The organism is Rhodanobacter sp. UC4438_H5, from assembly GCF_052978405.1.
The window spans coordinates 2,360,795-2,418,465 of sequence record NZ_CM129672.1; the positions used below are offsets into that span (position 1 = coordinate 2,360,795).

At 68.6% G+C, this 57,671-nt stretch carries 42 protein-coding genes (2 of these 42 running past the window's edge); 20 read left to right on the forward strand and 22 right to left on the reverse strand.

What is annotated here, in order from left to right; translation table 11 throughout:
• The 5 genes from ACVCL9_RS11060 to ACVCL9_RS11080 all read right to left on the reverse strand — a co-directional run.
• Positions 1-987 carry the 5' portion of a tyrosine-type recombinase/integrase gene (locus ACVCL9_RS11060; protein ID WP_447098083.1) on the reverse strand. Its footprint begins 249 nt before the window's first position, so only the first 987 of its 1,236 coding nucleotides appear in the window; the start codon lies at positions 985-987; its stop codon lies beyond the left edge, outside the window.
• 238 nt (positions 988-1,225) lie between these two features.
• Positions 1,226-2,398: a DmpA family aminopeptidase gene (locus tag ACVCL9_RS11065; protein ID WP_447098082.1), complete on the reverse strand. Its 1,173-nt coding sequence runs from the start codon at positions 2,396-2,398 to the stop codon at positions 1,226-1,228.
• Entirely contained in the window at positions 2,398-3,675 is a 1,278-nt protein-coding gene (locus ACVCL9_RS11070) for an APC family permease (RefSeq protein WP_447099525.1), read from the reverse strand. The genes ACVCL9_RS11065 and ACVCL9_RS11070 overlap by 1 nt, the downstream gene beginning before the upstream one ends.
• 195 nt (positions 3,676-3,870) lie before the next feature.
• Positions 3,871-6,360 carry a TonB-dependent receptor plug domain-containing protein gene (locus ACVCL9_RS11075; protein ID WP_395120153.1) on the reverse strand — a complete coding sequence of 830 codons (2,490 nt, stop codon included), beginning with the start codon at positions 6,358-6,360 and terminating at the stop codon, positions 3,871-3,873.
• Between the two features lie 265 nt (positions 6,361-6,625).
• The gene (locus ACVCL9_RS11080; protein ID WP_395120154.1) at positions 6,626-7,528 is read right to left on the reverse strand and encodes a LysR family transcriptional regulator; all 903 of its coding nucleotides are present in this window, start codon (positions 7,526-7,528) and stop codon (positions 6,626-6,628) included.
• Positions 7,529-7,733: 205 nt separating this feature from the next.
• Here ACVCL9_RS11080 and dgcN point away from each other — a divergent pair, with 205 nt between their 5' ends.
• The 5 genes from dgcN to ACVCL9_RS11105 all read left to right on the forward strand — a co-directional run bounded on the left by dgcN (position 7,734) and on the right by ACVCL9_RS11105 (position 13,676).
• Complete coding sequence (gene dgcN / locus ACVCL9_RS11085) at positions 7,734-8,777, forward strand: N-acetyltransferase DgcN (RefSeq protein WP_395120155.1); 1,044 nt, start codon at positions 7,734-7,736, stop codon at positions 8,775-8,777.
• Entirely contained in the window at positions 8,762-9,748 is a 987-nt protein-coding gene (gene dgcA / locus ACVCL9_RS11090) for an N-acetyl-D-Glu racemase DgcA (RefSeq protein ID WP_395120156.1), read from the forward strand. The genes dgcN and dgcA overlap by 16 nt, the downstream gene beginning before the upstream one ends.
• Positions 9,749-9,852: 104 nt before the next feature.
• Entirely contained in the window at positions 9,853-11,655 is a 1,803-nt protein-coding gene (gene ggt, locus ACVCL9_RS11095; RefSeq protein ID WP_447098081.1) for a gamma-glutamyltransferase, read from the forward strand.
• A 113-nt stretch (positions 11,656-11,768) separates the two neighbouring features.
• The gene (locus tag ACVCL9_RS11100) at positions 11,769-12,989 is read left to right on the forward strand and encodes a helix-turn-helix domain-containing protein (RefSeq protein ID WP_447098080.1); all 1,221 of its coding nucleotides are present in this window, start codon (positions 11,769-11,771) and stop codon (positions 12,987-12,989) included.
• Positions 12,990-13,025: 36 nt separating this feature from the next.
• Complete coding sequence (locus ACVCL9_RS11105) at positions 13,026-13,676, forward strand: Vgb family protein (protein WP_447098079.1); 651 nt, start codon at positions 13,026-13,028, stop codon at positions 13,674-13,676.
• 46 nt (positions 13,677-13,722) lie between these two features.
• Here the strand turns inward: ACVCL9_RS11105 and ACVCL9_RS11110 are convergent, their stop codons facing one another.
• The 7 genes from ACVCL9_RS11110 to ACVCL9_RS11140 all read right to left on the reverse strand — a co-directional run bounded on the left by ACVCL9_RS11110 (position 13,723) and on the right by ACVCL9_RS11140 (position 21,773).
• Complete coding sequence (locus tag ACVCL9_RS11110) at positions 13,723-14,859, reverse strand: NAD(P)/FAD-dependent oxidoreductase (RefSeq protein ID WP_447098078.1); 1,137 nt, start codon at positions 14,857-14,859, stop codon at positions 13,723-13,725.
• A 142-nt stretch (positions 14,860-15,001) separates the two neighbouring features.
• Complete coding sequence (locus ACVCL9_RS11115; RefSeq protein ID WP_447098077.1) at positions 15,002-16,228, reverse strand: dicarboxylate/amino acid:cation symporter; 1,227 nt, start codon at positions 16,226-16,228, stop codon at positions 15,002-15,004.
• The gene (locus tag ACVCL9_RS11120; protein ID WP_447098076.1) at positions 16,225-17,007 is read right to left on the reverse strand and encodes a L,D-transpeptidase family protein; all 783 of its coding nucleotides are present in this window, start codon (positions 17,005-17,007) and stop codon (positions 16,225-16,227) included. The genes ACVCL9_RS11115 and ACVCL9_RS11120 overlap by 4 nt, the downstream gene beginning before the upstream one ends.
• Positions 17,008-17,185: 178 nt before the next feature.
• Positions 17,186-18,043 (reverse strand): MurR/RpiR family transcriptional regulator, encoded by an 858-nt coding sequence (locus tag ACVCL9_RS11125; RefSeq protein WP_447098075.1) that lies wholly within the window; start codon positions 18,041-18,043, stop codon positions 17,186-17,188.
• A complete protein-coding gene (locus ACVCL9_RS11130) occupies positions 18,043-19,140 on the reverse strand; it encodes a dipeptide epimerase (RefSeq protein WP_447098074.1) in 1,098 nt (365 codons plus the stop codon). The genes ACVCL9_RS11125 and ACVCL9_RS11130 overlap by 1 nt, the downstream gene beginning before the upstream one ends.
• A 52-nt stretch (positions 19,141-19,192) precedes the next feature.
• Positions 19,193-20,596: a C40 family peptidase gene (locus ACVCL9_RS11135; protein ID WP_447099524.1), complete on the reverse strand. Its 1,404-nt coding sequence runs from the start codon at positions 20,594-20,596 to the stop codon at positions 19,193-19,195.
• A gap of 25 nt (positions 20,597-20,621) precedes the next feature.
• Positions 20,622-21,773: a DUF819 family protein gene (locus ACVCL9_RS11140; RefSeq protein ID WP_395120165.1), complete on the reverse strand. Its 1,152-nt coding sequence runs from the start codon at positions 21,771-21,773 to the stop codon at positions 20,622-20,624.
• A 165-nt stretch (positions 21,774-21,938) separates the two neighbouring features.
• Here ACVCL9_RS11140 and ACVCL9_RS11145 point away from each other — a divergent pair, with 165 nt between their 5' ends.
• The 8 genes from ACVCL9_RS11145 to ACVCL9_RS11180 all read left to right on the forward strand — a co-directional run bounded on the left by ACVCL9_RS11145 (position 21,939) and on the right by ACVCL9_RS11180 (position 33,540).
• Positions 21,939-23,459 carry a transglutaminase-like domain-containing protein gene (locus tag ACVCL9_RS11145; protein WP_447098073.1) on the forward strand — a complete coding sequence of 507 codons (1,521 nt, stop codon included), beginning with the start codon at positions 21,939-21,941 and terminating at the stop codon, positions 23,457-23,459.
• Positions 23,460-23,513: 54 nt separating this feature from the next.
• Positions 23,514-26,540: a TonB-dependent receptor gene (locus ACVCL9_RS11150; protein ID WP_395120167.1), complete on the forward strand. Its 3,027-nt coding sequence runs from the start codon at positions 23,514-23,516 to the stop codon at positions 26,538-26,540.
• Between the two features lie 91 nt (positions 26,541-26,631).
• On the forward strand, positions 26,632-27,939 hold the full coding sequence (gene lysA / locus ACVCL9_RS11155) for a diaminopimelate decarboxylase (RefSeq protein WP_447098072.1): 1,308 nt from the start codon (positions 26,632-26,634) through the stop codon (positions 27,937-27,939).
• The gene (locus ACVCL9_RS11160; protein ID WP_447098071.1) at positions 27,936-29,150 is read left to right on the forward strand and encodes a dipeptidase; all 1,215 of its coding nucleotides are present in this window, start codon (positions 27,936-27,938) and stop codon (positions 29,148-29,150) included. The genes lysA and ACVCL9_RS11160 overlap by 4 nt, the downstream gene beginning before the upstream one ends.
• The gene (locus ACVCL9_RS11165; protein ID WP_447098070.1) at positions 29,134-30,708 is read left to right on the forward strand and encodes a serine hydrolase; all 1,575 of its coding nucleotides are present in this window, start codon (positions 29,134-29,136) and stop codon (positions 30,706-30,708) included. The genes ACVCL9_RS11160 and ACVCL9_RS11165 overlap by 17 nt, the downstream gene beginning before the upstream one ends.
• Positions 30,705-31,520, forward strand: a complete 816-nt coding sequence (locus ACVCL9_RS11170; protein WP_447098069.1) for a M15 family metallopeptidase — start codon at positions 30,705-30,707, stop codon at positions 31,518-31,520. Before ACVCL9_RS11165 ends, ACVCL9_RS11170 begins: the two co-directional genes overlap by 4 nt.
• Positions 31,521-31,648: 128 nt before the next feature.
• The gene (locus ACVCL9_RS11175; RefSeq protein WP_447098068.1) at positions 31,649-32,695 is read left to right on the forward strand and encodes a serine hydrolase domain-containing protein; all 1,047 of its coding nucleotides are present in this window, start codon (positions 31,649-31,651) and stop codon (positions 32,693-32,695) included.
• 65 nt (positions 32,696-32,760) lie between these two features.
• Complete coding sequence (locus ACVCL9_RS11180; protein WP_447099523.1) at positions 32,761-33,540, forward strand: N-acetylmuramoyl-L-alanine amidase; 780 nt, start codon at positions 32,761-32,763, stop codon at positions 33,538-33,540.
• 120 nt (positions 33,541-33,660) lie between these two features.
• Here ACVCL9_RS11180 and ACVCL9_RS11185 read toward each other — a convergent pair whose 3' ends face one another.
• The 4 genes from ACVCL9_RS11185 to ACVCL9_RS11200 form a co-directional block, all read right to left on the reverse strand.
• Positions 33,661-36,786 (reverse strand): efflux RND transporter permease subunit, encoded by a 3,126-nt coding sequence (locus ACVCL9_RS11185; protein WP_447098067.1) that lies wholly within the window; start codon positions 36,784-36,786, stop codon positions 33,661-33,663.
• Positions 36,783-37,949 (reverse strand): efflux RND transporter periplasmic adaptor subunit, encoded by a 1,167-nt coding sequence (locus ACVCL9_RS11190; protein WP_447098066.1) that lies wholly within the window; start codon positions 37,947-37,949, stop codon positions 36,783-36,785. Before ACVCL9_RS11190 ends, ACVCL9_RS11185 begins: the two co-directional genes overlap by 4 nt.
• On the reverse strand, positions 37,939-39,450 hold the full coding sequence (locus ACVCL9_RS11195) for an efflux transporter outer membrane subunit (RefSeq protein WP_447098065.1): 1,512 nt from the start codon (positions 39,448-39,450) through the stop codon (positions 37,939-37,941). Before ACVCL9_RS11195 ends, ACVCL9_RS11190 begins: the two co-directional genes overlap by 11 nt.
• A 269-nt stretch (positions 39,451-39,719) precedes the next feature.
• Complete coding sequence (locus ACVCL9_RS11200) at positions 39,720-42,578, reverse strand: TonB-dependent receptor (RefSeq protein WP_447098064.1); 2,859 nt, start codon at positions 42,576-42,578, stop codon at positions 39,720-39,722.
• A gap of 135 nt (positions 42,579-42,713) precedes the next feature.
• Here ACVCL9_RS11200 and ACVCL9_RS11205 point away from each other — a divergent pair, with 135 nt between their 5' ends.
• Positions 42,714-43,496: a DeoR/GlpR family DNA-binding transcription regulator gene (locus ACVCL9_RS11205; protein WP_447098063.1), complete on the forward strand. Its 783-nt coding sequence runs from the start codon at positions 42,714-42,716 to the stop codon at positions 43,494-43,496.
• 166 nt (positions 43,497-43,662) lie between these two features.
• On the opposite strand, the gene ACVCL9_RS11210 is transcribed toward ACVCL9_RS11205, so the two are convergent.
• The gene (locus tag ACVCL9_RS11210) at positions 43,663-44,769 is read right to left on the reverse strand and encodes an amidohydrolase family protein (RefSeq protein ID WP_447098062.1); all 1,107 of its coding nucleotides are present in this window, start codon (positions 44,767-44,769) and stop codon (positions 43,663-43,665) included.
• Between the two features lie 113 nt (positions 44,770-44,882).
• Here ACVCL9_RS11210 and ACVCL9_RS11215 point away from each other — a divergent pair, with 113 nt between their 5' ends.
• The 5 genes from ACVCL9_RS11215 to ACVCL9_RS11235 are packed head-to-tail and all read left to right on the forward strand — an operon-like array spanning position 44,883 to position 51,363.
• Positions 44,883-47,000 (forward strand): glycoside hydrolase family 36 protein, encoded by a 2,118-nt coding sequence (locus ACVCL9_RS11215; RefSeq protein WP_447098061.1) that lies wholly within the window; start codon positions 44,883-44,885, stop codon positions 46,998-47,000.
• Positions 46,997-48,016, forward strand: a complete 1,020-nt coding sequence (locus ACVCL9_RS11220; RefSeq protein ID WP_447098060.1) for an EamA family transporter — start codon at positions 46,997-46,999, stop codon at positions 48,014-48,016. The genes ACVCL9_RS11215 and ACVCL9_RS11220 overlap by 4 nt, the downstream gene beginning before the upstream one ends.
• Complete coding sequence (locus ACVCL9_RS11225) at positions 47,959-49,248, forward strand: D-tagatose-bisphosphate aldolase, class II, non-catalytic subunit (protein WP_447098059.1); 1,290 nt, start codon at positions 47,959-47,961, stop codon at positions 49,246-49,248. Before ACVCL9_RS11220 ends, ACVCL9_RS11225 begins: the two co-directional genes overlap by 58 nt.
• The gene (locus ACVCL9_RS11230) at positions 49,229-50,395 is read left to right on the forward strand and encodes an SIS domain-containing protein (RefSeq protein WP_447098058.1); all 1,167 of its coding nucleotides are present in this window, start codon (positions 49,229-49,231) and stop codon (positions 50,393-50,395) included. The genes ACVCL9_RS11225 and ACVCL9_RS11230 overlap by 20 nt, the downstream gene beginning before the upstream one ends.
• Positions 50,392-51,363, forward strand: a complete 972-nt coding sequence (locus tag ACVCL9_RS11235; RefSeq protein ID WP_395120190.1) for an N-acetylglucosamine kinase — start codon at positions 50,392-50,394, stop codon at positions 51,361-51,363. The genes ACVCL9_RS11230 and ACVCL9_RS11235 overlap by 4 nt, the downstream gene beginning before the upstream one ends.
• Positions 51,364-51,405: 42 nt before the next feature.
• Here ACVCL9_RS11235 and trpE read toward each other — a convergent pair whose 3' ends face one another.
• On the reverse strand, positions 51,406-52,896 hold the full coding sequence (gene trpE / locus ACVCL9_RS11240; protein WP_447098057.1) for an anthranilate synthase component I: 1,491 nt from the start codon (positions 52,894-52,896) through the stop codon (positions 51,406-51,408).
• A 219-nt stretch (positions 52,897-53,115) separates the two neighbouring features.
• On the opposite strand from trpE, the gene ACVCL9_RS11245 reads away from it, so the two are divergent.
• Positions 53,116-54,132, forward strand: coding sequence for a hypothetical protein (locus ACVCL9_RS11245; protein ID WP_447098056.1), 1,017 nt, complete (start codon positions 53,116-53,118; stop codon positions 54,130-54,132).
• 3 nt (positions 54,133-54,135) lie between these two features.
• On the opposite strand, the gene ACVCL9_RS11250 is transcribed toward ACVCL9_RS11245, so the two are convergent.
• The 4 genes in view from ACVCL9_RS11250 to pdsR are tightly spaced (at most 57 nt apart) and all read right to left on the reverse strand, a layout consistent with a single transcriptional unit that may run on beyond the window.
• Positions 54,136-54,519 (reverse strand): hypothetical protein, encoded by a 384-nt coding sequence (locus ACVCL9_RS11250; protein WP_447098055.1) that lies wholly within the window; start codon positions 54,517-54,519, stop codon positions 54,136-54,138.
• 57 nt (positions 54,520-54,576) lie between these two features.
• Positions 54,577-56,607, reverse strand: coding sequence for an ATP-binding protein (locus tag ACVCL9_RS11255; protein WP_447098054.1), 2,031 nt, complete (start codon positions 56,605-56,607; stop codon positions 54,577-54,579).
• Positions 56,608-56,625: 18 nt separating this feature from the next.
• Positions 56,626-57,210 (reverse strand): hypothetical protein, encoded by a 585-nt coding sequence (locus ACVCL9_RS11260; RefSeq protein ID WP_447098053.1) that lies wholly within the window; start codon positions 57,208-57,210, stop codon positions 56,626-56,628.
• Positions 57,198-57,671 carry the 3' portion of a proteobacterial dedicated sortase system response regulator gene (pdsR, locus tag ACVCL9_RS11265; protein ID WP_447098052.1) on the reverse strand. Its footprint extends 216 nt past the window's final position, so 474 of the gene's 690 nt are visible here — the last part of the coding sequence; the start codon falls outside the window, past its right edge; it ends in the stop codon at positions 57,198-57,200. The genes ACVCL9_RS11260 and pdsR overlap by 13 nt, the downstream gene beginning before the upstream one ends.

Below are 57,671 nucleotides of genomic sequence, written 5' to 3' on the forward strand. Positions count from 1 at the left end.
GATGCCGCCCTTGCCGTTGAAGCCCATGCGCTCAAGCGCTCGGTTCAACGTGGTAGCGGTCATGCACTCGATTGGCCGTCGATAGTTCGGAAACAAGAGGCCACGACCGCCCGTGTAGGTTCTCAGCTCCTGAAGCAATTCCACCGCCTGCTTAGACAACGGCACGATGTGCGGCTCCCGCATCTTCATCCGCTCGGCGGGGATGCGCCACTCCGCATCATCCAGGTCGAACTCGCTCCATTGGGCTTTGCGAAGCTCCACCGTCCGCACGAAGGTCAGGAGCATCAGACGCAAAGCGATCACCGTCGTGCGATAGCCGCCATACCTGCCTAGCTCATTCACGAAATGCGCAATCTGTGCACGCGACAACGGCCGGTGATGCACGACCTTGGATCGCTCAACGGCACCACGCAGTGCTGCGGCCGGGTCACCATCGGCACGGAGCGTCGCCACCGCGTAGCGGAAAATGGCCGACGACCACTGCCTTATCAGCAGCGCAATCGTCGCGGCTCCTCGCTTCTCAACGCGGCGAACGATCTCCAACAAGTGCGCTGCAGTGACCCTGCGAATCGGCAGCTTCCCGACATGAGGGAAGACGTCAGCCCGTAGGACGCTCTCTACCTGGCGATGGTAGTACGCGGTCCAGTTCGCCGATTTCTTCGCAACCCATTCGTTCGCCACGGCCTCGAACGTGTTGGCATTCGCCACCAGGTTCGACAGTCGCTCCACCTTTCGGCTGTGTGATGGATGGACAGCATCCGCGACGAGCGCGCGTGCACGGACGTGTTCAACCCTGGCGTCCGCCAGCGATACCGATGGGTATTCCCCGATGGCAAAAATGTTCTCCTTGCCAGCGATGCGATAGCGATACCGCCACAGCTTTGCGCCCGTTGGGCGCACCTCCAGATAGAGCCCGCCTCCATCCGCCAACTTGGCGGCCTTGGATGTTGGCTTGGCGGTTCGAACCTTGGCGTCAGTCAGCGGCATGTGCGGGTACCGGCTTCGATACCCGCAACGATACCCGCAATTTTCCTGGCTTGCCATAAACATCCTCGGACAAGGATGGAAACTTCAAGCCTGTTTTTAAGGGTTTTTTTCGCTATCGATGGATAGCTGCGGACTAGCCTGGATGCCGATGCTAATTTTCGATCATCAGGAGCATGGTGTGCTCTGCCGCCGCGGACATACCCAGAGACGCCCATGATAGCGGGACAACCGCGGCCGGTCAGCGCGGATGCGCGTCGGTCGGCGCCGGAGCGGGGTGCGAGAGCGGATAGCCGTGCTCCCGCAGCAGGCGCAGCACCCCATCTACGGGCAGTGCCTGCACCTGGTGGCCTTGCCAGCCGCGCATGTCGCCGGCGTGGAACAGGGAGTTGATGATGGCTTCTTCGGTCGCCTCGATGGCGGCCATGAACAGCGGCGACATGGCGTCGTTGCGCAGCACGGCAACCTGGCGCACGGACTGTTCGGCGGCGTACGGCACGCGGTTCGCCGCGTAGGTGGAGAAGGCGATCACGTAGTCGCCGCTGCCGTTGGAGGCGATGCCGCCGCTGCGGGCGAGGCCGAGGATCGCGCGTTTCGCCAGCCGTTTCAGGTTGCGCGCATCCAGCGGGGCGTCGGTGGCCACCACGATCATGCACGAGCCGTCGGGCGAGTCGTTCAATGCGTCGCTGAGGTAATACTTGTGCAGCAGCTTGCCGACCGGGACGCCGGCCACGGTCAGGGTGCCGCCGAAGTTGGTCTGCACCAGCACGCCGACGGCATAGCCGCCCAGACGGTCAGGCAGCTTGCGCGAGGAGGTGCCGATGCCGCCCTTGAAGCCGAACGCGACGGTGCCGGTGCCGGCGCCGACGTTGCCCTGCGCGACCTTGCCGCCGCTTGCCGATGCGATCGCCTGCAGCACGTCGCGCACGGCGACGTGGCGACCGCGGATGTCGTTGAGATAGCCGTCGTTGGTTTCCCCCACCACCGGATTGACCGACAGCACCTCGCGATTTTCGGGGTTGGCGAGCGCGTGCTCGATCAGCGCCGCAGCGGCCACCGGCACGCTCAGCGTGTTGGTCAGCACGATCGGCGTTTCGAGGTTGCCGAGTTCGTCGATCTGGGTGCTGCCGGCGAGCTTGCCGAAACCGTTGCCCACGTACACCGCCGCCGGCACCTTGTGCTGGAAGAGGTTGCCCGCGTGCGGCAGGATCGCGGTGACGCCGGTGCGCACGTCGTCGCCACGGATCAGCGTCTTCTGGCCCACTTCGACGCCGGGCACGTCGGTGATGGCGTTCAGGGCGCCGGGCGGCAGCACGCCGATGGCGACGCCGTAGTCACGCAGGTCGCGCTGCTGACCGAATGCCGGCAGGCAGGCCAGCAAGCCGAGTGCCATCGCGATGGCGCGGCGACCCATCAGCCCGCCTCGCGCCGTGGCCGCCGCCAGAAGCGGTAGATCAGCGCGCCGATCAGCAGCGCGATGGCGGCGGCGACCAGGTTGGCAACGCCGGCGCTGGCCAGCAGGCCCAGCGACAACGCCGTCGCGGCGAGCGGGATCAGCGGCCCGCCGGGCAGCCGCATGGCGCCCTCGCGCTGGCCGTGGCGCCTGCGCAGCACCAGCACCGCGACCGCCGTGGCGAGATAGCCGAACAGCCGCGCCACCACGGAGAGCAGCGCCAGCTGCACGAACGAACCGGACAGCGCCAGGATCACCGACAGCACGCCCACCGTGACGATGGCCACCGCCGGCGTGCGGAAGCGCGGATGGATGCGCGTGAGCGCGGCCGGACCCACGCCGTCGTCGGCGAGCGCGAGCAGGTAGCGCGGGCCGAACATGATCGTGTTGCTGTTGGTACCGAGAATGGAAACGGCCGCGCCGACGGTCAGCACCAGCGCCAGCCACATGCCGCCGAAGCGCGCCGAGGCATCGGCCAGCGGCGTGCTGGACGCGGCCAGCCCCGGCAGCGTACCCAGCGCCACCCACTGCACCGCCACGTAGGTCGCGGTGACGATCGCGATCATGGTCAGCATCGCGAACGGCACGTCGCGCTGCGGGTTGCGATATTCGGCGGCTGCCGCGGGCATGTTCTCGAACCCGGCATAGGCGAACAGCAACAACAGGGCGCCCTTGGCCAGGTCGTCCATCGGGATCGAGTCCACCGCCAGCGGCGAGGCCTGGCCCAGGTCGACGAAGAACGCGCCGATCAGCACGAACATCGCCAGCGGCAGGAACTTGGCGATCGCCAGGGTGACTCCGGTACGCGCCGCGGCGCGCACGCCGATCACGTTGATCCCGGTCAGCGCAGCCAGCGAGCCGACCACGATCAGCACGCGCATTTTGCCGTCGCCCGCCGCCGGCCAGAAATGCGTGACCGCATCGGCCAGGCCGTTGCTGAGTGCCGCCGCGCTGGCGATGCGGGTCAGCAGCAACATCCAGCCCACCTCGAAACCGGCGAAGCGTCCGAACGCCTCGCGCGCATAGAGATAGCTGCCGCCGGCCTGGTCGAAGTAGCTGGCGGCCTGCGCATAGCACAGCACCAGCAGGCTCACCGCGATGCCCGCCAGCAGCACGGCCCACAGGCTGGCCGGCCCCAGCAGCGCGGCAGCCGCTGCCGGCAGCAGGTAGATGCCGCTGCCGATCACGTCGTTGACCGACAGCCCGACCAGTTGCCAGCGCCCGACCGCGCGCAGCATGTGCGGCTGGGCGGTGGCGGCAGTTTCCACGGTCGCCGGCCGGGCGGGGGTGATTGAGATCGGCGACTGGTTCAAGAGCGATTCCGGAGGTGGCGGGATCAGGCATCGCCGCGATGCGCGCGACGCCGCGGCCACGGCCGTCGCAGTGCGACGAGGTCGACGCCGGGCGGCAAGCTGCCGCCCGGCGCACGGGCATCACCAGCGATAGGCGACCTTGCCGTACACGTAGGCACCCTGGGCACCGAACGGCGAGCTGCTCGGATACGGGAAGATGCCGTGGAAGTTGCTGCCGTCCGGTGCCTTCTGCGGATAGGTGTCGAACACGTTGTCCGAGCCAAGGGTGAAGGTCCAGCGATCGTGGTAGTAGTTGGCAGCGAGATTGAAGATCCACCGGGACGGGTAGACATCGTCGTAGATGTAGCTGGTCGAGCTGTACTCGGTGACCCCGCCGTAACGCACCGCGGTGCCGGTGAAGCCCCAGTGGCCGGTCTTCCAGGTGTTGGTCCAGATGAACTTGGAGCGCGGCATCTGGTCGGCCAGCAGGCCCTTGGCCTGGCTGCGCGTGATGCGCTGGAAACCGACATTGCCCAGCGCGTCGAGCACCGCGGGGTTGGGCAGCACCTTGGTCACCTTGTTCTTGTGGTACGACCAGTTGACCGTGGTCTGGAACGAGCCGCCGTCGGCAAGCTCCTTGATGTAGTTGGTGACCACGCCGATGCCCTTGATGCGCATCTCGGCCGCGTTGGTGAAGTAGGCGAGCGCCACGTACTCGGAGTTGACCACGCCGTTGGCGGCCAGGTAGTCCTTGACCGACTGGGTCACCAGCGACATCGAGCTTGACATCAGGATGCGGTTTTTCAGCCGGATGTCGTACAGGTCCACCGTGGTGGTGAAGGCGCGCGTGGGTGCCCACACTGCGCCGACGGTGATGCTGCGGGTGGTCTCCGGCTTCAGCGGCTCGCTGCCCAGCAGCTGCGCGGTCTTGTTGTCCGGCGGCACCAGGCCGCGCAGGTAGATGCCCTCGGGCAAGCCCAGCGAGTTGCCGGCGGGGTAGGACACCGAGGTGGTCACCGAGGCGTGCTGCTGGCCCAGGCCCGGCGCGCGGAAGCCGGTGGAATAGGTGCCGCGCAAGGCAAAGCCGTGGTCGAAGTCGTAGCGGCCGGACAACGCGTAGGAGAGGTTGGTGCCGAAGTCGGAGTAGTCCTCGTGGCGCGCCGCGATCGAGGTACTCAGCCGGTCGGTGATGTTGCCTTCCAGTTGCGCGTACTCGGCCACCGAATGCCGCGTGCTGTTGCTGGCGTCCTCCGGGCCCCAGCCGGCAAAACCTTGCGCGCCGCCGGTGACGCCCGAGGTGCCCACGTAGTACGAGGCGAGGTCGCCGGCCACGATCTTGTAGCCCTGGTGCAGGTACTGCGCGCCGAAGCCCAGGTGCCAGTAGTCGTTGAGCGACTTGCCCATCGAGAAATCGAGGGTGGCCTGCGAGGCGGTCAGGGTGCCGTCGTGGATGTCGGTCGGGGTGTAGCCGAAGTCGTTCCAGAAGGCGAAGTTCACCGTGTTGAAGGTGCCGTAGGACACGCGGTTGGCGCCCCAGGTGGCCGCGGTGTCCCAGTCCCAGCCCGACTCCGTCTCGCCGCGCACGCCCATCACGAAGGACTTGTCGCGCGACACGCCATGCTCGACCGGGTTGAAGCCGTCGCCGTCCGGGAACAGGTACTGCATCAGGTCGTTCTTCGGCTCCGGCGCGTTGGTGCCGTAGCGGTAGAACGCCATCGGCTCGGCCATCAGCCGGCCATAGTGGCCGTAGCCGTACAGATGCACCTTCGGCGTGAAGTCGTACTGCCAGTTGAGGAAGGTGTTGTAGTTGTTGGAATTGGGGATGCCGACGTGGTACTTGCGGCCCAGCTCGGTGAAGCCGGGGCGGTTGTCCAGCCCGGCGCGGTTGGTCGGGTCCTGCTTGCCGACCTGCGCGGAAAGCCGCATCCAGCCCTTGTCGCCCAGCGCGAAGCCGAGGCTGCTCTGCAGCCGCGAACTCGCACCGTCACCGGCCGAGTACTTGCCGTAGTCGCCCTGCACCTCGCCGCCCTCGCCGCCCTTTTTCAGGATGATGTTGATGACGCCGGCCAGCGCGTCGGAGCCGTACTGCGCCGAAGCGCCGTCGCGCAGCACCTCGATGTGGTCGATGGCGCCGACCGGGATGGTGTTGATGTTGACGCCCTGCGAGCCCTGGCCGACCTGGCCCAGGGTGAGCATCAGCGCGCTCGAGTGCCAGCGCTTGCCGTCGACCAGGATCAGCACCTGGTCGCTGTTGAGGCCGCGCATCTGGAACGGCCGCACGAAGGCGAACGTGTCGGACATCGAGGCCAGCGGGAAATTCAGCGAGGGTACGGCGAGGTCGAGCGCATTGCCCAGGCTCACCGCGCCGGAGTCGTTCAGCACCTGCGCGGGGATCACGTCCACCGGCACCAGCGAACTGGATTGCGTGCGGTCGCTGGTGCGCGTGCCGGTCACGATCACCTGCGACAGGTTGACGGCATCCTTCTTCTGCTTTTGCTGGCTCGATGATGCCGCATCCGCCGGCGCGGCGGGTGCCGACGCGGTTTCCTGCGCGGCAGCGGTGCCCGCCAGCACCAGCGCCACCGATACGGACAACAGCTTGGGAATGATTCGACCGAAACGCTCGTTCATCAGAGACCCCCAACGTTAGGATTGCACCGGAACCGCCCTGCCCCCGGCGATTGCTTGGTCCACTTCAGTCAAGCGATGTATCCGGGCGTCTCCGCACCGGCAAGGCGTTGGCGATGTCCCCGAGAACAAGCGTATTCAGGCCGGGCCCGAAGGCACGCTCCGCAACGTCTGGTCGAGCATAGTCACAAGCCGCCGCCAGCCACCAATGAAAAGACCGGCACCTGGCATAACCGAAAGTTGTAGATGCCCGTGAGCGTGGGCGCGATCAGCCCGGCGCAAGCGTCTGCCGCGCCAGCTGGCGCACCAGTTCGATGAAGTGTTCCTGCAAGGGATTCAGCTGGCTGTCCAGCCGGTACACCGCGTACAGCACCACGTCCAGCTCCAGCGCCAACGGCCGCGTCTGCACCACGTCGCCGTCGCCCTGGGAGGCGGTGAAGGGGTCGACCAGCGCCAGCCCGGCGCCTTGTGCCACCAGTGCGCAGGCGAGTTGATAGGTCTGCACCCACACCGAGATCTGCGGCGGCGGGTCGACATGCATCAGGTGGCTTTGCAGCAGGCTGCCCAGCGCATCCTGCACGGCGATGCCGATCATCGGCTCGCCGGCCAGCGCCGTCACCGGCAGCGGCTGCGCCAGTTCCGCGGGCGACCAGCGGCCCGGCGGCGCGATCACCATCACGCGGCCCTGGCACAGCGGCTCCTGGCGCAACTCGGGGTGGCTGGCGTCCTGCAGGGTGAGGCCGATGTCGGTTTCGCGCAGGGTCAGCGACTCGCACATCTCGGCCGAGTGCCGCGTGGACAGCTCCGCGGTCGCGGCGGGCCAGGCCTTGCGCAGCAAGGTGGTCGCGTCCGGCACCAGCGACTGCGCCAGGGTGGGCGTGCAGGTCACCCGCAGCGGTTCGCTCTCCGGCCGCGCGAAATTCGCGGTGAGCCGTTGCAGGTCGTGCAGGTCGCGGATGATTTTCTCCACGCGCGGACGCAGCAGCAGCGCCTGCTCGGTGGGATGCAGCCGCCCGCGCACGCGATGGAACAGGGTGAACCCGAGCTGGTGCTCCGCCTGCTGCAGCGCCTTGCTCGCCGCCGGCTGCGAAATGTTCAACAGATTCGCCGCGCCGGTGAGGCTGTTGGTGGTCATCACGGCATGGAACAGTTCGATGTAGCGAAGACGCATGTCGAGAGTTCACCCTGTGGCCGCGGCGGCGCTGCCTTCGAAGTGCAGCACAGCCGGTGCCGCCGGGCAACTCCCGTCGACCGGTTTCCACAACCCGCAGTTATGCCAGGTGTCGGTCTTTTCATTGGTGCCGCGCCGTGGCCGATCACTATGCTCGACGCCGTGTCGTGACGGGCTACCGGATGCCCGCGGGAGTACGCGCACCATGTCCGATCCAAGCAACGCCGCCGAGCCCGGTCACTGGGGCCCGCCCTACCTGCTGTACCTCGGCAGCGCCGCCGACGACCTGGCGATCAAGACCGCCCGGGGCCTGGCCTACTGGCGCCCGGACTGGTGCGTGGGCCAGCTGCGGCGCGGCGACTGCAAGCCGACGCTGGGCCTGCCGGAGATGAGCGTCGGCGAAGCGCGCAAGGCCGGCGCCAACACCATGGTGATCGGCGCGGCCAATGCCGGCGGCGTGATGTCCTCGCACATCGTGGCCGATGCCATCGCCGCGCTGGAGGCCGGCCTGCACGTGGCCGCAGGGCTGCACCAGAAGCTGCGCGACAACCCTGACATCGTCGCCGCGGCGCGACGCCACGGCCGCGAACTGTTCGATGCGCGCGATCCGATGCCGGGCCTGCCGGTCGGCAACGGCCGCCCGCGCGCCGGCCGGCGCCTGCTCACCGTGGGCACGGATTGCTCGGTCGGCAAGATGTACACCACGCTGGCGATCGAGCGCTCCATGCGCCGACGCGGACTCGCCGCCGACTTCCGCGCCACCGGACAGACCGGCATCCTGGTTGCCGGCTCCGGCATCCCGATCGACGCGGTGGTCGCCGACTTCATCTCCGGCGCCGCCGAGAAGATTTCGCCGGCACGCCTCGACGGCGGCTGGGACCTGATCGAAGGCCAGGGCTCGCTGTTCCATCCCTCCTACGCCGGCGTGTCGCTGGGCCTGCTGCATGGATCGCAAGCCGACGCGCTGGTGCTGTGCCACGAGCCCACCCGGCAGCACATGCGCGGCCTGCCCGACTACCCGCTGCCGGAACTCAAGCGCTGCCTGCAGGCCAACCTGGTTGCCGCGCAGCTGACCAACCCGGCGGTGAAGGCGGTGGGCGTGGCGGTGAACACCTCCAACCTCTCCGCCGCCGACGCCGCGACCGCCTGCCGCCGCATCAGCGGATTGCTCGAACTGCCTTGCCAGGACCCGGTGACGATGGGCGTCGAAGCGATCGTGGACAACCTGCTCGCATGCTGCGCCAACTGATCATCGAGGAGCGCCGTTTCCCGCTCGCCGCGCCGTTCCGCATCTCGCGCGGGGTCAAGCACAACGCCGACGTGGTCACCGTCGCCATGCGCCAGGGCGACAAGTGCGGGCGCGGCGAAGCGGTGCCCTACGCGCGCTACGGGGAATCCGCCGCGTCGGTGATCGAGCAGATGGAGCAACTGCGCCCGCAACTGGTCGCCGGCATGGGCCGCGACGAACTGCAGGCACGGTTGCCGGCCGGCGCCGCGCGCAACGCCCTGGACGCGGCGCTGTGGGACCTCGAATCGCAACTGAGCGGCGTGCCGGTCTGGCTGCGCCTGGCGCGGCCGCAACGCGCCGCGCTGGTGACCGCGCTGACCATCGGCATCGACACGCCCGAACGCATGGGCGCGGCCGCCGCGCGCATCGCCGGCACCGGGCTGATCAAGATCAAGGTCGACGCCGACGACCCGGCCGCACGAATCGACGCCGTGCGCCGCGCCGCGCCGCATGACCGGCTCATCGTCGACCCCAACGAGAGCTGGACCATCGAGTTGCTGCGCGACATGCAGCAGCCGCTGGCGCGCGCCGGCGTCGACCTGCTGGAACAGCCGCTGCCGGCCGACGCCGACGACGCGCTGCTGGGTTTTTCCGGCAGCATCCCGATCTGCGCGGACGAGGCCTGCCACGAGACGCGCGACCTGCCGCGCATGCGCGGGCGCTACCAGGCGATCAACATCAAGCTCGACAAGACCGGCGGCCTGACCGAGGCATGGCACCTGCTGCGCGCCGCGCGCCGCGAAGGTTTCAAGGTGATGGTCGGCTGCATGGTGTGCTCGTCGCTGGGCATCGCGCCGGCGCTGGAACTGGCGCGCGAGGCGGCCTTCGTCGACCTGGACGGGCCGTTCTGGCTGCAGCACGACCATCCGGACGGCGTGCAACTGCACGGCGGCTCGCTGCTGCCGCCCTTGTCCGGCTTCTGGGGTGGCTGAGCGCCGCGCCACAACCGCCGGTTATGCCAGCTGATCGTCTTTTCATTGGTGGCTGGCGCACGCCGGCGACTATGCTCGATCCGACAATCGTGGAGGGTGAACCCATGTCCGATCGCAACACCGCGCGCGCCGATGTCCGCCAGGCGCACCGCGCGCGCGCCGCGCGCTGGCGGCAAGCCGCGCTGGCGCTGGCGCTGACCGCGTGCAGCGCGCTGGCGTGGGCGCAGGACGTCAATCCCGATTCGACCGGCCGCGAGCCGGTCATCACCCGCATGGCGCTGGAGAAGGCCAAACCGGTCACCGCCAAACACGCCATGGTGGTCAGCGCGCAGCACCTGGCCACGCTGGTGGGCGTGGACATCCTCAAGCGCGGCGGCAATGCGGTGGACGCCGCCGTGGCGGTGGGTTTTGCCGAAGCCGTGGTGCACCCGTGCTGCGGCAACATCGGCGGTGGCGGGTTCATGACCATCCACCTCAAGGATGGTCGCAACCTGTTCCTCAACTTCCGCGAGAAAGCGCCGCTGAAAGCCACGCCGACCATGTTCCAGGACGCCGACGGCAACGTGGTCGAGGGGCGCAGCACCGACAGCTATCTCGGCGTGGGCGTGCCGGGCACGGTGATGGGTTTCGACACCGCGCTGAAGGCCTACGGCACGATGTCGCTCAAGCAGGTCATCGCGCCGGCCATCAAGCTGGCGCGCGAGGGCTACATCCTCAAGCAGGGCGACGTCGACAGCCTCGAACCGCACACCGGGGATTTCGCCAGGCACGCCAACGTGGCGGCGATCTTCCTCAACCACGGCAAGCCCTTCAAGGTGGGCGAACGACTGGTGCAGAAGGATCTGGCCAACACCCTGGAAATGATCGCCGACAAGGGCATCGACGCGTTCTACAAGGGCCCGATCGCCGAGGCCGTGGTCAAGGCCAGCGACGCCAACGGCGGCATCCTGTCGATGCGCGATTTCGCCAATTACACCGCGCAGTGGGAAAAACCGATCCAGTGCAAGTACCGCGGCTACGCCGTCGTCTCGGCGCCCCCGCCGAGTTCGGGCGGCACCACGCTGTGCCTGATCCTGCAGATCATCGAACCCTACCCGCTGGCCAGGTGGGGTTACGGCTCGGTCAACAGCGTGCACTACATCGTCGAGGCCGAACGCCGCGCCTTTGCCGACCGCAACACCTACCTCGGCGACCCGGCCTTCGTGCACAACCCGATCGACGAGCTGCTCTCGGCCGAACACGCGGCCAGGCTTCGCGCCACCATCCAGCCGGACCGGGCCACGCCGTCCTCCGAGGTCAAGGGCAGCCTCGGCGCCCCCGAAGGCAACCACACCACGCATTACTCGGTGGTCGACAAGGACGGCAACGCCGTCGCCGTCACCTACACCGTCAACTTCCTGTTCGGCAACAAGCAGATCGCCGGCAACACCGGTTTCTTCCTCAACGACGAGATGGACGATTTCACCTCCAAGCCCGGCGTGGCCAACGGCGCCGGCCTGGTGCAGGGCGTGATCAACCAGGTCGAACCGGGCAAGCGTCCGCTGAGCTCGATGACGCCGACGATCGTGCTGCGCGACGGCAAGCCGTTCATGCTCACCGGCAGCCCCGGCAGCGCCACCATCATCTCGTCCACGCTGGCCAGCATCATCAACGTGGTCGACTTCGGCATGAACATGCAGCAGGCCGTCAACGCGCCACGCCTGCACCAGCAGTGGTATCCGGACGTGGTCTACGCCGGCCAGGGGCTGCTCACGCCCGAGTCGCAGAAAACCCTGGAAGCGATGGGCTACACGTTCAAGCAGTTCAGCGGCGGCGCGGTCGAGGCGATCCTGATCAATCCGAAGACCGGTTTGCTGGAAGGCGCCAACGACCCGCGTCGTCCCGCGGGGCTCGCCGCCGGGTACTGACCTCCGCGGCGCCGTCCGGTGGGTGGCCTGCGCTAGATTAGGCAGCCGAACCACGAAGGCCGGAGTGAACACGTGGCGCGACTGCCCGAACCCGCCGCGACGAGGCCGCCGCGATGGATGCGCTGATCACCGCCGCGGCGCAGGCGCTGGCGGCGGGCGACCCGCTCGGTGCGATGACGCGGGTCGCCCTGCGCGAGGATGCGCCGGCGCTGGCGTTGCGCGGCCTGGCGATGGCCCAGCTCGGCGACTTCACGCGCGCGACGCTGCTGCTGCGGCGCGCGGCACGCGCATTCGGCCCGCGCGAGGCGACGGCGCGCGCACGCTGCGTGGTGGCCGAGGCCGAGATCGCGCTGGCCTCGCGCGAGCTGGCCGGTGCCACCGCCACCCTCGACGCAGCGCGCGCCACGCTCGACGCGCACGGCGACCACGTCAACGCGGCGCACGCGCGCTACCTCGGCATCCGCCGCCTGCTCCTGCTCGGGCGTCTCGACGAAACCGAACAGGCGCTGGCCGCGGCGGCCGGCACGCCGCTTCCGCCCGCACTGCTGGCGGTGCACGAACTGGTCGCGGCGGGCGTCGCGATGCGCCGCCTGCGCGCGACGGCGGCACGTGATGCGCTCGCTCGCGCCGCCCGCGCCGCGCAACGCGCAGGCATCCCCGCGCTGATGGCGGAGGTGGACGCCGCCACGCGCACCCTGCACGCGCCCGCCGCACGCTGGCTGGCCGGCGGCGAGGAACGCCTGTTGCCGCTGCGCGATGTCGAAGCCCTGCTGGCGTCGGAGACCTTCGTCGTCGATGCCTGCCGCCATGCCGTGCGGCACCGTGGCAAGACGGTTCCGCTGGCCAGTCGTCCGGTGTTGTTCGCGCTGATGCGGCAACTGGCCGAGGCGTGGCCGCATGACGTGCCGCGCGACGCGCTGGTCGCCCGCGCGTTCCGCGCCAGGCACGCCGACGAGTCGTATCGCGCACGCTTGCGGGTGGAACTCGGGCGCCTGCGCCGCGCGCTGAGCGGGTTGGCCGAGGTGCATGCCACCCCGCACGGTTACGCCTTGCTGGCGCATCGCGCGGACCAGGTCGGCGTGCTGGCGTGGCCGGTCGAGTCCGCGCACGCGGCGGTGCTGGCCCTGCTCGGCGACGGCGAATCGTGGTCCAGCTCGGCGCTGGCGCTCGCGCTGGGGCGCAGCCAGCGCAGCGTGCAGCGGGCACTCGAAACGCTGGCGGCAGCCGGCAGCGTGCAGTGCGCCGGGCACGGTCGCGCGCGCCGCTGGATGACGCCGCTGGCGCCGGGATTCGCGACGACCTTGTTACTCCCGGCGCCGCTGTCGTTTGAATAGCATGGCCCGCGTCTTCCATCCCCAAGGAGTCCGGACATGAAACGAAGCAAAGCCGACATCGTCGCCGAACACGGCCCCTACCCCGGCACCGATGGCGTGCATGGCGTCACCTGCGATGGCGAACACGTGTGGTTCGCCTCCGGCGCACGGTTGAACGTGTGGGACCCGGCCAGCGCCCGCGTGTTGCGCAGCATCGACATCGCCGCGCACGCCGGCACCGCGTTCGACGGCCGCCACCTGTTCCAGATCGCCGAGGACCGCATCCACAAGATCGATCCGCAAACGGGCGAGGTGCTGGCCACCATTCCCGCGCCGGGCGACAGCAGCTCGGGCCTGGCGTGGGCCGAGGGCACGCTGTGGGTGGGCCAGTATCGCGGGCGCAAGATCCAGCAGATCGATCCGGCGACCGGCGCGATCCTGCGCACCATCGAATCCGACCGCTTCGTCACCGGCGTCACCTGGGTCGACGGCGAGTGCTGGCACGGCACATGGGAAAACGACGAGAGCGCCTTGCGGCACATCGATCCGACGACCGGCGAAGTGCTGGAGCAACTCGACATGCCGCCCGGCGCCGGCATCTCGGGGCTCGCCGCCGAAGACGGCCAGGCCGTGTTCTATTGCGGCGGCGGCCACAGCGGCAAACTGCGCGTGGTGAAGCGGCCGCGAAGCGTCGCGGCGGCTGGCTGACGAGGCGCCGGATTCCAGCTTTCGCTGGAATGACGGCCAAGGAGCTTCAGCGGCGCAGGCGTGCCGGGCTCAACATCTCCATCGACAGCCCGGCATCGACCAGGCGCTGCGGCAGCGGTCGGCCCAGCGCCAGGTTGGCGCAGGTTTCGCCCATCGCCGCGCTGGTCTGGATGCCGTAGCCGCCCTGCGCGGCGACCCAGAAGAAACGCGGCGCATCGGGATCGAAGCCGCCGATCAGGTCGCCGTCGGCGACGAACGAGCGCAGGCCGGCCCACGTGCGCCGGGGCCGGCGGATCGTCATCGTGGTGGCTTCCTCGATACGGTGGATGCCCAGCGCGATGTCGTATTCCTCCGGCTGCACGTCGTGCGGTTCGACCGGGTCGGCATTCGCGCACGAGCCCAGCAGGAGGCCGGCGTCGGGCTTGAAATAGAACCTCTCACTGAAGTCGGTGACGAACGGCCAGCGTGCCGTGGCCATGCCTTCGGGCGGCTCGAACACGAAGGCGGAGCGGCGCTTCGGCACGATGCCCAGCGGCGCCACGCCGGCCAGCGCCGCCACGTGGTCGACCCAGGCGCCGGCCGCGTTGAGCAGCAGCGGCGCGCGGAACGACTGCGCCCCGCTGTGCACCCGCCAGCCGCCCGCCTCGCGCTCGATCGCGTCGATGGCGACGTCCACGCGCAACTCGCCGCCATGCGCGCGCAAACCGCGCAGAAAGCCAAGGTGCAATTCGTTGACGTCGATGTCGGCCGCGCCCGGCTCGTGCAGGCCGATCTGCGCGAACTCCGGCCGCAGCACCGGCACCGCGGCCTGCACGCGGGCCGCGTCGTGCAGCTCGATGTCGCGGCTGAACGGCACGATGGCCTCGTACAACGCGCGCACGTCGTCGCGGCGTTCCGCACCGGCGATGATGGTGGCGCCACGTGGACTCAGGATCGGCTCGGCCGAGAATCCCGCCGGTGGCGCCGCCAGGAACGGACGCGCGGCACGGGTTAGCGCGCGCACCTGCGGCGAGCCGTAGGTTTCGCTGAACAGCGCGGCCGAGCGTCCGGTCGAGTGCACCCCGGCATGCGCCTCGCGCTCCAGCACCAGCACCCGCACATGCGGTGCGAGGAAATACGCGACCGACGCGCCGGCCATGCCGGCGCCAATCACGATCACATCGGTTTCGATCCGTTCCATCATCAGTTCTTTCGTTGAGAAGGGAATAGGGAATCGGGAATGGGGAATCGCAAAAGCAGAGAGCACTGCTCTTGGCTCTTGGCTCTTGGCTCTTGGCTCTTGGCTCTTGGCTCTTGGCTCTTGGCTATTCGCTATTCCCCATTCCCTACTCCCTGGTTTGTTTCGCCACCACGCTGGTGGCGGTTAGGTCGGCGGTGACGTTGCCTAGCGTGGCGAGGGCGTCGGGCACCGTATCCACCGCCAGCATCAGGCCCAGCGGGGACAGCGGCAGGCCCATCGCCTGCGCCACCGGCAGGTTGGTGGCGACGAAGGTGACCTGGCCCGGCAATCCCACCGAACCGAGGCTGACCACGACCGCCAGCAGCGCACCGGCCAGCAGCTGTGCAGTGGACAGATCCACGCCATAGGCCCACGCGATGAACGCCGCCGACGTCATGTACTGCACCGGGCTGGTCAGCCGGAACAGGCTCACCGCCATCGGCAGCACCAGCGCGGCGACCTGCTTGGGATAGCCGAGGCGGCGGTCCGCGCTTTCCAGCATCGCCGGCAGCGAGGCCAGCGAGGACTGCGTGCTGATCGCCACCGCCTGCGCCGGCACCAGCGCGGGCACGAAGCGGCGCAGCCGCTCGCCGCCGAACACCAGCGCCACCGGCAGCATCATCGCGGTGACGGCGAGATACAGCAGGCACTCGGTCAACACGTACACGCCCAGCGCACTGAGCATGCCCAGTCCGGAGCGCGCGCACACCGAGAGGATCAGCGCGAACACGCCCAGCGGAGCCACCCACAGTACCCAGCGCACGATCACGATCATCGCGTCGGCAATCGCCTGGAAAAACTCCACCAGCATCGCGCGCCGCGCCGGTGCGATGCGGGTCAGCGCGAAACCGAGGAACAGCGCGAACACCACCAGCGGCAGCATCGCGCTCTGCGCCGCGGCCATGATCGCGTTGCTGGGCACGATCGCCACCAGCGTGTCGACCCACTGCACCGGCGCCACCGACACCGCCGGCGCGCTGGCGTGGTCGAGCGCGGCGACCAGCTCGGGGTTGTGCGGAAACAAGGAAAACACCAGCGGCGCCGCCAGCGCGGAGAACAGCGCGCCGCCGGTGAGGATGACGATGAACACCACGATCGCGCGGCGCGCGATGCGGCCGGACGCCGCCGCGTCGGTGGCAGTGTTGACGCCCACCACCACCAGCGCCAGCACCAGCGGCACCACCGTCATCTGCAGCGCGTTCAACCACAGCTTGCCGACCGGGTGCACCGCGTTGGCCACCTGCAGCGCCACGGATTGATTCCAGCCGGCCAGCAGCAGGCCGATCACCGCGCCGGCGGCCAGGCCGGTGAGCACGCGCGCGGTGGCGCTCATCGCGCGCCGTCCGCGTGGAGGACGGGCAACTGCCAGGTGTTGCGCAGGCGCTCGTACTCGGCCTGCGGCAGCAGCACGAACACCGGATGGTCCTGCGGCTTGAGCCAGGCCAGCAGCGACTGCATCACCGCCGGCGTCATCGCGGTGCAGCCGGCGGTGGCGTCGGTGGGCGACTTCCACAGGTGGGCGAAGATGCAGCTGCCCGCCTGTGGCACGTTGCGCGGGTTCTGCTCGATCACGAAGCCCATGCGGTAGCGCTGGTCGCCGTTCGCGTGCAGGTCGCGCCGCATCGGCTCGGTGGAACCCTTCACCGCGTCCAGGCCGACCACGTTCGCGTCGACGATGCGGTTGTAGTGCTTCGCGCCGCTGACATCGACGCAGTACTCGGTGGCGTTGAGCGCGAGGTACGGCATCGCGGTATCGACGCTGGCCGCATAACCGAACGAGTCGCCGATACGGAACACCCCGGCCGGGCTGCGGTTGTCGCCTTCGCGTTTGACCGGACCGCCTGCAGCGGTCTGCGGCGCATTCAGGCCCAGCCCCCAACCGGAACCGTTCTTGCCGATGGTCACCGGCGTGGAGGTACGCACCTCGCGCCAGCCGTCGCCTTCGCGCACGAAGGTGCGCAGGGTGCCGTGGTCGACGTTCCAGTCGGCGGTGGTGACCAGGATCATCTGGCCGGCGTTCCGCCACGGCACATCTGCGGCGTCCGCGTGCGCGACGCCGGCAAGCACGACGGCGAAGGTCAGCAAGGCAAGGGGGCGGCAGTGAACAGTCATCAGCTTTCGTTCCGCATGGTGAAGATGCTTGACCTCGTAGGGCGGGCACCGCCCGCCGCCTTCGTGAAGCCACACGGACGACGTATCGAAAAGCCGGCGGGCAGTGCCCGCCCTACGAAAGCATCGCCCGCGAGCGGGCTCCTGCGATTCCCTATTCCCGATTCCCTGTTCCCGGCCCTCATGGCTCCAGCATCTGCTGGATCCGGTCGAGGTTGCCCAGCAGCAGGGCACGGCGATCGTCGTGGCTTTCGCACAGCTGCACGAATACGCCGTCGAGCAGGTGCTGCAGGGCGGACTGGTACAGCAGCGGCTGGATGTAGGGCAGCTCGTCATGGGCGGACACCACCAGCGCGATGTCGGCCAGCGTGCGCAGCGGATTGGCGGTGTGCCGCGTCACCGTGATCAGCTGGCCGCGGCGTTCGCGGAAATAGCGGGCGATCTTGCACAGCGCCGGGTGGTTGCCGTGTTCGGAGAACATGATGAGCACGTCGCCGGCGCCGGCGGCGGAGACGTTGGCGGTCATCCGCGCGGTGTCGAAGTTGTGCACGGTGAGGATGCCCAGCAGCGACAGCCGCAACGCGAAATTGCGCGCATAGATGTCGTCCTCGCCCAGGCCGATGATGAACACCTTGCCGGCGCGGCCGGCCTGGCCGATGGCATCGGCCACCGCGTCGAGCATTTCCGGCGGATTGATCAGCCGGGTGGCCTCCTCCGCCTCGGACTTGCGCCGCCACAGGTTGCCGGCGAACGCACCGGCGCCAGTGCCGTCCGCGGCCGGCTGGACGTGCAAGGTGTCGCCGTTGTCGGCACGGGCGATCGCCTCGCCCACGGAATACTTGAGGTCGGGGTAGCCTTTGAAGCCGAGCTTCTGGGTGAACTTGACCACGCTGGACTGGCTGATGCCCAGCGCATTGGCCAATTGCTGCGAAGAGTAGTCGCGCAGCAGGTGCGCGTTCTCCAGCACGAAATCGGCGATGCGCCGCTCCACCGCGGACATCTGGTCGCGTTCCGAACGGATTTTGACCAGCGGCGACATCAGTCCTCGATCCTCTCCAGGCCGCGTATCTCCCGAATGCCCAGGCCGGGCGCGTCCGTTACCGAGATCTCCGATTCGTTGAAGATTACCCCACCGTCGACCGGGTTGAACTGGCACAGCGAGGGGCCGTCCAGGTCGATCTTGGTGATCGCGTTGGACTTGGCCACCGCCACGTGCACCGCGGCCGCCACGCTGATCGAGGTTTCCAGCATGCAGCCGATCATGCACTCGATGCCGTGCATGCCGGCGATGTCGGCGATGCGGATCGCATTGGAGATGCCGCCGGTCTTCATCAGCTTGATGTTGATGATGTCGGCCGCGCGCAGGCGAATCAGCTCGATCACCTCCATCGGGCCGAACACGCTCTCGTCGGCCATCACCGGCGTGTGCACGCGCTCGGTGACGTAGCGCATGCCGGCCAGGTCGTTGGCCTTGACCGGCTGCTCGATCAGCTCGAGCTTGATACCGGCCTCCTCCAGCGTCTGCAGCGCATACACCGCCTGTTTGGCCGTCCAGCCCTGGTTGGCATCCAGGCGCAGCAGGGCGCGCCCTTCCACCGCGGCGTAGATCGCCTTGACCCGCTCGATGTCGACGCCGATGTCCTTGCCGACCTTGATCTTCAGCGACTCGAAACCGCGCTCCACCGCGGAGACCGAATCGGCCACCATCTTGTCGATGTAGTCGACGCTGATGGTGATGTCGGTGGTGATCACCGGATCGCCGCCGCCGAGCAGCTTGTACAGCGGCGCGCCGTAGAGCTGGCCCCACAGGTCGTACACCGCGATCTCCACCGCCGCCTTGGCGCTGGTGTTCTTCTCCATCGAGGACTGGATCAGCTGGGTGATCTGGTTGAGGTTGGCAATCTCCTGGCCGATCAGCCGCGGGGAGATGTAGTGGCGGATCGCGTCGATGATCGAGCCATGGGTGTCGCCGGTGATCACCGCGGTGGCGGGCGCCTCGCCGTAGCCGACCTCGCCGGTGTCGGTATGCATCATCACCACGATGTCGTCCACCGTGTTGACGGTGCGCAGCGCGGTCTTGAACGGGGTCTTCAGCGGTACCCGCAGCATGCCGAACTGGATGTCGGTGATTTTCATGGGAAGGCCTTCATGGAATCCGTGTCCTGTTTTCTTTTTGGTGCCGGCGGGCTCAGCGGCGGATGCGCACGATGCTGGTCATGCGGTCGACATAGGTCTGCTTGTCGTTGTAGAGCAGCGGCAGCAGCGGGGTCACCGACACCGCGTTGAGCTTGATGCGCACGCGGCTGCCGTCGGCCTTGCGGTAACTCATGCCGCCCACGTCGTGGATCACCCAGGGCTGGCCCTGGTACTGGCCGATCACCATCATCACGTGGCCGGGGACGTAGACCAGGTCGCCGACCTCCAGCGCCTGCGCGGCCTTGAGGCGCGTCTCGCGGCTGTCCTTGGCGGTGAACGCGCGGTGCTCCAATGCCGGGCTGATCGCCTGCCTGCTGGTGTTGCGCGGCATCTGCACGCCCATGCTGCGGTACACGTCGGAGACGAAGCCCGAGCAGTCGCGGCCATCGTACGCGTGGCCCCAGCCGTAGCGTTCGCCGAGGAACTTGAACGCCTGGCGGATGATGTTGGCGCGGGTCAGCGGCAGGTAGTCGGCAGCCGTGTCGGTGTTCTTCTGCAGCAGCGCCGGGGTGAAGCCCAGCGTGCCGTCGGCCTTGCGCAGCGGCAGGTCGAGCACGTGCGCGGCATACGGCGTCTGCCCGTTCACCGGCTGGTCCGGCGGCAGATCGGTCGCCAGCGGCAGGCGCGTGCCCATGTCCAGCGGCAGCTGCGAGACGGCCGGCACCTCGCGGGTGAACACGGTGCGTTCGACCGCGCCGGTGATCACCCGGTACGGCGTCCTGTCAACGTAGCCGAACACCTCGGCCGCGCTGCCTTCGGCCACGTTGTCCTTTTCCGTCCACGCCGCATAGCGCGGGCTGACCACGAACAGCCACTGGCCGTCGGCGCTCGCATGCACGATCGCCACCGGCGTGCCGGGAAATTCGGCGGTCTCCTGGAAGCGGTCGATGTCGGTGTCGCCCTTTTCATTGAACACGCGCAGCGTGGTGGGGAACGTGCGCAGCGCAGCGCGGCGCACCACCAGGCCGTAGCGCGTCTTCTGCTGCGCGGGAATCGCATCCAGTGCGAGGTTGGCGACCACCGCGTCGAGCGTGGCCGCGCTCACCGATTTGCCCTCGACGTCGAACAGCGGTCGATCCGGCCGCTGCGACAGATCCTTGATCCAGCCTTCGACGCGGGCGCGGTCCAGCGTCGAAGGCAACGCGCGCAGATCGTGCATCGACGGGTCGATCTTCAGCAGCCTGGCGTTCTGCGCCGCGATCGCCGCGCGATCCATCACCGGCGCATCGGGCTGCGCCAGCCGCTCCACCCAGAACTGCGGCGTCAGCTGCGCCTCGCCCACGCCGAGCACGCCGGAGGGCGGCACGACCAGCGCGTCGTCGGCGCCGCGGGCCTGCGGCGCCGCCGCGGCGAGCAGGGGCGCAAGCAGGAGAGTGGCAAGCAAGGGAAATCGCATCATCGTGTCCTGTCGCAAGAACGCATCACGGAAGGGCCAGCTGCTTCAGGATCGACGCCACCACCAGGCCGAAACCGGTGCCGAGGATGTAGCCGAGCAAGGCCAGCAGGATACCCACCGGCACCAGCGCGGCCGAATAGCTGGCCGCCAGGATCGGCGTGGCGGCCACGCCGCCAATATGCGCCAGCGAGGAGATGCCGCACAGGTAGAGGTCGAAACGGAACAGCTTGGCGAAGCCGATCAGCAGCAGCGCGTGGATCGCGATGACGGTAACGCCGCACAGCAGGTACAGCGGTGCCGCGGCGATGCCGTGGAAGTTGCTCTGCGAGGCCAGCACCGCCACCACGCTGATCAGCAGGGCGCCGGAGATCGTGCTGGCGCCCGGATAACGCGCCAGCGGCGTATGCGCCACCACCAGCCCTGCGCCGGTGGCCAGCAGGATCGTCCAGGTGGTCGCGCTCAACATGCTGGAGGTCGGCAGTTTCGTCGCCACCCAGCCAGCCAGCGCGGCCGCCAGCAAGGCCATGCCCAGCCACAGCAGCACGCTGTCGGGCGTGGTCGGGCCGGTGGGTTTCGTTTCCGCCAGCGGGATGTCGCCGCTGGACTTGGCCCGCGTCCAGCGGTTGAACGCCGGCGCCAGCCGCGCCACCGAAAACAGCACCACCACCCACATCGAGTAGCACAGCGCGTCGGTCAGCAGCGACATCGCCAACAACTGGTCGGACATGTCGATCGCCTGCTTCACCGCGATCATGTTGGCGGTGCCGCCGACCCAGCTGCCGGACAGCGCGGCCAGCGGTTGCCACTGGTCGCCCGGCAGCCAGTGCCGGTAGATCAGGAACGCGCCGATGAAGGCCACGAACAGGCTCACCGAGGTGCAGGCGAACACGGCCAGCACGCGCGGCCCCAGCCGCCAGATCGCGCGCAGGTCGCAGTTGATCATCAGCAGGAACAACAGCGCCGGCACCAGGTGCGAGACCAGCATCGTCTGCGCCGCATGGATCTCGTCGTTGACCTGCCACAGCCCCGACACGGCCAACGCGGTCACCAGCAGATAGGTCAGCACGATCGGCGGCAACACCGAGAAGACCTTCCAGCCGTAGCGGCGCTCGATCGCCGGAAACACCCCGGCGGCCAGCAACATCACCGCCAGGTAGGGCCAGACCGTTTGGATCACATGCGTCCCCTCGTGGTTCGTGCGCGGGCCAGTGCCAGCCTCGCTGTCGTGTCGGCAAGGAATAGCTGATTCGAGTCGAATTGGTTTGAAGCATAAATTATTGACCAGCATTTGCAAGCGTGTTACACAGCCATTTCAGGGGATCGGATGCGGAGACGCCGCTCGATGGATACACCATTGCCTGCCACCACGAGAATACGACGCCATGCCCGGGCCGCGCGCCTGTTGCTGGTGGCCGCGCTGGCGCTGTCCGCCGGCCTGCCGGCGGGGGCGAGCGTGGGTGGCTCACCGCTGAATCCCGTCATTGCCCAGATCGACGCCGGCCATTTCAAGGCGGCGCAGGCGGCGATCGAGACCGCGCTGGCGCAGCCGGGCGTGTCGGCCGAGCAGCGCCAGGCACTGCTGTTCCAGCGCGAGCGCATGCGCCGCATCCTGCTCGACTTCACCCTGAGCGCGGACGAGGTCGAGGCGCGCGTGCGCAAGCAGATCCCCGACCTCACCGACGCCGAGTTCGCGAAGTGGAACGCCGCCGGCCTGTTCGAACATCAGGTCATCGACGGCCGCACGCTGTACTTCAAGCGTTCACCCGGCAATCTGTTCCGGCTCAGCCCCGAGGCGGTGGCGCGGCGCGCGGTGCAGGCACCGATCACCGACGGCCCGATGGAATCGCTCAACGACCACCAGCGCGCGATCTTCCACGCCGCGCTCGACCAGCATCGCGCCAGCGTGCTGCCGCAGCGCCTGCGCATGACGCAGACACTCACCGTCGACGCCGATGCGGTGCCCGCGGGCAAGATCGTGCGTGCGTGGATTCCCTACCCGCAGGCGATCCCCGGCCAGCAGGAAGACATCCGCTACGTCGCCAGCGTGCCGGCGAAGCACGACATCGCGCCGAAATCGGCGCCGCAGCGCACGGTGTACCTGGAAAAGCCCGCGGTGGCCGGGCAGAAGACGGTGTTCTCGGTGACCTATGAACTGACCTTGCTGGCGCAATATCACGCGATCGACCCGGACAAGGTGCAGCCGGAAACCATCACGCCGGAACTCGCCCCGTTCGTGGCCGAGCGTGCGCCGCACATCGTGTTCACCGACGCCATGCGCGCGTTCTCGCGCAAGGTCGTGGGCGAGGAGAAGAACCCGTACCGCATCGCGCAGAAACTGTTCGCCGCGGTGGACCGGATTCCCTGGGCCGGCGCGCGCGAGTATTCGACGATCTCCAACATCAGCGACTACGCGCTGCACGCCGGCCACGCCGACTGCGGCCAGCAGACCCTGCTGCTGATGACCCTGCTGCGCCTCAACGGCATCCCCGCGCGCTGGCAGTCCGGCATGGTGTTCGCCGCCGACGGCAGCGGCTACAGCAACATCCACGACTGGGGCTTCCTGTACCTGGCGCCGTACGGCTGGGTGCCGATGGACGTCACCACCGGCCGCCTGCATCCGGCCGCGGGCGACGACCCGGCGCTGGAGTGGTTCTACCTCGGCGGGCTCGACAATTGGCGCATCGCCTTCAATGCCGACTACGGGCGCCGCTTCGAGCCGCCCAAGCACCACTTCCGTTCCGACGACGTGGATTCGCAGCGCGGCGAGGCCGAGTGGGACGGCGGCAACGTGTACTTCGATCAACTGGACTACGACTTCGACTGGCAGGTGCTGCCAGCGGAGCACGGACGCGGCGGCAACTAACCGGCAGCTATTCACAAAAACTGGCATCGACGGCGTCGATGGGGAGATGGGGAAATGAGCAACAGTCGCAGCTTGCGCAGAACCGTACTTTGCATGGCGCTTGGCATGGGCCTGGCCTCGCTGGCCGTGCCTGCCGCCTTTGCCGGCAGCAACGACGGCGCCGTGGTCGGCCACACCGCGGCGGGCGCGGTGGTCACGGTGACCAGCACCGACACCGGCCTCACCCGCAGCGTCACCGCCGATGCCAAGGGCAACTACCGCTTCCCGTTCCTGCCGGTCGGTACCTACACCTTGCAGAGCAGCGGCGGCGGTGCCGCGAGCGAGCCGATCAACGTCACGGTGAGCCTGGGCAACACCACCACCGTCAACGTCGGCTCGGCTCCGACCGCGACCGAACTGAGCGCGGTCACGGTCAGCGGCTCGGTCCTCCCCGGCGTCGACGTCACCTCCACCGAGTCGGCCACCAACGTCACCCGCGAGCAACTGGCGCGGCTGCCGGTGGATCAGAACATCACCTCGGTGGCCGTGCTGGCGCCGGGCGTCAACAAGGGCGTCGCCGGCTTCGGCGGCATCTCCTTCGGCGGCTCGTCGGTGGCGGAGAACTCGTTCTACGTCAACGGCCTCAACGTCACCGACTTCTACAATCGCAACGGCTTCTCCTCGGCGCCGTTCGCGTTCTACCAGGAGTTCCAGGTCAAGACCGGCGGCTACTCGGTCGAGTTCGGCCGCACCACCGGCGGCGTGATCAACGCGGTGACGCGCTCGGGCACCAACCAGTTCAAGTACGGCGCCGAGCTCACCATGGAGCCGGCCAGCTGGCACTCGCGCGCCGACGACCACTACCGCGCCGACGGCACGCGCTACCTCACCGCCAGCCGCGACCGCGACGCGCTGGCCAAGCTCAACGTCTACGCGTCCGGCCCGATCGTGAAGGACAAGCTGTTCTTCTTCGCCATGTACGAGGCGCGCGACTCCTCGCCGGAGAACACCAACGACGCCGGCACCACGCTGACCAAGAACAGCGCCGACACCGGCTTCTGGGGCACCAAGATCGACTGGCACATCACCGACGCCAACCTGCTTGAGTTCATGGCCTTCTCGGACAAGAACAGCAACGTGGGCGACGTCTACGACTACACCTACACCGGCGACATCACCGGCAACAAGACCAACGAGATCTACACCGACACCGGCGGCAGGAACTGGAACCTCACCTGGACCAGCTACCTCACCAACGACCTGTCGATGAAGCTGATGTACGGCCGCAACGACCGCGAGTCGTTCAACCGCGGGCTCAGCGACGTGGAATGCAACCGCGTGGCCAGCGACGGCAAGATCGCCCTGCCCGGTGTCGCGCTCGGCTGCACCACCAACTCATCGGTGAGCCATCGCAACGACGTGCGCAAGCAGGCGCGCGCGGACTTCGAGTGGACGCTGGGCGACCACCTGCTGCGCTTCGGCTTCGACCACGAGCAGAACACCTCCGACTACGAGCGCTACTACCCCGGCCCCGGCGCGATCTACTACAACGTGTACAAGGCCGACCCGGGCTCCTCGATCTCCAACCCCAACGGCGGCGGCGTGATCCCGCCCGGCTACACCGGCTACGTGCGCGCGCGCCGCTACGAGATCGCCGGCAACTTCGAGACCACCAACTCGGCGTACTACATCGAGGACAACTGGCAGGTCACCTCCAACCTGCTGCTGAACGCCGGCATCCGCAGCGACGGCTTCGACAACAAGGGCGGCGACGGCAAGAGCTACATCAAGATGGACAACATGATCGCGCCGCGCGTGGGCTTCTCGTGGGACATGAAGGGCGACGGCAGCACCAAGCTGTTCGGCAACCTCGGCCGCTACTATCTGCCGGTGGCCAACGTGATCAACATCAAGCAGGCCGGCGGCCTGCTCGACGAACGCACCTACTACGCCTTCGGCGGCTGGCAGATCGAGGACCGCAACGGCTCGCAGTACGCCATGCCGATCCTCGGCCCGCAACTGGGCGGCGTCGACACCTCGCAGGGCGACGGCACCGTCGGCGACCTGCGCTCGGAGGTCGACCACGACATGGACCAGGTCTACCAGGACGAGGCGATCCTCGGCTTCCAGCAGATGATCGACGACAAGTGGTCGTGGGGCGTCAGCGGCACCTATCGCCGCCTGCACAACGCGATCGACGACATGGAGATCAGCGCCACCGCGCAGTGCGGCGAGGATGGCTACATCGGCTGGGTGATGGCCAACCCCGGCTCCAAGGTGCAGGTGTGGGGCGACTCCAACTGCGACGGCACGCCCGACGGCTACATCACCGTGGACACCTCCAAGGAAGGCTGGGCGATGTACCGCCAGGATGGCGTCGACGCCGACGGCGACCCGATCATGACCTACATCGGCCAGCGCGGCTGGGTGAAGCCCAAGCGCAGCTATACCGCGGTGGAGTTCCAGATCAACCGCGCCTGGGACGACCAGTGGGCGTTCAATGCCTCCTACACGCTGTCGTGGAGCCGCGGCAACGCGGAAGGCCCGGTCAACTCGGACACCAACTTCGACGACACCGGCCGCACCGAGAACTTCGATGACCCGTGGGTGAACTTCGGCGGCGACGGCTACCTGCCCAACGACCGGCGTCACCAGTTCAAGCTGCGCGGCACCTACGCGCTGACTCCGCACTGGCAGCTCGGTGCCGACCTGCAGGCGCTGTCCGGCACGCCGATCACCGGCTTCGGCGTGGGCAACCCGTTCGACGCGTCCAACTACCACAGCTACTACACCTGCGTGCAGAACTGCGATTCGGAGTTCTCCGCCGACCGCGTCTATGTGAACTCGCCGCGCGGCAAGTACGGCCGCACGCCGTGGACCTACAACGTCGGCGCCAGCGTGAGCTACATCCTGCCGATCGGCGACACCGGCCGCTTCAAGGCCAAGCTGGCGGTGTACAACCTGTTCAACACCCAGCAGACGCTGAACGTGGACCAGGACCTGCAGACCACCATCGGCAACGGCACCAGCGACACCTTCGGCGACGGCATCAGCTTCCAGGCGCCGCGCTTCACCCAACTCACCCTCAGCGTGGACTTCTGAACGTACTCCCCTGGCGGCGACCCACACGGAATGGTGGGTCGCCCTTTTTTTGCCCGCCCTGCGGGCGACCGACAATGGCCCGCCACTGCCCATGAACCACCTCCACGCCACGCCGGCCGCCATGCCCGGCAACCTCGCGGCCACCGGGATGTCGGCGCCGCGCTGGCTCGATGGCGTCGACCTGCAGCGGCTGGCCGAACGCATCCCCACCCCCTTTCACGCCTATTCCGCCAGCGCGATCCACCAGCGCATCGACGCGCTGAAAACCGCGCTGGCCGACCTCGACGCCACCATCTGCTTCGCGGTCAAGGCCAACCCCAACCTCGCCATCCTGCAGCTGATGGCGCAAGCCGGCGTCGGCGCCGACATCGTCTCGGTCGGCGAGCTGCGCCGCGCGCTCAACGCCGGCATGCCGGCCGAACGCATCGTGTTCTCCGGTGTCGGCAAGAGCGCCGACGAGATCGCCGGCGCGCTGAACGTCGGCATCATGCGCTTCAACGTCGAATCGCTGGACGAACTGCATACCCTGCAACGGGTCGCGAACGCTCAGGAAGTGACCGCGCGCGCCGCCGTGCGCATCAACCCCGACGTGGACGCGCAGACCCACGCGAAGATCTCCACCGGCAAGTCGGAGAACAAGTTCGGCGTCAGCATCGACGAGGCGCGCCGCTGGTTCGCCCAACGCAAGTCGTTCGACCACGTGCAGCTCGACGGCCTGCACGTGCACATCGGCTCGCAGATCCTCAGCCTCGATCCGTTCCGCCTTGCGCTGCAGCGGGTCGCCGCGTTCTGGCGCGAACTCGAGCAGGCCGGCCACCCGCTCAACAGCATCGACGTCGGCGGCGGACTGGGCGTGTGCTATCGCGCCGGCGTGGACCGGCCGGTGGCCGCCGCCGATTACGCAGGCGTGATCCGCGAGGCGCTGGCCGGTTTTCGCGGCCGCCTGCTGCTGGAACCAGGGCGCTACCTGGTCGCCGAGGCGGGCGTGCTGCTGACCCGGGTGATCCGCGTCAAGCCCGGCATCGAGCGCACGTTCCTGGTGCTGGACGCGGCGATGAACGACCTGCAGCGGCCCAGCCTGTACGACGCCTGGCACGACATCGTGCCGGTAGCGGACGAGCCGCGCCCGATGACCACCTACGACATCGTCGGCCCGGTGTGCGAGACCGGCGATACCTTCGCCCGCGCACGCGAACTGCCCGAATGCGCCGCCGGCGACCTGTTGCTGATCAAGGCCACCGGCGCGTACGGTACGTCGATGGCCTCCACCTACAACTCGCGGCCGCTGGCCGCCGAGGTACTGCTGCAGCGGGGCCGCTACGCCGTGGTGCGGCGGCGGCAGCATTTCGAGGAAATGATCGCCGGCGAACAGCCGGCCCGGAACTGGGAAACGCCATGAACACGACTGTCCGCCTCGCCCTCCTCACCGCCTTGAGCTTCGCCGGTGCACTGCCCGCGCAAGCGCAGCAGGATCCGCCGATCACCATCGACACCCACGTCGACATCCCGTTCAACTACATGGGCGAGCCGCGTTTCGACGTCGGGCACGACACCCGCCTGCTGGTCGACCTGGGCAAGATGGAGCGCGGCGGCCTGAACGCGGCGTTCTTCGTGATCTGGGTGCCGCAGCACAAGCTCGACGCCGCCGGCTACGCCAAGGCGGTGAAACAGGCCAGCCAGAAATACGACGGCATCGGCCGCATGCTGATGATGTACCCGGACCGCATCCGCCTGGCCACCACGCCCGAACAGTTGATGGCCAACCACAAGGCCGGTCTGCTCTCGGCCACGATCGAGATCGAGAACGCCTACTCGCTCGGCCACGACATCCGCCGCCTCGACGCCGCGTTCGACCGTGGCGCGCGCTCCGTCGGCCTGGTCCACGTCGGCAACAACGACCTGTGCACCAGCTCGCTGCCCGACACCGAACATGGCGAGCCGGCGATGAACAGCGCCGGCGACAAGGGCATGAGCGACTTCGGCCGCGCCGTGGTGAAGCGCGCCAACCAGCTCGGCATGCTGGTCGACATCTCCCACGCCTCGGACAACTGCGTGCGCGATGCGCTCAAGGTGTCCAGCACGCCGATCATCGCCTCGCACTCCGGCGCCCGCGCCGTGCTCGACCACCCGCGCAACCTGCCCGATGACCTGCTGCGCGCGATCGCCGCCAAGGGCGGCGTGATCGACGCCGTGGCCTACAAGGAATTCCTGAAGAAGGACCCGGGCCGCGAGGCCGCGGAGAAGAAACTGCAGAACGCCATCGCCAAACAGGCCGGCGAGAAGGAATACGACAGCGACAGCGACGACTACCGGCCGGAGATGGAAGCCGGCATGGCCGAGATCCAGAAGAAATATCCGCTGGCCACCCTGGACGACTACGTGAAGCAGATCCGGCACATGGTGAAGGTCGCCGGCATCGACCACGTCGGCATCGCCTCCGACTTCGACGGCGGCGGCGGCATCACCGGCTGGAAGGACGCCAGCGAAACCCGCAACGTCACCGCCGCGCTGCGCCGCGCCGGCTTCAGCGACGCCGACATCGCCAAGCTGTGGGGCGGCAACCTGCTGCGCGTGTGGGGCGAGGTCGAGCGCCATGCCGATCGTCATTAAGCCGCGCCTGCTGCTGGCCGCGGCACTCGGGCTGGGCTGCACGCTCGTCCACGCGGCCACGCCCGGGGCGGAAACCGCCGCCCTCGACAGGATCGTCGACGCCACCGTCGCCCGCTACCATCTGCCCGGCATCGCCGTGGGCGTGATCGAGAACGGGCAGGTCGTCTACACGCGCACCGTGGGCGAAACCATCGCCGGCTCGGGCCAGCCGATCACCCCGCAGACGCTGTTCAAGATCGCCTCCAACAGCAAGGCAATGACCACCGCCCTGCTCGGCCGCCTCGTCGATCAAGGCAAGCTGCGCTGGGACGATCCGGTGACGAAGTACCTGCCGCAGTTCCGCATGAATGACCCATGGGTCACCGCGAACATGCGCGTGGCCGACCTGCTCACCCATTCCAGCGGCCTGCCCGAAGGTGGCGGCGACCTGATGCTGTGGCCGGAACCGAACGCGTTCACCCGCGCCGACATCATCCACGGCCTCGCCTTCATCAAGCCCGGCTACAGCTTCCGCTCGCAATACCAGTACGACAACCTGCTCTACGTGGTGGCCGGCGAAGTCGCCGCCGCCGCGGGCGGTGCACCGTACGAAACGCTGATGCGCCGCGAAGTGTTCGCGCCGCTGCACCTGGACCGCTGCCAGGTCGGCGCGTGGAACCGCGACACGGTGGGCGACGTGGCCACGCCGCATCGCCGCGACGGCGGCCGCAACGTGCCGATCCCCGAAGCCGCGGCGATTCCCGCGATCACCTCGGCCGCCGCCGGCGGCATCCGCTGCGACCTCACCGACATGCTGAGCTGGGCCCGCAACTGGCTGGTGCCGACCCACGCACAACTGCAGTGGCTGTCGTCGGTGCAGCGCGACGTGCTGCAGGCGCCGCACATGCTGATCCCGGTTTCCGCACAGCGCCGCGCCTGGGACAACAGCCACATCATGGCCTACGGCTACGGCTGGCGCATGGCCGACGTCGACGGCCAGTGGAGCGTGTGGCACACCGGCACGCTGAACGGCATGTACTCGATGCTGGCCCTGCTGCCGGACCGCAAGAGCGGCTTCGTGTTCATGATCAACGGCGAGGCGGACGACGCACGCACCGTGCTCGGCGAAGTGCTTATGAAGCATTTCACCGCACCCAACTCCAGCCGCGACGTGAGCTGGTACGCCGACGCGCTGGAGCAGCAGGCGAAGCAGCGGTCGCCGTCCTCGTCCGCCCCGGACACCTCGACGCAGCGGCCAGCCAGCACCGCCGAACTGGCGCGCTGGAGCGGGCAGTATCGCGACCCGTGGTTCGGCTACGTCACGCTGTGCCCGCGCGACGGAAAAATGCATTTCGCCGCCGCGAAGTCGCCGACGCTGGCCGGCACGGTGATGCGCCTGGGCAAGCGTTATTTCGTGCACTGGGACGATTCGGCCGACCTGGATGCCTGGCTGGATTTCCATGCGGCCACCGCCAGCCAGCCGATCACCCTGCGCATGGCCAAGCTCGACCCGCTGGGCGACTTCAGTTCCGACTACGAGGACCTCGATTTCCAGCGCGTGGGGAGCTGCCACCCATGACCAACCCGTCGCCCATCACCGCCGGCAGGAGCCCGCTTGCGGGCGATGCTCCCGTGCCTGGCGGAAGAAAAGGCATCGCCCGCAAGCGGGCTCCTGCGAAAGCCGGGCATCTGATCGCGTTTGCCCTGCTCGTCGCCGTCAGCGGCATCACCCACGCGGACCAGCCGCCGGCGCTGTCGCCGGCGACGACTGCCGCCGCGGCGAACCTGGTCGACATCCGCACGCTGGTGCCGGACATCGCCGAGGACATCAAGTACGCCGGCAGCGACAACTTCATGGGCACGCCGGCGGACGGCTATCGCGCGCCGGCCTGCCTGCTGCTGCGCCCGGTCGCCGAGGCGCTGGCGAAGGTCGAGCACGAGCTGCGCGCGCAGCACCGGCGCCTGAAGATCTGGGACTGCTACCGCCCCGCCCGCGCGGTGGCGCACTTCGTGCGCTGGGCGCACGACCTTTCCGACCAGCGCACCAAGCCGCAGCACTACCCGCGGCTGGACAAGTCCGAACTCCTGCACGGCTACATCGCCGAAAGCTCGGGTCACAGCCGCGGCGCCACCATCGACCTGACCATGCAGCAGTGCGCCGACGACGGCACGCATTGCACGCCGCTGGACATGGGCACCGATTTCGATTTCTTCGACGTGCGCGCGCACACCGACTCGCCCGAGGTGACCGCGCAGCAGCACGCCAACCGCGTGGTGCTGCGCGACGCCATGCAACGCGAAGGCTTCCGCAATTACCCGATGGAGTGGTGGCATTACACCCTCGAGCCGGAGCCGACGCCACACACCATCTACGACGTGCCGGTGAAATGAAGCCACCGTGTGCGGAAACCCGTAGGGCGGGCACTGCCCGCCGGCTCTTCGGCGCGGCGCAACGCGCTTCGCAAATGCGGCGGGCAGTGCCCGCCCTACGAGGCACGATCAACGAGGGGAGATCCGCCATGCACAGACTCTTCATCGGCCTCGCCGCTGCCATCCTGCTCGCCGGCTGCGGCGGAACCAAGCCGGTCGATCCGGTCGACGCGCTGATGGCGCCCTACGCCGGCGACGTGCCCGGCGCCTCGCTGCTGGTCATCAAGGACGGCAAGGCCGTCGTCGATCGCAGCTACGGCCTGGCCAACCTCGAGGACGACGACAAGGCCACGCCGGCCACCAACTACCGGCTGGCCTCGGTGAGCAAGCAGTTCACCGCCGCGGCGATCCTGCTGCTGGCCGAACAGGGTCGACTCACGCTGGACGATCCGATACGCCGCTGGCTGCCCTCGCTGCCGCAGACGACCTCCGCCGTCACCCTGCGCCAGCTGCTCGACCACACCGGCGGCCTGGTCGACTACGAAGACCTGATCCCGCCCGGCACCACCGGGCAGGTCAGCGACAACGACGTGCTGCGCATGCTCTCCGCCACCCCGAAGACCTACTTCGCGCCCGGCACCGCCTACCGCTACAGCAACACCGGCTACGTGCTGCTCGGCCTGGTGGTCGAGCGCGCCTCGGGCTACAGCCTGCCGCTGTACCTCAAGCAGCAGATTTTCCAGCCGCTGGGCATGAATCACACGCTGCTGTACGAGAAGGACGGCCCCGACGTGGACGACCGCGCCTACGGCTACAGCGAGGTGGGCGGCCAGTGGACGCGTACCGACCAGAGCGTCACCAGCGCCACCCGCGGCGACGGCGGCATCTATTCCTCGGTCGAGGACCTGGCGAAGTGGGACGCCGCGCTGTACGACGACCGCCTGCTCAGCGACGCCTCGCGCAAGCTCGCCTTCAGCCCGCACGTGAAGGTCACCGGCGAACCGTACGAGGCCAGCTACGGCTATGGCTGGCGCATCACCGGCGACACGCTGTGGCACTCCGGCGAAAGCATCGGTTTCCGCAACGTGATCGTGCGCTGGCCGAAGCAGCGCCTCACCGTGATCCTGCTCAGCAACCGCAACGAGCCGGAGCCGTACCGCACCGCGCTGGAGATCGCCCGGCCGTGGTTGCGTTGATCACCGCCATCACCCATCACCGTCATTCCAGCGAACGCCGGAATGACGAGAAAGAACGCGAAACCATGAGACCCACCGCGATGCGCGCATTCCCGATACTCCGCCTGCTGCGCGCCGCCTCCGTGCTGCTTGCGCTCGCCCTGCTCGCCGCCTGCGCCCCGCTGCCGCCGCGCAATCCGCTGGCGACCTGGGTGCCCTCGCCGAACCACGACATCCGCCGGCCGGTGCTGATCGTGCTGCATTTCACCGACCAGCAATCGGTGCGGCAGAGCCTGGAAACCTTGCGCACGGCCAACAGTGGCGGTCCGGTCAGCGCGCACTACCTGATCGGCGCCAACGGGCATCTCTACCAGCTGGTGTCCGACCAGCTGCGCGCCTGGCATGCCGGCGGCGGGCGCTGGGGCACGATCACCGACCTCAACTCCGCCTCGATCGGCATCGAGCTGGACAACGACGGCCACAGCCCGTTCGCGCAAGCGCAGATCGACAGCCTGCTGCGCCTGCTCGCCGACCTCACCGAACGCCTGCAGATCCCGCGCGAGCAGATCATCGGCCACCAGGATCTCGCGCCTGCGCGCAAGAACGATCCCGGCCCGCTGTTTCCCTGGCAGCGACTGGCCGCCGCGGGCTTCGGCCGCTGGCCGCAGGGCGTGCTGGTCGATCCGCCCGCCGGCTTCGACCCGTGGATGGCGCTGGCCGTGGTCGGCTACCCGCTGGACGATCGTGCCGCCGCGGTGCGCGCCTTCCACAACCACTTCCGCGGCCTCGGCGACGATGAACTCGACCCGCAGGACCTGCGCATCCTGTGGAACCTCGTGCAGCAGATCGAGGCGGGCGGCGGCTGAGACCTTTCGACAGCCGGAAAGCGGCGGGCAGTGCCCGCCCTACCCGGCGGCAGGCGTAGGGCGGGCACTGCCCGCCTGCTCTTCCGCGAATACCGGCGAAAATGGAAGCGTGCGGTCGCCCTACACCTGCAACCGGTCGCCCGGCCGTGCGACCAGCGCATACAACGCCGGCATCAGGTACATGCCGATCAGCAATCGCGACAGCATGCCGGCCACGATCACCAGCGCGAACGGGCGCTGCGAATCGGTGCCGACGCCGCTGGCGATGGCTGCCGGCAACAGGCCGAGCGCGGCCACCAGCGCGGTCATGGTGATCGGACGCAGGCGCAGGATCGCCGCCTCGTGCACCGCCCTGGCGATGTCCATGCCGCCCAGCCGCAGCTCGTTGACGCAGGAAATGTAGACCACGCCGGTCAGCACCGACACGCCGAACAGCACGATGAAGCCGATCGCCGAGGACACCGAGAACGGCGTGCCGGTGAGCCACATCGCCACGATCGCACCGAACGGTGCGGACAGCAGCACGCCGGCCACGGTGATGAACGGAAACTTGAAATTGCCGTAGAGCACGAACAGCAGGCCGAAGATCAGCAGCAGGGTCAGCGGCAGGATCACGTTCATCTGTGCGCGCGAGGCGGTGTACTCCTTGTACTCGCCGCCCCACTCCAGCCGATAGCCGTGCGGCAGCTTCACGTCGCGGCCGACCCGGGCGATCGCTTCGTTCACCGCTCCGGCCAGGTCGCGTCCGCTCACCGAGAACTGCACGCCGATGTAGCGTGAACCGTTCTCGCGATAGATGAAGGAGGCGCCGTTGGCGATGCTGATGTCGGCCAGCTCCTTCAGCGGAATCTGCTGGCCGCCGGGCGTGGCTACCGGGATCTCGCCGATCTGCTGCGGGTTGTCGCGGTATTGCGGCTGCAGCCGCACCAGCAGGTCGAACTGCTTTTCTCCCTGCGCCACCTCGGTGGCCACGTCGCCGCCGATCGCCGCCTCGATCAGCTTGTTGATGTCCTCGACGTTGATCCCGTAGCGCGCGATCTTGGCGCGATCGATTTTTATCGACAGGTTCGGCTGCCCCAGCTCGTGGACCAGGGTCAGGTCGGTGATGCCGCGCACCTTTTCCATCGCCTGCTTGATCGCCTTGCCCTTGGCCTGCAGCACGTGCAGGTCCGGGCCGTAGATCTTCACCGCGAGCGAGCTTTTCAGGCCGGTCTCGGCCTCGTCCACCGCATCCTCGGCCGGCTGGGTGTAGTTGAACTGGATGCCGGGAAACACCTGCAGCTTCCTGTCGATCGCCGCGATCAGGTCGGCCTTGCTGCGGTACTTGCCGTCCCACTGCGCGTACGGTTTCAGGCCGACGAAGAACTCGTCGTTGAAGAAGCCGGTCGAATCGGTGCCGTCGTCCGGGCGACCCAGCTCGGAGCCCACCGTGGTGACCTCGGGGAAGGAGCGCAGGATGCGCCGGATCTGCGGCGAGATCTTCGAGGCCTCGTCGAAGGAGATGGTGTACGGCATGGTGGCGCGCACCCACAGCGAGCCTTCGTCCAGGTGCGGCATGAACTCGGCGCCGATGCCGCGCATCATCACCAGCGCGATCACCAGCAGCAGCAGGGAGGCCCCGGTCACGCGCCACGCGTGCTGCTGCAGGCGCTCCAGTCCGCGCACGTACCACGTCTTGAACCTGTCGTAGATGGCGTTGCGCCGCTCGCGCACGCCACGGCGCATGAACAGCGCGCAGAGCACCGGCAGCAGGGTCAGCGTGACCAGCAGCGAGCCGACCAGGGCGAAGATCATGGTGTCCGCCATCGGCTTGAACAGCGTGCCGGAAGGCCCGGTCAGCACGTAGATCGGCAGGAAGCTGGCCACGATCACCGCCACCGCGTAGACCAGCGGGCGGTCCACTTCCGAGGCGGCGCCCTGGATGACTTCCCTGATGCTGAACTCGCTGCCCTGCCGCGCGGCCAGCTCGCGGAAGATGTTCTCGACCATGAAGATCGCGCCATCGACCAGGATGCCGAAATCCACCGCGCCGATCGACAGCAGGTTGGCCGAGGCGCCCTTCAGGTCCAGGCACACGAAGGCGAACAGCAGCGCCAGCGGGATCGTGACCGCCACGATCAGCCCCGCGCGCACGTCGTAGAGGAAGAAGATCAGCACCGCGATCACCAGCGCCATGCCCAGCAGCAGGTTGTGCATCACCACCGCCTTGGTCTGGCCGATCAGGTCGGTGAGGTCGTAGAACGGGTGGATCTTCACGTCGTCGGGCAGCACGTCGCGGTTGAGCTCCTGCGTCTTCGCCTCGACCCGCTGCAACACGTTCTCGGTCTTCGAGCCGGTCAGCGCCAGCACCACGCCCTCCACCGCGTCGTCCTGGTCCATGTAGCCGAACTCGCCCAGCCGCGGCGCGATGCCGACCTGCACGGTGCCCACGTTCTTCACCAGGATCGGCGTGCCGTCGTGCACCGCCAGCACCACGTCGCCGATGTCCTGCACGGTCTCGAGCCGGCCCAGCCCGCGCACGTAGAAGAACTGCCCGCCCTGGGTGTAGAAGCCGCCGCCGGCGTTGCCGTTGTTGGCCGCCAGCGCGGCCTCGACCTGCGCCACCGACATGCCCAGCGCGGCGATCTTCACCGGATCGAGCAGCACCTGGTATTGCATGGTGCCGCCGCCGAAACCGGAGTCGTCGGCCACGCCCGGCACCGAGCGGTACTGCGGCGCGACGACCCAGTCGTTCAGCGTCTTCAGCTCCATCGGCGAGCGGTCGGTGCTCTGCAGCACGTAGCGGTACACCAGCCCCGAGGGCGGCGACATCGGCGACATCGACGAGGACACGCCGTCGGGCAGTTCGACATCCGGCAGGCGGTTGCGCACGCGCTGGCGCGCGAAATACGGATCGGTGCCGTCGGCGAAGCCGAGCGTGACGTCGGACAGGCCGTACAGCGACACGGAGCGCTTGGTCACCATGCCGGGGATGGCATTCATGCCCAGCTCCACCGGCACCGTGATCAGCCGCTCCACTTCCTCGGCCGAATGCCCCGGCCACTGCGTGACGATGTCGACCATCGGCGGCGACAGGTTCGGGTACGCATCCATCGGCAGGATGTTGTAGGACCACACGCCGGCCGCGGCCAGGCCCAGCGCCAACAGCACCATCAGCATGCGCTGCTGCAGCGCGAACGCGACGATGCGGTTGATCAGCGAGGCGGGGCGCGGCGGCAGCCCCTCGGGTGGGGTCTGCGCGCTCATTGGGTCTGCATGAAATGCAGGAAGATCGCGCCGTCCACCACGACCTTGTCGCCGGCGTGCAGGCCGTCGGGAATCTCGAAGGCATCGCCCACGCGTCCGCCCAGCGTGATCGTGCGCTGCGCGTAGCCGCCGTCGGCCGCCGCCACGTACACGAACGGCAGGTTCTCGTCATCGCGCAGCACGGCCGACACCGGCAGCAGCAAGCCCGTGCGCGCATCGCCGGAGCGGATCTTCACGCGCACGTACATCTGCCGCTTGAGCACGCCGTCCGGGTTGTCGACCAGCACGCGGGCGCCGACGGAGCGCGTATCGGGATCGACCACGGCACCGACGTTGGTCACCTTGCCGGGCATCGCCGCGTCATCGCCGCCGACCTCGACGGTGGCCGCGTCGCCGTTCTTCACCGCCGCCAGGTCGTCGCCGAACAGCTGCGCCATCACCCACATTTTCGACGTGTCGGCGACGGTAAAGCAGGGCGTCGAACCGGCCGCCAGCAACTGGCCGGGCGCGATCGACTTCTCCACCACGGTGCCGGCGATCGGGGCGCGGATCACGCCCTGGCCATGCGCCACCGGCTTGCCTTCGCGTATCGCCGCGATGGTTTGCGGATCGACATGCAGGGCCAGCAGCGCCTGCAACGCGGCGTCGCGATCGGCATCCGCCCCCGTCGCATCGGATTGCGCCTGCGCGTGCTCGCGCTGCGAGATCGCCTGGTGTGCGTACAGGTCACGATCGGTCGCCGCCAACTGGTCGGCGGCATGCGCCGCGGCGAGCGCCTTGCGATACGCGCCGACGGCGGCGGCGAAGTCGGGCGAATCCACCCGCGCCAGCGGCTGCCCCGCCTTGACCTTGTCGCCCGGGTTCACCAGCACCTCGGTCACCGGGCCGGAGAACGGTGCCAGCACCTGGGTGGCGCGGTCGTGGTCGAAATCCACCACACCGCTGGTTTCGATGCTGCGATGGAAGCTGCTGCGTTCGATGGTCAGCAGATGGATGTGCTGGCGCTGCGCAGCGGTCAGCGTCACGTTGTGCGGCGTGTCGGCGGCGGCCTGCGGCGCGGCCTTCGACGAGCAGGCGGCCAGCGTCGACGCGGCCAGCAGCACAAGCGCGGACAACAGGACGGGCGCGCGCCGGGTCGGCGCGGAGGATGGTCTATTTTTCATCGCTATCCCGGGTGGCAGCGGCATCGGTGGAGTGGGTGTCGGCGTCGTGCCACCAGCCGCCGCCCATGGCCTGGAACAGCGCGGCGGTGTCGACATAGCGGCTCGCTTGCGCCTGCACCAGCGCGATGCGCGCCTGCTGGTCGGCCTGCTCCGCACCAAGCAGCGACAGGTAGCTGGCGTAGCCGTCCTGGTACTGGCGCTGCGAGATTTCCAGCGCGAGTTTGGCCGCGTCCGCCGCCCTGGCCGCCGCCTGCAGGCCCTCGGCATCGTGCTGCAGCGCGGCCAGTGTGTCGGCCACGTTCTGGAACGCGGTCAGCACCGTGCCGCGATATTCCTCGGCCGCCTGCACGTAGGCCGCCTTGGCCGCGCGCTCCTGATGCAGCAGGCTGCCGCCCTGGAAGATCGGGGCGGCCAGATCCGCGCCCAGGCTCCAGAAGCCGGTGCCGCTCTTGAACAACTGCTTGATCGCCAGCGCGCTGCTGCCTGCATTTGCCGTCAGCGTGATGTCGGGCAACCGGTTCGCGATGGCTACGCCGATCTGCGCGTTGGCCGCATGCAGGTTGGCCTCTGCCTGGCGAACGTCGGGGCGCTGCGCCACCAGGGTCGAGGGCAGGCTCACGGGAAGCTGCTGCGGCAGATGCAGGCTGGCCAGGTCGAACGCCTGCGGCGCCGCCTCGCCGGGTAGTTCGCCGGCCAGCACGGCCAGCAGATGGTTCTGCTGGTCCAGCTGGTTCAGCAGCGGCGGCAGCGTGGCCTGCAACTGGGCCAGCTGGGATTCCTGCGCGGCGAGATCGAGCCGCCCCGCGTAGCCCTTGACGAGCTGGTAGCGCAGCAGCTCGACCATCTTCGCGTTGGTCGCGATCAGCTCGCGGGTCGCGGCGACCTGCGCGCGCAGCGAGGCTTGCTGCACTGCCGCCACCACCACGTTGGCGCTGAGCGTGATGCGGGTGGCAAGCATCTGGAACCGCACCGCCTGCTGCTGCGCCTTGAGCGATTCCACGTTGCGCCGGTTCAGGCCGAACACGTCCGGCACGTACGACACGCTGACCTGCGGCGTGAACAGGTTGTACAGGTACGCGTTGTTGCTTGGCACCGGCGCCAGCGCGCCGGGCGGGTCCTGTTCGCGGCTGGCCGAGAAGCCGGCGCTGACGCTTGGCGCGTACGCACCGCGTCCGGCGCGGGTGTTCTCGCGCGCCACCGCCAGTGCGGCCTGTGCGGCCTTGAGATCGGGGTTGTGCGCCAGCGCCTGTGCGATCAGCGCGTCGAGCGCGGCCGAATGGAACAGCGTCCACCACTGCGCGGGAATGTCGCCGCCGGAAACGAAACGCTGGGGCTGCCCGCCGGCGACATTCGCACCGGGGGTGCGCTCCGGCAGCGGCCCGGCGGCCACGCTGGCAACATCCGGTGCCGCCGGCTTCCGGAAATCCGGCCCCACCGCGCAGCCGCCGATCGCCAGCACCGCGACGACCGCCAGCAGCGACCCGCCTGCCCGTCTGATCATCGCGGCCGTCATCGCGACGGTGCCAGCAGACAATCGGACCGCGGGGTTTTCATGCGTGCGCGTCTTGAGGAAAAGATCGGAACGCAACGATATAACGTACCAAGCCGACGCGAAAGCCTGCAAGAAATTGCGTTTGCGCAGCCCGTCCTGCGGGAAGCCGCATCGGGAGGGCGCGACACTCGCCCCCTCCCGATGCGGATCAAGCCATGCAGATCAAACCCACGCGCCACGCGGTGCCCGGGAAGTCGGGCACGCCGGCGCGCGCCGCCCTAGAAGCGCAGCGCCACCCCCAGGTTGACGGAACGGCCATAGCGGTAATAGCCCTGCGACAGCAGCGGGTTGCCGTTGATGCTGTAGGTCTGCGCCTTGTCCAGCAGGTTCTGGCCGTCCAGGCTGACGCTGATCATGTCGTTGAACTTGTAGGAGACGTGCGCCGTCACCCAGGTGATCGCGTCGGCCTGCTCGTTGTAGCCGGTACCCAGCACGTTGATCGCGGTGACGAAGCCGTTGGTGCGGTCGGCGTTGGCGCCCACCGACCACTTGCCCTTCTCGTACATCACGCCCAGCGAATAGGTCGCCGGGGCGATGCCTTCAAGCGGCCGCTGCTCGCCGTCCACCCAGCTCGTGGACAGGTTGCGCGTGTACTGCGCACGCACGCCGAAACCGTTGTTCCAGAAGTGCTGCAGGCTCATCTCCATGCCCTTCACCCTGGCGTGGTCGCCATTGATCGGACGCATGATGTTGAACAGGTAACCCGGCACGCCGATGTCCTGGCCGGTTTCCCAACTGGTGGTGATCTGGTTGGTGATGCGCTTGTAGAACACCGCCAGGCTGGCGACGGAGTGCTCGGCGAAATACCACTCCAGCGACAGGTCGCCCTGAGCCGCACTGTAGGGCTTGAGGTCCGCGTTGCCGCCGTAGACCTGGGTGAACTCGCCCCACGACACGCTTTCGGTGGTGTTGGTCGGCGCCAGCTGGTTCACTGCCGGACGCGCCATGGTCTTGGCCGCGCCGGCGCGCAACTGCAACTGATCGGTGAAATGCCAGGTGAAGTTGGCCGAGGGCAGCAGATAGCTGTAATGGGCGTCCTGGACGACCGGCGTCGGCGCGTCGTATTGGGCGGTGTAGTTGAAAGGCCCGTTCTCGGTGATGCTCAGGATCTTGGCGTCCCAGGCCTGGGCGCGGGTATCGGTCTGCACCAGGCGCACGCCGACGTCGCCTTCCCAGCGATCCCCGGACATGTCCGCCTGCACGTAGAACGCGTTGGTCTTCTCGCTGACGCGGTAGCTCTGCAGCGGGTTCCATTGCGGGCCGGCCAGCGCGTAGTCGTACGGCGTGCCGTCCGGGCGGAGATTGCCGTTGTAGGCCTGCAGCCGGGCCAGGTAGTTGGGCACGTCGAAGGCCAGGAAGCTGCGCGGGAAGCTGCTGCCCACGCCGGACATGAAGTGCGGCAGGTGGAAGGAGTGCGAGATCACGTTGCCGCCGAGGTCGGCCACGTTGATGGCGTTGTCCTCGGAGTAGTAGTCCGCGCCGCCGTTGAGGGTGTTGTTGACCAGGTCGCGCGACTTCTCGCGCTCGGTGCGGGTCACGCCGAAGCGCAGGTTGTCCACGCCCCACTTGCCGACGAACAGCTTGCCGGCCACGGTGCCGCCGGTGATCTCGTCGCGGATGTTGTCGCCGCTCAACTCCATGTAGTGCGTGTTGAAGTCCGAATCGCTGAACTGGCCGCTGGCGAGGCCCGAGATGAGGTCGCGGCCGTCGTCGAACTTGACGTCGACGTTGGGCACCGCATACGGGCCGAGGGTGATGCGGGCCGTGTTGGGCTGGTTCATGCGCAGCACGACGTAGGTGTCCTGGCCGCCGGAGCGACGCTCCGAGGTGGAGCGGTACAGGTCGCCGGTCAGGGTCAGGTCGTCGGTGGCCTTCCACTCGCCGTTGATGCCGTACAGCGCGGTATCGACGACGCGGTACTGGGTCTGGTTCAGCAGTTCCGGATTGAGCCGCAGCTCCGGGTCCGGGTTGTCCATGGTGAAACCGGTGACGATGCCGTTCTGCACGGTGATGTCGGACCAGCGCCCCGGCGCGAACAGCGGGTAGTAGGACTGCTGGAAGGACACCTGCGGCGAATCCAGGCGCGTCTTCAACCCATCCACCACGATGCGCACCCGGTCGTTCGGACGCCACTCGATCTTGCCGGAATAGGCGCTGCGCTTCTTGTCCTCCAGGATCGAGCCGACCCGGAACTGGCCCGGGGCAATCAGGCCGTAATCTTCCGGGTCCAGTTCGCCGTTGCCGTTGAGGTCGATGTTGCCGCCCCAGGCGTTGCCGTACCAGTTGGGATCGTTGGGGTCGGGGTTGCGCGTCCAGCCGCCGTCGTTGCCGGCGACGTCGGTGCGATCCTTGCGCTTGGCCTTGACCACGCCCAGCAGCACGCCGACGGTGTCGTTGGCGAAGGTGTTGCTGTAGGCGGCCGAAAACTTGTGTCCGTTGAGTTCGGACATCTGGTTGCGATCGCCCTCCAGGCGCACGATGCCGTGCTGTCCGGGCCGGTCGAACGGGCTGGCCGAACGCAGGTTGATCAGGCCGCCGATGCCCCCTTCGGTCAGCGAGGCCTGCGCGCCCTTGATCACGTCGGCACCGCTGATCACATCGGCGGGCAGGACGTCGAAGGCAAAGTCGCGACCGGCGCCATCAGTCGCCAGGATGCGGCCGTTGAACGTGGTCAGCGTGAACTCCGGGCCGAGGCCGCGCACGCTGACCTTCTGTCCCTCGCCGCCGGCCGTGCGCGAGATGGCCACGCCGGTAATGTGGCTGAGCGAGTCGGCCACGTTGTCGTCGGGGAACATGCCCAGTTCGAGCGCACTGATCGAATCCTGCACGGTGCCGGCATCGCGCTTGAGTTCGGTCGAGCGCGCCATGCTGCCCCGCTCGCCGGTGACCACCACGGTGGCCAGCTCGGTGGCGGCGCGCGGCGTGGCCTGGTCAACCGGGACCGCCCGTGGGCTCGGCGTCGTGGCGGCGCTGGCAGGCGCTGTCTGGGCTGTTTGGGAGAACGCCGCCGCCGGTATCAGCAGAGCCAGGGCGACGGCACAAGACAGTGTGTTTCGGTGAAAGGAAGCGGCGTTCAAGGGCTCTCTCCTGGGGGCGCGATGGCGGACCTTGCATCTAAACAACGAAACCGAGCCTATAACATGTTTCGTTTCGTATCAATAGCGAAATACAACGAAATGCGGCATAATTTCTCCATCCATCGGAACCCTTGAATGGCCGCCACTCGCGACACCAGTCAACGACGCCTCCAGATCAGCGAACTCGTCCGCCAGCATGGAAGCGTCCAGGTCAGCAGGCTTGCCGACCGCTTCGGCGTGAGCGCGCAGACCGTGCGCAAGGACCTGCGCTACCTGGCCGAGCGCGGCGTGATGGCGCGCGCCTACGGCGGCGCGATCGACAGCGGCGTGATCGGCAACGGCAGCCCCGCCGAACCCAATTACGAAGCGAAGATCACCAGCTACCTGGCCGAGAAGCGCCGCATCGGCGTGCGCGCGGCAACCCTGATCAAGCCCGGCGATACCGTTGCCATCGACTCGGGCACCACGGCCATCCAGCTGGCCAAGGCGCTGCCGGATATCGACATCACCGTGGTCACCAATGACTACGGCGTGCTGACCGCGCTGGCATCCAAGCCGAGCATCAACCTCGTCATGCTCGGCGGCGAACTGCGCCGGCGCAACATGGCGTTCTACGGCGGGCTGACGGTCGAGGCGCTGGATGCGCTGCACGTGGACAAGCTGTTCCTCGGCGTGGACGGCTTCGACCTCGAACGCGGCATCACCACGCATTACGAGCCCGAGGCCCTGCTCAACCGCAAGATGGTGGAGGCCGCGCGCGTGGTCATTTCCATCACCGACAGTTCGAAATTCGGCAAGGTCTGTCTGCATCGCATCATCCCCGTCACCGCGTTGAACGTGTTGATCACGGACACCGGCGCACCCGAGGACATCATCCAGGCCAGCCATCAGCTCGGTTTCGAGTTGTTGCTGGCCTGAGAGCAGGGATTCGGGATTCGCAAAAGCATGAGAGCGCCGCCGCCGCAGGAGCCCGCTCGCCGGCGATGCTCCTGACGCTCCCGCAAATCCCCAATCCCCCATTCACTGCCCCGAGCTTGTCGAAGGGCCTTATCCCGGCTCAAAGGCATCGCCCGCAGGCGGGCTCCTAGGTGCCCGGCCTGACGAACACGCGCATCGCATTGCCGTAGTAGATCTTGTCGATCACCGCGCGCGGCAGCGCCAGGCCCGGCACGTCGGCGTGGATCATGTCCACGTGCTGCGTCTCGCCGGTGGCCAGGTAGCGCCAGTCGGAGCTCCACGCCGCGTGCGCCTCGCGGCGGAACTCGGCGGGGTCGGCATCGGGGCCGTAGGTCAGGTCGGTGCCGTACATCACCCGATCCTGGTAGCGGATGAAGAAGTTGCGCACCTTCTCGCGGTCGCGCACCGACTGGTATTGCACCTGGCTCATGCGCGCGGCCATGTCCACGGTGGCATCGGGAAAACGGTCGAGGAAGGCGGCGATGCGGTCGACGTCATACTCCAGGCTGGCCAGATGCGCGCCGACGAAGCGCAGCTTCGGGTGCGCGGCCACGAAGCGGTCGCGCACCGCCATCAGATCCTCGTAGCGCGGCATCTCCGGATGCAGGTGCATGTAGTACTCCGGATGCTTGCTGAAGTACTCGCGGTCGTTGTCGGTGGTCATCTGGTCCAGCGGCAACCAGCAGTTGCGCGGCTCGCCCTGGTGGTCGATCAGGGCCACGCCGAGCGCGCGCACCTGCTCGGCCACGGGCGCCAGGCCCGGATCGTCGAGCATGATCAGTTTGCCGTCGGCGCTCCGCTCCGCGAGGCCCACGTTTTTCCAGATCTTCACTGCCAAGGCGCCCGCCGCCACGTCGCGGGCAAGTTTCGCGTCGACGCGTTCGGTCCAGCCCGGCGTGCCGAACCCCTTCATCGAGAAGGTGGTGGCCCAGTGGAAATGCGCCGGGTCCCTTGCCGCCAGGGCCACGGCGGCCGCGTGCTGCCGCGCGATGCTCGGGAAGTCGGGATAGTCGACGTTGATCGACAGCAACTCGAAACCGTCCGCGCGCGCCTGTTCGAGGAATGCCGGATCGGGCGTGTTGGCGTGGACGTGGGCGTCGAACTTGCGCACCTGGCCGAAGTCGGCCATCGAATAACTTTCCGCGGCATGCCGGCTCGCCGTCGCGCAGGCGCTGGAAAGGGCTGCCGCGATGGCCAACAGGGCAAGGACGGCGGGACGGAAGATCGTGTTCATCGGTCCACCTCGGCAATATAACGAAACATTTTCGAACCATACCGAAACGAAACGCTTGCATCAAGAGCAACGGCTGACGCAGAATCGGGACGACGTCTCAAGAGGAATTCGCCATGCGCCCGATCGGACGACGCACTGTATTGAAGCTCGTGGCCGGCAGCGTGGCCGGTGGCGCGGCGTGGCTCATGCTGCCGAAGGCGCTGGCGGCATCCCGGCCTGGCTATCCCGGTGCCGGCCGCACCGATGGCGGCACCGGCGCCACCGCCGGCGATGCAGTACTGGCGATCGCCTTCGATCACCGCCTGCACACGCGCCTGGTGGTCCGCGGCAAGCCGCTCACGCCGTGGCAACCCAGCGAGAGCCTGCTGTTGGCCGATGGCGCGGTCGACGACTTCGCCATCACCGGCCACCGGGAACAACCGATCGCCGACGCGCGTCACGGCAGCGGTCACCAGTCGATCGTCACCGGCCGTTCCGGCAACCTGGAAAAGGAAGTGGCGCTGACCTTCTTCGACGGTCTTCCCGGCTTCGCCGTGCTGCAGACGCGCTACCGCAACCTGGGCAGCACCGCCGTGCAGGTCGCCGGCTGGCGCAATGCCGCGCATGAACTGGCCGAGGCGCCCGGCGGCTTCTGGAGCTTCTCCGGCACCACCCACACCGATCGCCGCGATTGGGTGCAGCCGCTGCGCGCGGGGTTCGACCAGCGCAATACGCTGGCGATGGATTCGTCCGACTACGGCGGCGGCACGCCGGTGGCCAACATCTGGCGCCGCGACGTCGGCCTGGCAGTCGGTCATGTGGAGCCGGTGGTGCGTCCGCTGGATCTGCCGGTGCGCAAGACCGACCGCGGCGCGCACATCGCGGTCGAATCGCTGCAGGCATCCGCCCTGGCGCCGGGCCAGGCCCTGGTCACCGAACGCACTTTTCTGGCGGTGCACACCGGCGATCATTTCGCGCCGCTGCTGCAGTACCGGCAATACATGCAGGCCGAGGGCCTGGAGGCGCCGCGGGCTCCGGAATCGGCCTTTGCGCCGGTGTGGTGCGCGTGGGGCTACGGCCGCGACTTCACCGTCAAGCAGATCCTGGACACGCTGCCGAAAGCGCGCGAACTGGGCTTCGGCTGGGTGGTGATGGACGACGGCTGGCAGACCAACGAGGGCGACTGGCGCATCGACAGGCGCAAGTTCCCGCGCGGCGAAGCCGACATGCGCGACTTCACCGCGAAGATACGCGCCCAGGGCATGCATCCGCGCCTGTGGATCGCGCCGCTGGCCGCCGACCCGGGCAGCGACGTGCTGCACGACCATCCCGACATGCTGCTGCTGGACCAGGACGGCGGGTTCCAGAAGGTGACCTGGTGGAACGCGCTCACTCAGTGCCCGGCCTACCAGCCCACCGTCGACTTCTACGTGGCCCTGGTGAAGAAGGTCATCGGCGACTGGGGCTTCGAGGGCATCAAGTTCGACGGCCAGCACCTCAACGCCGTGGCGCCCTGCTACAACCCCGCGCACAAGCATGCGCATCCGGGCGATTCAGTCGAAGGCTTGGCCACGTTCTGGCAGGCCATCCACAAGGCGGCGCACGAGGCCAACCCGCAGGCGGTGGTCGAGCTGTGCCCCTGCGGCACGGCTTTCGATTTCCACAACCTGCCGGCCACCGACCAGTACCCGGCGTCCGACCCGACCTCTTCGTGGCAGGTGCGCAGCAAGGGCAAGAGCATGAAGGCGCTGATGGGCTCGCGCAGCAGCTATGCGGGCGACCACGTGGAACTGTCCGATCGCGGCGACGACTTCGCCTCCACCGTCGGCATCGGCGCGATTCCCTCCACCAAGTTCACCTGGCCGAAGGACACCGAGCATCCCTCCGAGCCGCTGCCGCCGGGCGGCCTGGTCCTCAACCCGGAGAAAGAGGCGCTGTGGCGCAAGTGGGTGGCCCTGTACAAACAGCACATGCTGCCCAAGGGCGAATACCTGGGCACGCTGTACGACATCGGCTTCGACAAGCCCGAGGCGCACGCCATCGCCAAGGACGGAGCGATGTATTACGCCTTCTACGCCGACCGGTTCAACGGCAAGGTGCCCTTGCGCGGGCTTGGCGCCGGACGCTACAAGGTGCGCGACCTGTTCAACGAAGTCGACCTTGGCGAGGTGGAGGCCACTGCGGCGAACCTGCCGGTGGCGTTCAGGCACTTCGTGCTGCTGCAGGCCACGCCGCTGGGGACGCCGGCATGAGCCTGGCCGCCAGTGCGATCGCCGCGCCGCGCCGTCGCCCCTGGCTGGTTTTCGCCGTCGCCACCGTCGCGCTGTGGGGCGTGTGGGGCGCGCTGTCGCCGCTGTCGGCCGAGCACGGTTTTCCCGAAACGCTGGTGTACTGCGTGTGGGCGCTGACCATGATCCCGCCGGCGCTGTACATCCTGTGGCGCAGCGGCTGGACGCTGGAGCATTCACCGCGCGCGATCGGCTACGGCATGGCCATCGGCCTGCTCGGTGCCGGCGGGCAGATGCTGCTGTTCCACACGCTGACCATCGGGCCGGCGTATTTCGTGTTTCCGATCATCTCGCTGTCGCCGGTGGTGACGATCGCCCTGTCCTTTGCGTTCCTGCGCGAGCGCACCGGCTGGAGCGGCGCGCTGGGCATCGTGCTGGCGCTGGTGGCATTGCCGATGCTGGACCTGTCGTTCGGCCGCAGCGCCGGCGGCGGACTGGGCTGGTTCCTGCAGTCGCTGCTGATCATGCTGGCCTGGGGCGTGCAGGCGTACTTCATGCGCCTGGCCAACCACACCGTGCGCGCCGAGAGCATCTTCTTCTACATGATGCTGGGCGGCCTGCTGCTGGCGCCGGTGGCGCTGGCGATGACCGACTGGTCGCAGCCGATCAACACCGGCATCGACGGCCCGTGGATGACCGCCGCGATCCAGTTGCTCAACGCCATCGGCGCGCTGACCCTGGTCTACGCCTTCCGCCACGGCAAGGCGATCGTGGTGGCGCCGCTGACCAATGCCGGTGCCCCGCTGGTGACCGCCGCGCTGGCGCTGGTGTTCGCCAGCATCGTGCCGGGCCCGCTGAAAATGATCGGCCTGGTGCTGGCCCTGATTGCCTCGTTGCTGCTGGCACTCGAACCCGAGGCCGTGGCCGAAGCCGAGGGCGATCCCGACGTTTCCACCCCCTCCCCCGAATGGACTCCGTCCCCATGCACGTCCTCTCCGAGCTCATCGCCCGTCACAAGCAGGGACACGCCGGTGGCGTGACCTCGATCTGTTCCGCGCATCCCCTCGTGATCGAAGCCGGCCTGCGCCACGCGCAACGCACGGGACAGGCATTCGTGCTGTTCGAGGCCACCTGCAACCAGGTCAACCAGGACGGCGGCTACACCGGGATGAAGCCGGCCGATTTCGTCGCCTTCGTGCATGCGATCGCCGACCGCGTCGGCTTCGACCGCGCGCGCATCGCGCTGGGTGGCGATCACCTGGGGCCCAACCCGTGGACGTCGCTGAACGCGGACGCGGCGATGGACAAGGCCGAGGTGATGGTGGCCGCGTACGTGGCCGCCGGCTTCCGCAAGATCCACCTGGACTGCTCGATGGCCTGCCGCGGCGATCCCGAGCCGCTGCCGGAGGCGGAGATCGTGCGCCGTGCGGTACGCCTGTGCCGGGCCGCCGAGGTCGCTCACGCGCAGGCCGGCGGCGAGGCGCCGGTGTACGTGATCGGCACCGAGGTACCGGTGCCCGGCGGTGCCACCGAGGCCATCGAAGGCCTCGCCGTGACCACGCCGCAAGCCGCGCTGGCCACGATCGAGGCGCATCGCCAGGCCTTCGCCGCCGCGGGGCTGGACGCCGCATGGCAACGCGTGATCGCCTCCGTGGTGCAACCGGGCGTGGAGTTCGATCACCACGACGTGGTGGATTACGACCCGTCGAAAGCGCGCGAACTGAGCCACGCCATCACCGGCGTGCCGGGCATGGTGTTCGAGGCGCACTCGACCGACTACCAGACCCGCGACGCGCTGGCGGCGCTGGTACGCGATCATTTCGCCATCCTCAAGGTCGGCCCCGGCCTGACCTTCGCCCTGCGCGAGGCGCTGTGGGCGCTGGACGCGATCGAGCAGGAGTGGATCGGGGATGCGCGTCGGGCACGCCTGCGCGAGGTAACCCTGGCGCGCATGCGCGAGCAGCCCGGCTACTGGCGACGCTACTACCACGGCGAGGGCCACGCGCTGACCATCGACCTGCAATACAGCCTCAGCGACCGCATCCGCTATTACTGGCCGGACCCGGTGATCGAGCAGGCCTGCCAGCGCCTGTTCGACAACCTGCGCGCGACCCCGCCGCCGCTGCCGCTGATCAGCCAGTTCCTGCCGCACGCGCTGCGCGCGCTGCGCACCGGCGGCGCGACCAACGACCCGCTCTCCCTGACCATGGCACACATCAGTGCCGCACTCGACGACTACCACCATGCCTGCCATGACCATGACATCCACTGAATACCTGGGCGCGTCCGAGTCCGAGCTGACCGCCGCGGGCGCGCTCTGCACCGCACGCGAGATCGAGCAGCAGCCACGGATGCTGCAGCGGACCCACGCGCTGGTGGCCGGGCTGCATGCGCAGATCCGGGCGTTTGCCGGCCCGCTGATCGACGACCCTGCCGCGCGGGTGATCCTGACCGGCGCCGGCAGCTCGTCCTATATCGGCCAGTGCGTGGCGCCGCTGCTGGACCGCCGGCTGGCCGCCCGCGTGGACGCGGTGCCGACCACCGACATCGTGTGCGCCCCGCGCTTGTATCTGGAGCCGGAACAGCCACTGCTGCTGGTCTCCTTCGGCCGTTCCGGCAACAGCCCCGAAAGCCTGGCCGCGGTGGAACTCGCCGAGTCCCTGGTGCGCGACGTGCGCCACCTGGCGATCATCTGCAATGCCGACGGTGCGCTGGGCAAGGCGCCGGTTGCCCGTTCGATGACCCTGCTGCTGCCGGCCGAGACGCACGACGCCGGCTTCGCCATGACTTCCAGCTTCAGCTGCATGATGTACGCGGCCATGGCCGCGTTGTTGCCAACCGGCAGCATGGACGCGCGCATCGACGCCATTGCCGATGCCACCGCGCGGGTCATCGCCGGATCGCTGCCGGCACTGAACGAGCTGGCGCGCGGCCAGTACGACCGCGTCGCCTACCTCGGCAGCGGCGTCTTGCAGGGGCTGGCCCGCGAGGCGGCGCTGAAGCTCGGCGAGCTCACCAATGGCGCGGTGGCGACCTGCTTCGAGTCGCCGCTGGGTTTCCGCCACGGGCCCAAGACCTTCGTCACCGAACACGCCCTGGTGATGGTCTTCGTGTCCAACGACCCGCTGACCCGCCGCTACGACCTCGACCTGGTGGACGAGCTGCGTCGCGACGGCCGCGCGGCGCGCATCATCGAGGTGAACGCCCAGCCGCGCGCTGCCGCGGGCGCCGACGGCATCACGGTGCCGGCGATGGCCGATGCCGCCGATGCGGATCTGCTGTGGCCGTACCTCGCCATCGCGCAGATCCACGCCTTCCTCCGTTCGCGCGCCATCGGCGTGACGCCCGACAATCCCAACCCCGCGGGCCTGGTGAACCGCGTCGTGCAGGGCGTGCGCCTGTACGCTCTGAGCGCATGAATCGGGTGACTTACCTGGGCGTGGACGGCGGCGGAACGAAAACGCGTTTCGCCCTGATCGACGCTGACGGCCGACTGCTCGGCGAAGCGGAGCTCGGCACGACCTACCATCCCCATGTCGGGCTGGACGGCGTGCGTGCCATCCTGGCCGAGGGCGTGACCGCGGTGCTGGGCACCGCCGGCCGGACCCTGGCCGACATCGGCCATGCCTTCTTCGGGCTGCCCGCCTACGGCGAGGACAGCCGCGCCACCGCGCTGTTGCAGGCGTGCCCCGCGGCGATCCTCGGCCACGACCGCTACACCTGCGACAACGACATGGTGTGTGGCTGGGCCGGCTCGCTGGGCTGCGCCGACGGCATCAACATCGTCGCCGGCACCGGTTCGATCGGCTATGGCCAACGCCAGGGCCTCGCGGCCCGCGCCGGCGGCTGGGGCGAGGCGTTCTCCGATGAAGGCTCGGCCTACTGGATCGCCATGCGCGGACTCAACGCCTACTCGCGCATGAGCGACGGGCGCCTGCCCCGCGGCCCGCTGCACGCGATCCTCAACGCGCACTTCCAGCTCGACAACGACCTGGACATCTGCGCCCATGTCTACGGCGGCAACTCCTACGCCCGCGGCGACCTGGCGCAGCTCTCGCGCCAGGTGGCCGAGGCGGCACGGGCCGGCGACGGCGTGGCCGCCACCATCTTCCGCGACGCCGGCCACGAGCTGGCCGGCATCTGCGACGCACTGCGACTGGCCCTGCACTTCGAAGCCGGCGAAACCGTACCGGTGTCCCATTCCGGCGGCGCCTTCAATGCCGACGAACTGCTGCTGGCACCGCTGCGCGAGGCGCTTGCCGCCGCAAGCACGGATTTCGACCTGCGGCCGCCGTTGCACGCGCCGCATTACGGCGCCGCGCTCTACGCGGCCCGGCTCGCCGGCCACCCGGTGCAGGCGGCAACGCGGGCTGCCGTCGCCCCCTGAGCGAGACTGTCCGGTTCGCCGCGGACTTTTGCCGGGACCGCCCTACAAGCCTTTCGCCGCCTGCGCCACCGCGCGGAACAACGCGCGGCCCTTGTTCATCGTCTCCTCCCACTCGGCGGCGGGGTCGGAGTCGAACACGATGCCTGCGCCGGCCTGCACGTGCAGGCGGCCGCCGTGGATCACCGCGGTGCGGATCGCGATGGCGGTGTCGGCGTCGCCCCACCAGCCGATCCAGCCGATCGCGCCGCCGTAGATGTTGCGCTTGTGCGGTTCCAGCTCCTGGATGATCTCCAGCGCGCGCACCTTCGGCGCGCCGGAAAGCGTGCCGGCAGGGAAGGTCGCCTTGAGCACGTCCATGTAGCTCAGGCCTTCGCGCACCGTACCCTGCACCTGCGAGACGATGTGCATCACGTGCGAGTAGCGCTCTATCGCGAACGAGTCGCCCACTTCCACGCTGCCGGTCTCGCTGATGCGGCCGAGGTCGTTGCGGCCGAGGTCGATCAGCATCACGTGTTCGGCGCGCTCCTTCGGATCGGCCAGCAACTCCGCTTCCAGCGCGCGGTCCTCTTCCTCCGTGGCGCCGCGCTTGCGCGTGCCGGCGAGCGGGCGCACCACCACCTTGCCGCCCTTCAACCGCGCCAGGATCTCCGGCGAGGAACCCACGATCTGGGTGTCGCCGAGATCGACGAAGTACATGTAGGGCGAGGGATTCATCGCGCGCAGCGCGCGGTACACGTCCACCGGCCGCGCGTTGAAGCGCACGGAAAGGCGCTGTGACGGCACCACCTGGAAGATGTCGCCGGCGCGGATGTATTCCTTCGCGCGCTCGACCATCGCCTCGAACTCGTCCCTGGTGAACGAGGACTTGAAGTCGCTCTCGTCCAGCGCGACCGACTGGGTCAGCTGCGGATACGAGGCGCCGCCCTGGCGCAGCCGATGGACCAGCGCATCGAGCCGTCGCTGCGCCTGCGCGTAGGCGTGCGGCTGCGACGGATCGGCGTGCACGATCAGGTACAGCCGGCCCTTGAGGTTGTCGAATACCGCCACCTCCTCGGCCAGCATCAGCAGCACGTCGGGCGTGCCCAGCTCGTCGAGGCGGTCCCACTGCGCCAGCCGCGGCTCGATGTAGCCGATCGTCTCGAAACCGAAGTAGCCGACCAGGCCGCCGGTGAATGCGGGCAGTTGCGGCAACTGCGGCACGTCGTACTGCGCGCGCAGCTTCTCGATCTCCGCCAGCGGATCGTCGAGATGGCGGCGCTCGGTGATCTCGCCGGAATCCTCCACTTCCAGCTCATGCCCGCGCAGGCGGAACACCCGCTTCGCCGGCAGGCCGATGATCGAATAACGCCCCCAGGTGGCGCCGCCCTCGACCGACTCGAACAGGAAGGTATACGGACCGTCGGCGAGCTTCAGGTACACCGACAGCGGCGTGTCGAGGTCGGAGAACACCTCGCGCACCAGCGGGATGCGCGTGTGACCGCGGGCGGCCAGCGCGTCGAATTCGTTTCGGCTGATGGGGTCGGGAGAGCTCACGGGTCGCGGTTCCGGGTGGTCACGAAGGGGAAACGAACATTGTAGGCCAAGCGCAGGCGCCGCCGCGGCGCGCTTGATACGCTGGTGGCGGCGGTCTACTCTCGACGGTCGGGCTACAGGGGACCGTGCGTGGATCAGTATTGCGTCGTAGTGTGCGGCTTGCGGGCCGGTGCGTCGGACGAGGCGTCGACGTGGGCGCCGGTGGCGGCCGCGCTGAGGATGGAGCACGACGAATTTTCCCGGCGCGTGGTCGCCGCGCTGCCGCGGATCGTGCGCCAGCAACTGGACCGCTCCAGCGCCGAGCGCATCGCGCAGTTGCTGCAGGGCCTGCACGTCGATGCCCACGCGCTCCCCGGCGACGAAGAACTGGCGTACATCGACCGCGACGGCAGCAGCCGCGGGCCGTTGCCGCGGTCGGCGCTGGACGCGTTCATCGCGCCGGGCGAGTCGTATCGGCTGCACGGCAGCCTGGCATGGCAGATCTGGCCGGAGCCGCTGGAGTACGAGTCCTCGCCCCCGCCGGCACAGGCATTCGACGAGGTGATGGCCGCGCCCGTCGACGAAGCCTTCGCCGCGGCGCCCATCGAGCCGCTCGACGATGAACCGCCTGCGCCCGCGGCCGTGAGCGCGTCGCCCGGCCTGCCGCCGCCATTGCCCACCGCGTCGTCGCCCGCGGCCGTCGAGCCGCCGGTGCCTGGCGACGAGATGGCGACAGACGATGCCCTGATCAATCCGTCGTCGGACGAGCCCGTCGGCGAAGCCGACGTCGCCGCCCCGCCAGCCGAGACCACAAGCCACCCGCCACGACGCTCGCGGCTGGGTCGCATGTTGCTGCTGCTGGCACTCGTCGGCGTGGCCGCGTGGGCTTATCTGAATTGGGGCGCCGATACGCACGTCGACGATTCCCCGCCGGCGGCAGCGGTCGGCCATGCGCAGCCGGCGAACAGCACCACCGCGGCAGCGGCAGCGGCAGCGGCGACTTCGGCCGCGGCAGCGCCCGCCATGGCCGCGTCCACCCCGACGGCAAGCGCCAGTTCGACGCCCGCGGCGGCGACGTCGGTCCCGGCCTCCGGCGGCACGGCGGCCTTGCCTGCGGCGGCCGCGACCACGGCGGCACCGGCAGCGGCATCCAGCGCGGCGCCCGCTGCATCGGCCAGCGCCGTGCCGGCGCATGCGGCCAGCGCGATGGCCACGCCCACCACGCCCGCGGCGGCGGGCTCGTCAGCGCGGGGCTGAAGCTCAGGCGGTTTCGGTCACCGGCTCCACTGCCGGCGCGGCATCCGCCGCCATGTCTGCCGACGCCTCCGCACCACCGGCGAGCGCGAGCAAGGCCTGGTTCTCGCGCATCACCTCGCGCAAGGCCAGCAGCGCACGCACGTTGCGTTCCAGCTCGGCGATCGAGATCGGGAAGAAACCGTCGTCGCGGTCGCTGACCACCCAGCTGCGCGCACGCGCCAGGTCGACCGGGATCTGCGCGGCATGCAACGCCTCGACCACATCCGCGGGACGCAACTCGGCCAGCTCGCACACCAGTCGCCACAGCCAGTTCATGCGTTGCGGATCGGTGGCACGCAACAGCGGCGGGCGGCGATAGGGTTGCCGGCTGAGATTGGGGACATCCATGGCGACATTTCCGCGGGAAGCCGAGATGTCCGGATAGCGGCACACGGCGGCGAAGCTTTAACCGCCCAGCCGCTGCCGCGGCATGCCGCGCAGGGTGAGGGTGAACGCCACGCCGCTGCCGTCGTCGAGATTGCGCGCGCTGACGCTGCCGCCATGGCGCTCGGCGACCAGGCGCACCACGTACAAGCCCAGGCCCAGGTGCGGCGCCTCGCCGGGCACCGCCTTGTCGCGCAGGCTGACCAGCGAATCGAACAAGCGGCCCTGCATCGCCGCGGGCAGCGGCGGGCCCTGGTTGGCCAGCTCGATCTCGGCGCCACCGTCGAGCGCACGCAGGCTCAGCCGCAGCCAGCCCTGCGCGGGGGTGAACGAGAGGGCGTTGTCGAACAGCTTGTCCAGCGCCTGCGCGATCAGTTCCGGCGCGCCGTGCAGCGGCAGCGGCGCATCCGGCAGGCGGCAATCGAGCCGGCGCGTGCCGACCAGCGGGCGGTAGCCGTCGGCGCAGCCGCGCACCACGTCGCACAGGTCGACATCCTCGGGCTCGGCCGCTTCGATCGAGCGCTCCATCCGGCTCGACTCGCTCATCGCCCGCACCAATGCGCCCAGCCGCGCCACCCCGTCGCGGGCGCGTTCCAGGTAGGGCTTGGCCGGCTCCGGCAGCGCGGCGTGCTGCTGCAGCGCGTGTTCCAGGTTGTCCAGCGAGGACTTCACGATCGCCAGCGGCGTGTTCAACTCGTGCGACAGCTTCGAGGCGAGCGTGCGCAGGTAATCGGTGTAGCTGCCCACGGCCACGAACAGCTTCTCGAAGCTGCGGGCGAGATCGCCGATCTCGTCCGGTGCGTCGATCATCGGGAAGCGGTCCGGATTCAATTGGCCGTCCAGACGTCCATCGTTGCGCTGCGCCCGCTCGACGGCATTGCGCAGCCGCGCCAGGCGCAGGCTGAGCCGGGTGGCGAACGCCAGCAGGATGCCGCCGGCCAGCAGCAGCACGACGAAGCTGGTCAGCAGCACGCCGAAGAGCGCGCGGTTGGCCAGCAGCGGCACGGTGCGACTGGACTGCTCCAGCAGCAGCACGCCCTCGACCTGGCCGGCCCGCTCGATCGGCACCGCCGCGGCGAGCACCACGCTGCCGCGCTCCTCGCCGTGGCGCCAGCGGCTGACCGCATGGCCGGCGCGCGCCTGCTCCACTTCGCGGGTATCCAGCCGCGGCACGTCCTGTGCCCACAGGTTGGCGTCGTCCAGGCGAGTGGCCAGCAGCGAGCGATAGACCAGCGAGGCAAACCAGCCCGGGTCACGCTCGGCCGCGCTGCTGCCATGCAGGCGGCCGCTGCGCGCGAGCAGCCAGCCGGCCGGTGACAGCACGCGCGCCTGCACACCTGTCGGCACCAGCTGCGCCAGCTCGCCGGACAGCACCGCCGAGTAGCGGCGCAATGGGCGCGACTCGACGGCCTGCCGATCGCCGCCGCTGCTGGCGTCATAGGCGCCGATACCCAGGCGGCTCGGCGCCGGTTGCCTCGGCAGGCGCAGCTCGACCTGGTAGCCGCTGCCGTCCTCCTGCCAGCTCGCGCCGAGCTGATCGGGCAGGCCGGGCACCGGCGGGTCCAGCGGCAATGCCTGCAGCGGCCCCGGTGCCGCGCTGGCCAGCAGGTAGCGCCGCTGGCCGGCGGCGTTGCCGAGGGCGAGAATCAGATGGTCGGCCAGCAGCGCGTTCGCGTCTTCGGCATCGGCGCGGGTGCGGTGGGTGTCGGCCATCTGCGCATGCAGGTAAAAGCCGTCCGCATCCTCGGCCAGCAACAGCTGTCCGCGTCGCGCGAACGGCTGGCTCCATGGCGTCAGCGGTGCCCAGTCGTCGCCGTAGCCGTCGACGGTGATCGGCGTGGGCGCCTCCTGCACGTACCAGCTCGGGCCGTCGGCCGGCGGCAACGCACGGGTCACCACCAGGCTGCGCGCCACCACCTGCGCCGAGGCCACCAGGGCCTGGGCCTGGCCGTCGCGCAGCAGCGACTCCATCTGGCGCACGTCGAACCAGCCGGCCACCGGCAGCGCCAGCGTGCACAGCGCCACCAGCAGCAGCTTGCGACGCAGGCTCATGCCGCTCCGGTCCGTCGCTCAGCGGGCATCGGCCGGTGCCGTGGCACGCTGGTAGCGCGAGGCCATCACCACCCGCATGAAGTCATCCAGTAGCGCGCGCCGCGTGGGGTCGCCGTCATCGAAGGCCATCGACCAGCTGTAGCGGATGCCGCTGGCCTGGCCCGGGTCGCAGAACACCAGCACGTCGTCCACGTGGTCGCTGCCTTCGTAGACGCTGGCCTCGCAGGACATGTGCGGATGGCGCACGGCGAAGCTGGCGGCCTTGCCGGCGGGGTCGAGCTGGAGGTAGCGCTTCCGGTCGGCCTGCACCTCGGCGGCCAGGCTGCTCAGCACGCGCGGCCACACGTTCAGCACCATCACCCGCTGCGGCTTGCCGCTCCACTCGCCCTGGTACAGCACCGCGTTGACGCCGATCGCCTGGGCGTAGGTGCAACAGTCGCGCGTCCAGCCCGGCGGCGATGCCACCGCGATCGTCCAGGCCGGCGCGTTGCCGTCGCGGGCGCCGCGGGCCAGCACGTCGTCGTCGGTACCGGTCGCCCAGGTCAGCGCCGCGCAGAACAACAGCGCCAGCGCCACGCACAGACGCGCGCTCACGGTTTCCACCGGTAGCCCACGCCATGCACCGTCTCGATCGCGTCGAACTCGGGCGCCACCGCCACGAACTTCTTGCGGATGCGCTTGATGTGCGAGGTGATGGTGGCGTCGTCCACCACCAGCTCCGCCTCGCGCATCAGCTGGTCGCGGTTCTTCACGTGGCCGGGGAAGCGCACCAGCGTGTGCACCATCCAGAACTCGGTGACGGTGAGCGGGATTTCCGCGCCGTTCCAGGTGATGCGCATGCGCTCGGACTCCAGCTTCAGCGGGCCGTGCTCGAGCACCGTCTCGCTGGAGGCGGGCGCCTTCAGCGACTCGATCCGGCGGAACAGCGCGGCAATGCGCGCGGCCAGCTGGTGCAGGCTGGTGTCCTTGCTGAGGTAGTCGTCCGCGCCCAGCCGCAAGCCGGAGATCACGTCGAAATCCGAATCGCGCGCGGTGAGGAAGATCAGCGGCAGCGTCGACGATTT

Excerpts from the sequence above, each read along its gene's own strand:
- ACVCL9_RS11065 (WP_447098082.1), bottom strand. The coding sequence starts at position 2,398 with ATGGGTCGCCGCGCCATCGCGATGGCACTCGGCTTGCTGGCCTGCCTG.
- ACVCL9_RS11070 (WP_447099525.1), bottom strand. The coding sequence starts at position 3,675 with ATGCTGCGCGCGGTCGGGCGCTGGCAACTGGTCGGGCTGTCGGTCAAC.
- ACVCL9_RS11075 (WP_395120153.1), bottom strand. The coding sequence starts at position 6,360 with ATGAACGAGCGTTTCGGTCGAATCATTCCCAAGCTGTTGTCCGTATCG.
- ACVCL9_RS11080 (WP_395120154.1), bottom strand. The coding sequence starts at position 7,528 with ATGCGTCTTCGCTACATCGAACTGTTCCATGCCGTGATGACCACCAAC.
- dgcN (WP_395120155.1), top strand. The coding sequence starts at position 7,734 with ATGTCCGATCCAAGCAACGCCGCCGAGCCCGGTCACTGGGGCCCGCCC.
- dgcA (WP_395120156.1), top strand. The coding sequence starts at position 8,762 with ATGCTGCGCCAACTGATCATCGAGGAGCGCCGTTTCCCGCTCGCCGCG.
- ggt (WP_447098081.1), top strand. The coding sequence starts at position 9,853 with ATGTCCGATCGCAACACCGCGCGCGCCGATGTCCGCCAGGCGCACCGC.
- ACVCL9_RS11100 (WP_447098080.1), top strand. The coding sequence starts at position 11,769 with ATGGATGCGCTGATCACCGCCGCGGCGCAGGCGCTGGCGGCGGGCGAC.
- ACVCL9_RS11105 (WP_447098079.1), top strand. The coding sequence starts at position 13,026 with ATGAAACGAAGCAAAGCCGACATCGTCGCCGAACACGGCCCCTACCCC.
- ACVCL9_RS11110 (WP_447098078.1), bottom strand. The coding sequence starts at position 14,859 with ATGATGGAACGGATCGAAACCGATGTGATCGTGATTGGCGCCGGCATG.
- ACVCL9_RS11115 (WP_447098077.1), bottom strand. The coding sequence starts at position 16,228 with ATGAGCGCCACCGCGCGCGTGCTCACCGGCCTGGCCGCCGGCGCGGTG.
- ACVCL9_RS11120 (WP_447098076.1), bottom strand. The coding sequence starts at position 17,007 with ATGACTGTTCACTGCCGCCCCCTTGCCTTGCTGACCTTCGCCGTCGTG.
- ACVCL9_RS11125 (WP_447098075.1), bottom strand. The coding sequence starts at position 18,043 with ATGTCGCCGCTGGTCAAAATCCGTTCGGAACGCGACCAGATGTCCGCG.
- ACVCL9_RS11130 (WP_447098074.1), bottom strand. The coding sequence starts at position 19,140 with ATGAAAATCACCGACATCCAGTTCGGCATGCTGCGGGTACCGCTGAAG.
- ACVCL9_RS11135 (WP_447099524.1), bottom strand. The coding sequence starts at position 20,596 with ATGCGATTTCCCTTGCTTGCCACTCTCCTGCTTGCGCCCCTGCTCGCC.
- ACVCL9_RS11145 (WP_447098073.1), top strand. The coding sequence starts at position 21,939 with ATGGATACACCATTGCCTGCCACCACGAGAATACGACGCCATGCCCGG.
- ACVCL9_RS11150 (WP_395120167.1), top strand. The coding sequence starts at position 23,514 with ATGAGCAACAGTCGCAGCTTGCGCAGAACCGTACTTTGCATGGCGCTT.
- lysA (WP_447098072.1), top strand. The coding sequence starts at position 26,632 with ATGAACCACCTCCACGCCACGCCGGCCGCCATGCCCGGCAACCTCGCG.
- ACVCL9_RS11160 (WP_447098071.1), top strand. The coding sequence starts at position 27,936 with ATGAACACGACTGTCCGCCTCGCCCTCCTCACCGCCTTGAGCTTCGCC.
- ACVCL9_RS11165 (WP_447098070.1), top strand. The coding sequence starts at position 29,134 with ATGCCGATCGTCATTAAGCCGCGCCTGCTGCTGGCCGCGGCACTCGGG.
- ACVCL9_RS11170 (WP_447098069.1), top strand. The coding sequence starts at position 30,705 with ATGACCAACCCGTCGCCCATCACCGCCGGCAGGAGCCCGCTTGCGGGC.
- ACVCL9_RS11175 (WP_447098068.1), top strand. The coding sequence starts at position 31,649 with ATGCACAGACTCTTCATCGGCCTCGCCGCTGCCATCCTGCTCGCCGGC.
- ACVCL9_RS11180 (WP_447099523.1), top strand. The coding sequence starts at position 32,761 with ATGAGACCCACCGCGATGCGCGCATTCCCGATACTCCGCCTGCTGCGC.
- ACVCL9_RS11185 (WP_447098067.1), bottom strand. The coding sequence starts at position 36,786 with ATGAGCGCGCAGACCCCACCCGAGGGGCTGCCGCCGCGCCCCGCCTCG.
- ACVCL9_RS11190 (WP_447098066.1), bottom strand. The coding sequence starts at position 37,949 with ATGAAAAATAGACCATCCTCCGCGCCGACCCGGCGCGCGCCCGTCCTG.
- ACVCL9_RS11195 (WP_447098065.1), bottom strand. The coding sequence starts at position 39,450 with ATGATCAGACGGGCAGGCGGGTCGCTGCTGGCGGTCGTCGCGGTGCTG.
- ACVCL9_RS11205 (WP_447098063.1), top strand. The coding sequence starts at position 42,714 with ATGGCCGCCACTCGCGACACCAGTCAACGACGCCTCCAGATCAGCGAA.
- ACVCL9_RS11210 (WP_447098062.1), bottom strand. The coding sequence starts at position 44,769 with ATGAACACGATCTTCCGTCCCGCCGTCCTTGCCCTGTTGGCCATCGCG.
- ACVCL9_RS11215 (WP_447098061.1), top strand. The coding sequence starts at position 44,883 with ATGCGCCCGATCGGACGACGCACTGTATTGAAGCTCGTGGCCGGCAGC.
- ACVCL9_RS11220 (WP_447098060.1), top strand. The coding sequence starts at position 46,997 with ATGAGCCTGGCCGCCAGTGCGATCGCCGCGCCGCGCCGTCGCCCCTGG.
- ACVCL9_RS11225 (WP_447098059.1), top strand. The coding sequence starts at position 47,959 with ATGCACGTCCTCTCCGAGCTCATCGCCCGTCACAAGCAGGGACACGCC.
- ACVCL9_RS11230 (WP_447098058.1), top strand. The coding sequence starts at position 49,229 with ATGACCATGACATCCACTGAATACCTGGGCGCGTCCGAGTCCGAGCTG.
- ACVCL9_RS11235 (WP_395120190.1), top strand. The coding sequence starts at position 50,392 with ATGAATCGGGTGACTTACCTGGGCGTGGACGGCGGCGGAACGAAAACG.
- ACVCL9_RS11245 (WP_447098056.1), top strand. The coding sequence starts at position 53,116 with ATGGAGCACGACGAATTTTCCCGGCGCGTGGTCGCCGCGCTGCCGCGG.
- ACVCL9_RS11250 (WP_447098055.1), bottom strand. The coding sequence starts at position 54,519 with ATGGATGTCCCCAATCTCAGCCGGCAACCCTATCGCCGCCCGCCGCTG.
- ACVCL9_RS11255 (WP_447098054.1), bottom strand. The coding sequence starts at position 56,607 with ATGAGCCTGCGTCGCAAGCTGCTGCTGGTGGCGCTGTGCACGCTGGCG.